Genomic DNA, 57,671 nt, shown 5'->3' on the forward strand with positions numbered 1-57,671 from the left:
CCGGGCGATCGAGGCCGCCCTGAAGCCCCTGCTGACACGCCAGGCCCTGGCCCGCTCGCGCAGCCGCTCCGGCGCCTGCCCGCGCTGCCCGAGGTGAGCGGTTCGCAGAAGCCTGAGATCCTTGCTCAGGCCATGTCGTGAGAGTGGTCACCACTCGTTCGGAGTAGTAGATATGGGTGTATTGAGACTTTTCCTTGCCTTGTCCGTCGTGGCGGGGCACGCGCAATCGACCGTGTTCGGCTACAGGGGCATCCCGGCCACGTATGCGGTCAACTGCTTCTTCATCATCTCCGGATTCTACATGTCCATGATCCTCAACGGGAAATACAGAGACGTAAGCCCTGTCCTTTTCTACAAGGCGCTGTATGTAAAGGTTGTTGCTAACGTCTTGACAATATCCATTGAGTGATAGACATGCCTAGAAAACCCACATCAATGGGAGGCTAGGTATGGCAGGTCCGTTCAAAATCACCACGAAAGCCACGGTCCAAAGCCCACTTCCAGAAGACTTGGATTTCATCTGGGCCACCGTGCAATTTTGGTGCGAAGAACCTGACGAGACGGGGGCTCATCCCAGCTTGTCGGTAGAAGTCCCACTTGCTGTCGGCAGTATGGGCAGCATTCCGGAAATCGGTGCCGCTGCCCGCGCCAAGGCGCGTCAGCTTTTGGGCGACGCGCTGAAAGCCATCCAGGACGGCTAGGGGACTTCGGGGAAGGGGAACGATGCCCGGCGCGTGACCAGCATGGGGCTGACGGCATCGCACAGGGCGGCAGTCAGGCGTTCTGTCCCCTGCATCGCCTTGGTCAGTTCGAGCAGCCTGAACCACGCCAGGTAGTGGTCCAGGTAACTGGTCGCCACGCCGCGAAAGCGCTGCATCCAGCCTTTCAGGCGGCTGTGGTAGCCGTTGACGTGCTGGATGTGGAAGATGCCGTCCTTGTAGACCTTGCGCTTGGTGTTCAGCTGCTTGATGGGCAGCCCACGGTCGGCTGCGAATTTGGCGAAGGTCGTGGCCTGATCCGTGACCAGGGTCGAATCGTCGTCCATGCGCGGGCTTAGCACCGCGCCTATCTGCGACGCGGAAATCCGGCCCCGGCCGGCCATGCGGCAGACGATGCCGCCGGAGCGATCCACGGCAGCGAGAACTGCTATCTGTTCGCTGGATATGCCCCGTTTCCCGGCCTTTCCGCCGCGTTTGCGCGGTGGCCGCTTCGTCAGGTCACGCTTGCCCTTGAAGGATTCCAGGAAGAAGGTCTCATCGGCCTCGACCACGCCTTCCAGCATCTTGCCGACGTCCAGGGTGGCCACGGCCCGCAGAATCTTGTGCCGCCAGAAGAACGCGGTGGTGTGGCAGATGCCCAGTTCTTCAGCCGCGTCGCGCAGGGTGAGCCCCTTGAACATCAAGGTGATGTAACGCGGCCACTTGTCCGCGTACCAGGACCCTTCGATGGGGCTTGCGGTCAGGTCGTTGAAGGTCTTGCGGCAATCAGCGCACAGGTAGCGCTGCCTGGGCACCCACGGGCCTTTTCCGCGCTGTCCCGGCTTGTCCGGGGTCCGCTTGTACATGCCGTTGCGCTTGACCCTGTGACCGCCGCAATGCGGGCAGACCAGCCCGTCCTTGAAGCGTCCTTCCCGCATCGCGGTCAGATACGACCCGAAGCCGCGTCCCGCCAGGAGCAGCTCCTGCGCCCGCCGGATGAAAAGTTTCTGCTTGTGTTCGTCAAGGCTTTGGAATACTAAAAGGAGTCTATCTAGTTCCATTCCCTTCCCCCTGGTCAGGCACGAACTTTCAATCCTGCCAGGGACCTATCCAAAAAGCAACAACCTTTTTATACAGCGCCTTCTACAAAAGCCGTGCCCTGAGATTATTCCCGGTCTATTATGTCGGCATCCTGATATCTCTTTCCATTTCATATCACGCGGTCGTCAGCCTCTGGCATGTTCTTCCCGGCAACTTGAAATTTTATTTCGTTTTCCAGAACCTGTTCATATTCGGCCAGGATCTCTCTTTCCTGCTGACTCCATACCCGTTCGCCATGTCCCTCAATCTCCCGGCATGGACCCTGGCTGTCGAAATGGGCTTCTATTTCGTTGCTCCATTCATCGTCAAGGAACCGAAGAGACTGGTGTTTTTTGTCCTATTCGGCTGCATTTACTTGATATCGATAATGTATTTGAATTACCCCACCGATGCAATAGGCATTTTTTACCCTGGCAAGCTTTTGCAATTCAACTACAATTTTTATGCTTCTTCTTTTGTCTTTTTTGGAGGCGGGGCATTGGCGTACCATTTGAGCAAAGGAAATCTGAACGTCAACTATTTGATCCTGCTTCTTATCGTTTTCCTGCTGTCATTCACGAAAACCGAAATGCCTTTCTGGCATTTGCTGTTCGTATGCCTGGCCATTCCGCCGCTCTTCAGCATCACGGCGAGCAATCGCGTGGACAGGATAATCGGCGAGCTCTCCTATCCTGTATACATACTGCATTTTCCTATTTTGCAATATATCAAGCCACTGACCAAGACGCATCCGCAGTATTTCGGGATCATGACTCTCGGATCATACGTGGCCATCATCTCGTGCGTATTGGGACTTTTTCTCTATTTCTTCCTGGAGAAAAAGATCAACAGATACCGCCATTCCAAAGTGTTTTTGAAGGAATCCGGATTCGTCCGCAAAAGAACCGTGCAAGTTCTTGTCGCGGGCCTGCTGGCAGTCTATTTCATCTTCCCGATGGCCAGCGTCGCGTATATCTACAAGAATCAGGGCCCGTCTCCCCTGGATCACGCGAAAGCCGCATCCGATTTGACGGATGCGACATGGGTCAACGGGGTGGCGAGGGAATTCACCGGCTTCTCCGTCCAGGATTCCAGGCAGAATCTGGAATATTTCACACCAGGCAAGGTGGTGCGGTTCGCCAACGGCATCACGCGCAAGATCGTCGAGGCGAAGGAAAGCGGAGAATATCTCAGCGTGTTCGTGGAAGGCGAGCCGCTCGACGGGAAGCGGGTGGGATTCCCCCACGAAATCGAGGTGCTCGAGTAGCGTCACGTGAAGAAGGCAGGCCACGGCCCCAAGGGAACGTCCTCCCGGTTCGGACTCCGAGAGGGAACGGATCGTGCGGATGCGGACGGCGCAGCGGCACCTCCGATCCCGGGAAGAATCCCTGCGCATGAAGATCACACGGGGTTGGCGGAGGTCGCGTGGCCGGCGCGAACTCCGTCGGCGGCATCGTCCCCTGCTCTTCAAGCCCGGCGTGCGATGCGCAAGCCCCCCCATCGTCGTTTCGCCATAGAGCCCGGGCGGGGCCGACCGGCCGGGGGATCGGCAGGGCCGGAAGACATAGAAGGGCGGCACGAAATTCCGTATACCTGCGCGGCGCAGGGCAATCACGGGTACGAGCAAGCCTCTGCCCTGCAAAGACAGGCTGCAGCGAATTTCTGGAAGCGATCCTCCACGCACCCGGTTCAGCTCTCCCGATGGAGCACGTGCGACGCGTCCCGCACAGACGTCGATCGATTTTGCGATGCTTGGCGAGGAGAGAGGACCTGCCGACGTTTTCGTCCGGACGGAGCCGACGCATCGGCGGCATCGGACGGCCGAGAAGACCTAGCGGCTGCCCGGGAAGCACGGGACGGGAAGCGCATGGGAGGATGGGGAAGGTTCCGTGCCGGCGCGGCGCGGCGCGGGTCGGCCTGTCCATCCGTCCCGGAGGGATTCGCCGCGCGGGAGTCGAGGGCCGGAAGCCACGCGGGCTCCGCGCCGCATTTTGCCGTGGCCACGGGATCCATCCGCCCGCGCGCACGGATATGACAAGGAGATGGGGACATACATGGCCGGCTTAGTGGCATACGCATTCTGGGAGATCGCGCTCTTGCTGTCGGGCATCGCCGTTGCCCTGTGGTGTTTCCAGGGGAAACGCCGCCCCGACGATCTGGTCGATTTCTGGCTGGTCGCGCTGACGGGCAAGATCTTCCTCGGCTGCCTCGTTCCCCAGATGCTGGTTCTGACGAAATGCCTCTCGCAGTTTTCGCTGCTGACGCTCGCGTGCATCGCCAGCGCGACGGGGCTCGCGATGTGCAGGCGCCATGCCGCCGCGCTTCGCGCCGCCTTCCTCCCCTCAAAATCCCTCCTTGCCGCGGCCTGGCCGCACGCACTCCTGATCATCGGCGCGATCCTCTTCTCGACGTCCATCACGCCGCTTCTCGAAGTGGACTCGCTCAAGGCGGCCGACTCCCTCTTCCGCGCGCTCGTCAACTCCGCCTCCCTGTTCGACTTCCCCTATCACTACGTGGCCTTCTGGGAGATGGGCTACATCCCGGGGCTGCTTCTCGGAGGGAAGACGTTCTACTATCCGTTCTTCTCCGTGCAGGCCATCGTCCTGTTCGTTCTCGCCACCTACGCCGTCTCCAGGAAGCTCGGCGCGACGCGACTGCTCTGCGCACTGCTGGCGCTCTCCGCCCTGCTGTGCGGGCATTTCTGGACCATCGCCCCCACCGGAGCCGCGACGCTCAAGAACGACATCATACACGCCGCGGGGACGCTGCTCATGCTCTACGCGGCCCTGCGCGCGCTGCAGGACGACATCCTCGACAGGCACCTCGCCGTCCTCGCCGCCGGCGGAATGGCGTTCGCCGGCACCAAGTTCTCCGGGCTCCCGATCGCTTTCGTGCTGCTGGCCATGCTGCTGGCGCTCAAGCCGTCCCTGCTGCGGGCGTTCGCGCGCCGCAAGCTTCAGATCGCGCTGGTCCTCGGCGCGCTGTTCACCTCCTCCGGGATATACTATGCCCACAACCTGTTCTCGTATGGCAATCCGCTCTACCCCTTCGCCCTCAAGCTGGGGCCGCTGCATCTGCACGGACGGATCCACGTCGAGAAGACGAAGATAACGGATTACCTCCTCAAGGCCCAGACATGGCGTTATTTCCTGGGTCTGCCGCTCGCTTTGCGGGCATCCGGCATGCTCTTCCCGTTCGTCTTCCTCGCCTCGATCTTCATCACGCCTCTGGCATTCGCGCGCTCCACGCTCAGGCGACTGAAAGACAATCCGCTGCTGGTCGCGTGGCTCTTCACCGTGTTCCTCTGGGCGTATTTCTTCTGCATGCCGTGGTCCGCGGGATCCGGAGCGAAGGCGCCGTATGCCTATCTCGCCGAAGGGTACAGCCTGCGCTATGCCCTCGCCGGCCTGCAGCTCTCCCTCGTCGTTGTGTGCATCGCGCTGCAGCGCATGGGGTGGCTCGGCGCCGTCCTGGCGTACGCGCTCGCCATTGGAGACATCGCCGCGCGGTATGCGTTCCTCACGAGCTGGATGCCCTTCTACGAGCCGGGCATCTGGGCCTACGTCGCCATCGTCGCGGCGTTGTGGACCGTCATCTTCAAGCTCCGCAGCGGACTGGCCTTGAGCCTCCTCGCCAGTTTCTGCTGCGGGCTTCTCCTGGCCCCCGCGGCCTATGACCATTTCCAGTTCAGGCTGCTGGGGACGCAGTACTATGCCGTGGACGAATATCCCCACGGCGCGGCCTACAGGACGGCGCGCAACCTCGTCTGGGAGCCGGGCGACGGCATATCCACCCGTTCCGGGGAGAATCCGCCCGCCACCGCCGGCTCGGGCTCGCAGTTCGAATACCGGGGGACCGTTTCACTCCGCCAGGCGGGAGCCGGACTCGTCCCAGGCGGGAAGCCGGCGGACGTTCTCGTGGCCGCGTCACTGCACGAGGCGACCTTCACCAGGGACGACATCATCCTGATGCAGCGCGAATTGCGCCCGGGCGGCTATGTCCTGGTCGCTCCCCGCATCTATCCGTGGTCCATCAATTTCGGCCATCCCTCCTACGGCGCATCCGGGAGCGGGGTGCAGCACGTCCATCCCTGGTCGCTCGTCTTCTTCAGGGCGGTGGCCGCGACGAGCGGCAAGGCGCCGCCCGCGGAGCCGATCCCGGTCATGGACGGCTTCCCCCACTCGCTCTTCACCGCGCATCCGAGCGTCCCGGCGACCGCCACGGGCGGGTACTTCGCCACCATCTTCCCCGCGGGCCTGTGGCGGCTTGCGGACGGCAGGCTCGTCGCAGTGCGGACTCCGCCCGGGACGCCGATCTCCCTGTACCGGCCGTCCTCCGGGGGCCGGCCCGGGCAGGCGGCCCCCTTCGTGCTCGACGACGACGGCTGGTCCGTGGCCCCGGACGCTCCCGCCTCCGCGCTGTTCACGAAGCGGCTGCCCCTCCTGAAGGACGGCGCGCTGGACACGGACGCCTGGTTCGTCACCGGGGTCGGGGGATACGCATCGCGGGTCGTCGCATCGGGCGGCCGGCCCGCGCTCGAGATCTCGGAGCACGAAGACCAGCCCTGGGTCGGTCTGTTCACCCGCCCAGGCATCGGCGGGAGCGGCCCGGGACGCTACCTCCTGTACGTCGAGGCCACGGCGAACCGTGACCTGACGCTCGACCTGCACGGCTCCTCCCACTCCGCCGACGGCGAGGTCGAGGAGAACCCCTACGTGGGCATCACCGTTTCCGCCCAGTCGGGCGGGAGCGGCTGGCTCATGTTCGACAGCTCGGACTCGCCCAAGAACGCCATCGGCATCACCTGGCAGGGCCACGCGGGCGACGCCGTCGTGCTGCACAAGGTCCTGCTGTTCAAGACGGACTGGCCCCTGGGCATGGGCGCCGAAAAGAAACTTCTGCACGAGGACGACAATGGCTAGGCAGGTCACGCAGGCATCCGTGGTGGACACCGCCGCAAGGTACGGCAGCGAGCTCTCCGGCATGCACAAGGTCATGGTCAGATACCGGCCCTACATCTGTCCCTTCACGACCATGCTGGACACGATCCCCGAGGGATCGAGCGTCTTCGACATCGGCTGCGGGAGCGGATTCTTTCTCCATGCCTGCCGCACGCTGCGCGGCGCGACCGAGACCGTGGGCGTGGACGCCAACTGCGCCGCCGTCCGCCTGGCGGAGAACGCCGCGCGCAGGAGCTTCCCCCGGGAGACGTGCTCCTTCTCGGCCGGCGAGACCTGCGGCGCATGGCCGGACAGGACGTTCGACGTCGTCTCCATCATCGACGTCCTGCACCACGTCCCGCGGCGGGCCCAGGCGGATTTCATCCGTGAGGCGGGGAGGCGCGTCCGCCCCGGCGGGCTGCTCCTGATAAAGGACATGCTGCCAAGGCCCGTCGTCTGCGGGATCATGAACAGGCTGCACGACCTGGTCCTGGCGCGGCAATGGATCTCCTACGTCGACCTGCGGGGCGTCGCCTCCCTGCTGCGCGCCCAGGGCTTCACCCTGGAGCGCGAGGAGGACGCGACCATGCTCTGGTATGCCCACCGGCTCGTCGTCATGCGCAGGACGGACGCACAATGAAACGGCTCGGCGGCAAAGCGTCCGGGCGGCAGGCGCCTCGCGGCAGCAGGGCCTTGAAAATCCCCGCGCGTCCTGCCAAGACAGGGTACGCGGCACGCGGCGAGTCGCCGTGCCGCAGTGTCCTGATGGGCTTTGCGCGGAAGTCCCGGGACGCTTCCCCCGCCCGGGGCACTTCTTCGGGGCAGGAATGAAAACTTCGGAACATGGCATGGATACGGAACGCGGCAGCCAGGACGGAATTCCCCTTGTCACGGACCTCGACGGGACGCTGATCCGGACGGACTCCCTGTGGGAGGGCGTCCTGCTCATGGCGGGAAAGAATCCGCTGCTGGTCTTCCTCCTCCCCCTCTGGCTCCTGCGCGGCCGGCTCTTCTTCAAGGCGAGGATGCTGCCCTACTGCCTCGAGGCGAGCACCCTTTTCCCCCTGAACGCGGACGTCCTGCGCAGGCTCGAGGAAGAGAAGGCGCGGGGCCGGGAGATCTACCTGGCCACCGCCGCGCTCGAGCCCATCGCCCGGGTGATGGCCGAGCGCCTGGGGATATTCTCCGGCGTCTTCGCCAGCTCGGAGGAGCGCAACCTGAAGGGGACGGCGAAGGCGGAGCGTCTCGTCGAGGCCTTCGGGACGAAGGGCTTCGACTACATCGGCGACTCCTCCGCCGACCTGCCGGTCTGGGCGGCCTGCCGCACGGCCCTGCTCGCCACGGACAGCGCGCGGCTTCTGGCCGGCGCGCGGCAGCTGAACCCGGACAGCCTGCCCCTGCCCGGCCGGACGGCTGGCCCACGGGACTACCGCAGGGCGGTCCGCCTGCACCAGTGGATGAAGAACATCCTCGTCTTCGTCCCCCTGGCCCTGGCGCACCTCTTCACGGCCAAGGCCCTCCTCGCCGCGCTCCTCGCCTTCGTCAGCTTCTCCCTGTGCGCCTCCTCGGTCTACGTGATCAACGATCTCCTGGACCTCTCCGCCGACCGCCGCCACCACCGCAAATGCCGCCGGCCCTTCGCGGCGGGCGACATCCCGGTCACCCGGGGGCCCCTCCTCGTCCTCGGGCTGCTGGCTGCCACCGCGCTCTGCTGCCTCGTCCTGCCGCCGCGCTTCGTGCTCATCCTGGCCGTCTACTACGCACTCACCTTCTCCTACTCCCTGTACTTCAAGCGGAAAGTCATGCTCGACACGGTCAGCCTGGCGGGGCTCTACTTCCTGCGCATCGCCGCCGGCGCGGCCGCGGTCGGGGTCGCGCTCTCGAACTGGACCATCGCCTTCAGCCTCTTCCTCTTCCTCGGCCTCGGCCTGATGAAGCGCGTGGCCGAGTTGAAGGAGCACAGGGCGGCCGCCGGGGAGAAGGTCGCGGGCAGGCCATACACGATCGAGGACAGGAACATCCTCGAGATCATGTCCACCTGCAGCGCGTTCAGCAGCATGGTCGTCCTCGCGCTGTACATCGACAGCCTGCAGGCCTCCCTGCTCTACTCCTCGCCGCTCGCGCTGTGGCTCGCCCTGCCCCTGGCCGTCTACTGGTACGGCCGCATACTCATCCTCACGCACAGGGGACAGATGGACTGCGATCCGGTGCAGTTCGTCATCAAGGACAGGGCCACGTGGTGCTGCGCCGTCCTCGGGGTCGCCATCATCTTCTTCGCGAAGTAGACGCGCCGCGCAGGCAGCACACCCCCCTGTCCATAATCCGATTTCTCATGATCGATCATCCTCACGCGCCCTCCTGCCGGACGTATACGGCGTTCATTCTGAGCGGGCTGAGTCACGTGTGAAATCCTCTGTTTAGGGGGCAGCTATGAGTAAAGATTCTGAATTGGCGATTTGAGGGTAAGCCGGAATGTATACATACCTCCCGGGCAGCGAGATCTGACGGAGCATCTCCTTGAGAGACTCGAGGGACCTTCTTTGTTGTACTGGCCTGTCCCCTAAACCTGAGCAAGGGATTTTGCTGGTCTTTGGCCAAAGGAGGAAAGCAAATGGACAGGAAAGGACAAGCACCGGAGCAGATAATCGCCAAGCTGCATGAAACTGAAGTTTCGTTGGCCACGAGCAAGACGGTGGCCGAGACGTTCCGAGTGTTGGGCATCTGCAAACAAACATTGTACCATTGGTGCAACGAGTACGGTGGATTCAAGGTCGACTAGGCCAAGAAGCTAAAGGTAGTGGAGCGGGAGAACGCACGACTGGAGAAGGCTGTGGCCGAGCTGACTCTGGGCAAGCTTATCTTGCAGGAGGCGGCAAAAAGAAACTTCTGAGCCCGTCAGAGTCCACGTAGGTGCTGTATAATTTTTGGGAAACGCCATCTGCCGTGTTGCTGAACCCTCGTGCATGTCAAAATACGCTTCTGGCTTGAGCGTTTCTTGTGCCTTGCTGCTGACGATTGTTGAGCGACCTGGAAAGCGGTGCCCCCTCCTTCTCATCCTCCGAAACTTTCTGGTGCCGCTTCGCGGAGGCCTGTTGGGCGAGACGGTAGGTCGTTCTGTCCGGATCTCACGTTTATAGAGTCTACAGACATTGTTCACAGCCAGCCTGATCCGGCTCATGGGTGTTTTCCCCTGTAATGCCATGTGATTTCGAAGATAGTTGAATTCCTGGAGCCAGCGAGGCAACTCGCTGGCTCTTTACTGCGAATGCTCGAAGGTTTTGTCGTATGCCCTTCCCTCGGCAAGCCCGTGCTGGTCATGCGCGAACTGACCGAGCGGCCCGAGTGCATCGAAGCGGACATCCGCCGCTTCGTGGGCACGGACACGGTGCGCATCGTGGCCGAGACCACCCGCCTGCTGCGCGACCCGGTTCATTATATTCGCCTCGCCACCACGACCAACCCTTTCGGCGACGGTCGGATGTCGGGGTGCATCGCCGCCGTCCCCGAAGGCGGGCGCTCGCCCCCGCTTTCGGAGACGGCGCGCCCGAGGGCACGGCCACGGCATCGAAGGGCCGTTGAGCTATGCGCGGCATCTGCGGGCTGTTCAGCACGTTCCCCGATGCTCTGGCTGACTCCGCGCGCATTGCCGCGGCATAGGCCGCCGGGTCTCGGCGAAGAAGGCGGATTCGCGGGCGGGCAGATCGGCCGTGCCATTCCCCGTGTCCGAAATATGTCCGCTCGGCTTTTTACGCCATGCCAACCCATTGATATCATTCACTGCATGCACACGATGCACAGCATGCGCAAACGGGGGTCACGGCGATGAAAAGTCTTTTATTTCAGGTTAGTTGCCGCAAAAAATCCCTTGAAAACCCGGTGAATGGCATTCAAGAGGCCAAGAGTTCAATTCTCTTCAGCTCCACCACAAGAAATCAAAGGGTTTCGGCAGCTTGCCGGAACCCTTTTTTCTTGCCCAAAAGGCTGATTTAGCCTTCGTGTCCGCTATGTGTCCGTCACTCCCGACGAACCCTTGTCCCTGCCTGATCCCAGCCATTCAGCCGCCAGACCTTCTTGACCGCTACGCCGCGTGTCCGCCGATTCCGGTCCAGATGCTCCCGGCGCGCCAGTAATGCTCCCCAGCTCCGGGGCATGAGCGTGTGCTTGCGGATCCATTCCGCTTGGCAGTATTCGGCGGCTTGGCCGAAGGTCGCGGCGACGCTTTCGTGCTTACCCGCCTTCTCGGGCAACTTGCCCGCATCGAGCATGGCCCGCAGACGGCTGTTCTCCTCCCCAAACCGAGTCCTTGCGCCTGAACGTCTTGCGGCAGACCTTCCGGCCGGTCCCGGGATCCCGGTAATGGACGACGTACGATTTGCCCTTCCGCAACGAACGGGTCGCGATGGTGACGGTAGCCATGCTATGTCTCCCTCGGACTTTCGCTCGCCGTGATGGCCCCTCTTTGACTGTCAACGATGCAGCATCGGTCCCTTACGTGGACCTGCCTGGATGATAGCTCGACGCAGCGAAGATCGCCAGCGCCGCCCCGCAATGTGGGCAGCGTTCTTCGAGCCCCTGAAATAGCTGTTCTTTCCGGGAAGAAGGCGTGGAGCGGGCACGGGACGCAGCAGCCAAAGGACGAAATCCCGGCACGCATCATGGCCGCTCCCCTGCACGGGAGCCCACGCTGCCCGGGGCATTCATGGCCTGGCTGTCGACGAAGACGCGCATGCCCCGCGCCCGAACGGGCCTTCGCCCGCCCATGGCGCAGCACGGCAGTTCGCCGGACTTGAGCAGGCGCGGAACGGTCGCTCGGCCAAGGCCGGGATCATCCGCGCACGGGAAGGCGGACTGCTCCCCGATATCCCCGGGCTGTTCCAAATGGCCCGGCCGTGCCCGCTGGTATGCATGTTGCTTTCCCGCAAGCGACCAGGATCACCCGAACTCGGAGCGACCATGCACAGCGGACAGGAAAGCCCTCGCGCACAGGGCGTATGGCTCGAGTTTTCCAGGCGCGACTATGCGGAGATGGCCGAACTGCAGGAGGCGCTGCGCGCCAGGCGCGAGCTGGGCGTCATACCCGACGTGGTGATCCTCCTGGAGCACACGCCCTGCATCACCATCGGGCGCAGCGGCGGCCGCCGGAACATCCTGGCGGACGAGGCCGTGCTGCGGCGAAACGGCATCACGGTGCACGACACTCCCAGGGGCGGCAATGTCACCTACCACGGCCCGGGACAGCTCGTCTGCTATCCCATCCTGGAGCTTTCCGGCGAGCGGCGCGACCTGCATGCCTATGCGCGCAGGATGGAGGAGGTCATGATCCGCACGCTGCGCGCCTTCGGCATCGAGTCGGGACGGAAGCCCGAGTATCCTGGTGCATGGGCCGGCGAGCGCAAGATCGGCGCCATGGGCATGGCTGTTCGCAAATGGATCACGATGCACGGCGTCGCGCTCAACGTCTGTCCCGACCTGACGCATTTCTCCTTCATCGTGCCCTGCGGTATCGCGGACCACGGCGTGACCTCCATGGTCGAGGTCCTGGGGCGGCCCGTCGACATGGCCCTGGTCCGGCGCGAGATGCGCAGGCAGTTTTCCGAAGTCTTCGAGATGGCCCTGCGTCCCGCCACGCTGGAGCAGCTCATCGGGGAGAAGTGCCATGCAGAGGCCTAGCTGGCTGGTGGTTCCGGCCCCCACCGCGGAGGACATGGGCCGCATCCGGGAGACGCTCGGCAAGGGTCGGCTGCACTCGGTGTGCGACAGCGCGCAGTGCCCGAACATCGGGGAGTGCTTCGCCAAGCGGACCTGCACCTTCATGGTCCTGGGCGACGTGTGCACGCGCAACTGCGCCTTCTGCGCCGTGACCCACGGCCGCCCGGCCGCCCCGGACCCCGACGAGCCGGCCATGGTCGCCCTGACCGCGCGGCAGCTCGAACTCAGCCACGTGGTCGTCACCTCCGTGACCCGCGACGACCTCCCGGACGGCGGCGCGGGCCAGTTCGCCGCGACCATCCGCGCCATCAGGCGCGACAGCCCGGGCGTCACGGTGGAGGTGCTGGTCCCGGATTTCCGGGGCGAGGCCGATCCGCTGCGCCAGGTCATCGCGGCCGCCCCCGAGGTCATCGGCCACAACGTGGAGACCGTCCCCCGGCTGTATCCCTCCGTGCGCCCCGGGGCCGAATACGAGCGCTCCCTGGCTCTGCTGCGGCGCGTCTCCGAGTCCCGCACGCAGCGGCGCATCATGGCCAAATCCGGCCTGATGCTCGGCCTGGGCGAGACCCGGGAGGAAGTCGTCGCGGTCATGGAGGACCTGCTGCGGGCCGGGTGCCGGATACTGACCATGGGACAGTACCTGCGGCCCTCGCCCCGCCACCACCCCGTGCGGGAGTACGTCCATCCGGACGTCTTCCGGGAGCTGGCGGCGGTCGGGACCGGGCTCGGCTTCAGCCAGGTCGTGGCCGGGCCGCTGGTGCGCAGCTCCTACCACGCGGCCGAGAGCTTCGCGCGGCTTCAGGCCTAGGCGCCTGTCTCCCCCGGCTCCGCCGCATCCAGGCGCAGGCGCTGCCCCGCCTCCTGCAGGACGTGGGTCCGCACGCCCGGCTGCCCGTGCTTGTCCACGTCGCGCCGCACCATCCGCCCGAAGTGCAGGACGTCGTCGCGCTCGAAGGGCAGGTGGTAGACGACCACGTGGCGCGGCCGGAAGATCGTGTCGATGATCTCCTGGCCGACCTCGGCGTGGTAGAAGAGCGGATTCACGAACACCGCGTCCAGGGCCACGTCCCGCAGGGGCTCGTAGTATGCCGCCACGTGGTCCGCGTCCCCGGTGAACAGCAGGTTCACGCCGTGAAGCGACACGAGGAAGCAGGCGTTGCAGACCGCCTGGTACTGCGGCCCCATGTGCCGCGCGCCTAAGCCCGTCACGGTCAGGCCGTCCGCGAGCGCGATCCGCCTGGTGCGGCCCGGCTCCAAGGCCAGGGGCCAGTGGGGGACGGCCTGGAAGAGGAGGTTCCTGAGCAGCAGGGCGAGGTCGGGCGAGCCCCCGGCCTCCCCGGGCAGGATCACCCCGCGCACGGGCCGCCGCCGGATGTGCTCGAGCACCAGGCGCGGGGTGAAATGGTCCGGGTGCTCGTGCGTGAAGAGCAGGTAGTCGAGCGCCGCGAACGGGGCCGATCCCTGGCGCATGCGGTCCAGGTCGGCCTCCGGGACCCGGCTGAAGGCGTGGCCGTCCTCGCGGTGCATGCCGTCCACGAGCAGCCCCAGCCCCTCGTGCTCGACCAGGACGCCCGCGTTGGCGACTAGGGTGACGGCGACAGGTCCGGCCATTTCTCCTCCCTTTTCCGTGTGCAGTCCGCGCGCGCCGTTCCCCCCGCGGGTGCGGCGCCCGCTCCCCGTGCGTCTCCCCCTTCGCGGACCGTGCCAAAGTCCGCAGAGACGCGGTCTGCCCCGGCCGCTCCCGCTTCCCGTCCGCCTCCCGAGGCAAAATTTCCGCACGGTTGCGCTGAAACTGAACAGTCCCTTCCGTCCCTGTTCGGCCCCGGGACACACGACGGGCGCTCCCGCCTGCGACAACGGCGCTGAACGGCGCGGCCGCATGTATGTCCTCGCCCCGCGCATGCGGCAGGCCCGTCGCGCGGCACGTCCGCGCCGCAGGCTCCGCCGCGCGCCAGGCGCGCCGCGCGGCCGGAGCCGGGAACAACGTCGCGGCTTTCTTGGCATGGCAGGTGCTATATTTCCAGGACCCCTCATTTTTCTTGGTCATGGCGACCAGGAAGCCCTGTGCAACGTACAACCATAAGCGAGGATGCGATGGGCGAGACAATGCGAGCCGCTGTCTGGCATGGGAAGAAGGACATCCGTGTGGAGACCGTCCCGGTTCCCCCCTTCCCGCCTGCCGGATGGGTCAAGATCAAGGTGGACTGGTGCGGCATCTGCGGTTCCGACCTGCACGAATTCGTGGCCGGGCCGATCTTCATCCCGGTCGGCGCCCCGCACCCGCTGACCGGCAAGCAGGGCAGCCTGATCCTGGGCCATGAATTCACCGGCCGGGTGGTGGAGGTCGGCGACGGCGTGAGCAACGTGCGCGTCGGCGACCTCGTGGCTCCGGACGCCTGCCAGCATTGCGGCGAGTGCGTCACCTGCCGGGCCGGGCGCTACAACGTCTGCGAGAAGCTGGCCTTCACGGGGCTGCACAACGACGGGGCGTTCGCCGCCTACGTCAACGTCCCCGCCGAGCTGTGCTACGTGCTGCCCGACGGCGTATCCGCCGAGGACGGGGCGCTGATCGAACCACTGGCGACCGGGTTCAAGGCCGTGCGGGAAGCCGGCACCATCCTGGGCGAGACCGTGGTCATCATCGGCGCGGGCACCATCGGCCTGGGCACCCTGATGTCCGCGCGTGCCGCGGGCGCGGGCAGGATCATCGTGCTGGAGATGTCGGCCGCGCGCACCGCAAAGGCCAGGGAATGCGGCGCGGACATCGTGCTCAACCCCAGGGAATGCGACGCCGTGGCCGAGGTCAAGGCCATGACCGGCGGCTCGGGCGCGGACGTGTCCTTCGAGTGCGTGGGCAACAAGCTCACGGGACCGCTGGCCGTGGACATCATCCGCAACGCCGGACGGGCGGTGATCGTCGGCATCTTCGAGGAGCCGAGCGAGTTCAACTTCTTCAGCCTGAGCGGCACGGACAAGCGCGTCATCGGCACCCTGGCCTACACCCTGAGCGACTTCCAGGGCGTCTCGGCCCTGCTGCGAAACGGCAGGCTCAAGGCCGGCCCCATGATCACCGGCCGGATCGGGCTCGAGGAGATCGTGGACAAGGGGTTCTGGGAGCTGGTCAACAACAAGGACGAGAACATCAAGATCCTGGTCAAACCCGGCGCGTAGGCCGGATTTTCGGGAAAACGCCCCGGGGCGTTTTCCCGCTCTCCAGGAGACGCGGGCTACGCCTCGCGCGCCGAAAAGGCCGGGAGCGCGGGACGTCGCCCGCAGCCCGGACGGGCGGCGGGCGGGACGCCTTTTCCAAGGCCGGATCCGCCTCCCTTCCCCGCACGGTTCCCGAACGGACGCCGTCCATCAGGGCTGGATGCGGAAGCGGTGCATCTTGGCGTAGAGCGTGTTCCGTCCGATGCCCAGAGCCTTGGCCGTCTTGCTGACGTTGCCCCCGTGGTAGTCCAGGGCCTTGCGGATGATGCCCACCTCGCGCTTCTTCAGCTCGAATTCGTCTGTTCCGCTGTCCGTGCAGGCGGGTACTCCGGATCGGAACTTCTCCCGCAGGTAGGGGGGCAGGTGCTCCGCGCGCAGCATCCCGCCCGGCAGGGTGTTGGCCACGTACTCGATGCAGTTGACCAGTTCCCTGACGTTGCCCGGCCAGTCGTGGGCGGCGAGGATCTCGGCCGCCTCCTGGGCGATGCCCTCGCAGGAGACGCCGAACTCCCGGCAGATGCGGCCCAGATGGTGCCGCGCCAGCAGGAGCACGTCGTCGCCGCGCTCGCGCAGGGGCGGGATGGGGATGCCCACCACGTCCAGGCGGTAGAAGAGGTCCTCGCGGAACTTTCCCTGGGCCATGAGCTGGCGCAGGTCCTTGTTGGTGCCCGCGATGACCTTCACGTCCACGCGACGCGGTTCGTGGCCGCCCACCGGGACCACGGCGCGCTCCTCGAGCGCCCGCAGGAGATTCACCTGCTGCGAGAGAGGCATCTCCGAGATCTCGTCCAGGAAGAGGACGCCGCGGTCCGCGCTCTCGAACTTGCCGATGCGCCCCCTGCGCTCGGCTCCGGTGAACGCGCCGCCGCAGTAGCCGAAGAGCTCGCTCTGCACGAGCTCCTCGGAGAACGAGCCGCAGTTCACGGCCATGAACGGCCCCTTGGCGCGCGGCCCGGCCTTGTGGATGGCGCGGGCGAAGAGCTCCTTGCCCGTGCCCGATTCGCCCGAGAGCAGCACCGTGGACGGCGTGCGCGCGGCGTTGGCCGCCTGCCGGATGACCTGGCGCATGGCCGGGCTCGCGTGCAGGATCGCCTCGAAGCCCTTGGGCGCGGTTCCCGGCACGCCGTCCGCGGCCTCAATACGCTGCGGCACGGGGGCCGGCCGGGCGCGCTGCGTCTCCGAGACGGTGACCACGACGTCGCGCCACCGCCCGTCGGCCCCGAAGACCGGAACCGCGCGCACGTACAGGCGCGGGTTGGTCAGGCAGCGCAGCACCACGGGCTCGACCGTGGAGGCGGACCGCGCGCTGGCCAGGAAGACGTCGAAGTCGAAGAACTCGCTGGCCATGCGCCCCCGGATGGTGCGGCCCGGCCGTCCGAGCAGCGCTTCGGCCGCGTCGTTGGCGCTGGTGATCCGGCCGGCGACGTCCAGAGAGAGGATGCCGGTCATCACGGAGTTGAAGACCGAGGCGAAGAGCGTGGACATGCGGGCTTCCATCTCCGAGTAATAGAGCCGCGCGAGCCGCTGCTCGAGCTCGCGTGCCGCGCCCAGCACGAGGTCAAGGCAGCGGGAGTGGTCCGCCGTCAGGGGGCCGGAGATGTCGAAGCAGCCCCACATCTTCCCCGTGGGGTCGAAGATCGGGGCGGCCGTGCAGCTCCAGGGGTGGTGGCTGCGGCAGTAGTGCTCCTCGCCGAAGATCTGCATGGGGCGGCCCGTGGCGATGGCCGTGCCGATGGCGTTGGTGCCGACGCACCCCTCCTGCCAGTTGGCCCCGGGGCCGAAGTTCAGCTTGTCCGCCTGGCGCAGGACCGCCACCTCGCCCCAGGTGCGGGCCACCCGGGCGTTGGCGTCGGTGATGGTGATGAGCAGCCCCTTGCCCTTGATGACGGTGTAGACGGCGGGAGCGGTGTCGCCGCAGATCCTGTCCAGGAGGGTGGTGAAGGGTTCGAGCTGGTCCATGGGCGCGAAGTCCCAGCAGCTCCGCGGCGACGGGTCCACCCGCATCTCGCGGCAGCGGCGCCAGGAGTCCAGCAGGTCCTCGTCCACGTCGTCGGTCACGAGGTGGCCGTCCTCCACGAAGCGCTTCCAGCTTGCATAGTCCATGCGAGGGGCGGTGCGCCCCCCGGACATCGCCGCCGGAATCCTCGGGCTCCCCTCTCCCGTTTCCGAATCGCGGCGGATGCCGAACTTGTCTCCATCCCTGACGAGCGAATGCATTGCACCTCCCGGTCTTGGCGACCTGCAGGTTTCCTTCTCGTTTCCTGCCACTCTCTACAACTTCCCGTATTCGTCAAGTGTTCAGGTTTGGAACACCATATTTCGTCATTCGCATATTTTACCCCATAGATACAGTGCATTACGGAATACATATACATCTGGTTCAGGGTCGGCGGCTCCTGCTCCGTTCCTGAACATAAAGCCGGCACAATCGCCTCCTGCGCCGTCGCATGGGACCGGAAATACAGACTATACATGTCTGGCACCGCGGTTGCAGCCTTGCCCTCGTCGCGCACGTAAGCACAGGAGGCTCGATCATGGCGCAAAAAGTGATCATGCCCAAATGGGGCTTGACCATGAAAGAAGGAAAAATCGCCCGTTGGCTCAAGAAAGAGGGCGATGCGGTCACGGCCGAAGAGGCACTTCTCGAAGTCGAGACCGACAAGATCACCAACACCGTTCCGGCCCCGGCCGGCGGCATCCTGGTCCAGATCGTCGTGCCCGCGGGCGAGGTCGCTCCGGTGCAGGCCGTGCTCGGCGTCATCGCCGAGGCGGGCGAGAGCGTGGAGCGGGTCGCCGCGGGCGCGACCTCGTCCGAGGGCGCGGAGGCGAAGCCGGGCGGCAAGGCCGCTGGCGCCGGGGCGCAGGCCGCTCCCGCCGCGGCGGACGAAGGCTTCGTCCCGGCCATGCCCGCGGCGCGCAAGCTGGCCCGCGAGCTCGGCATCCCGCTCTCCTCGGTCACGGGCACCGGCCCGGACGGCCGCATCACCGCAAAGGACGTGCAGGCCACCGCCGACGCGGGCGCGGGCGTCAACGCCAGCCCCAAGGCCATCGCCTTCGCGCGCAAGATGGGCATCGACCTCGCCCTGGTCACCGGCTCGGGCGAGGGCGGCAGGATCACCAAGGCCGACATCCTGCGGGCCATGAATCCGGCCGCGGAGGAGCAGCCGCAGGCCCAGGCCGCCGCGCCCAAGGACACCGTGGTGCCCATGGAGGGCGTGCGCAAGCTCGTGGCGGACAACATGATGGCCAGCCTTCAGGGCGCGGCGCAGCTCTCCGTCTTCGTGGAGGCCGACGTCACCGAGATGGTCCGCCTGCGCGCAACGCTGCTCGAGCGCAACAAGCGCAACGCCGAGTACCGCCTGTCCTACAACGACATCATCGCCTACGCCGTCTGCCGGGCGCTGAAGCGCCACCCGATCATGAACTCGAGCCTGCGCGAGGACGGCATCCACCTGCACCCGCACGTCAACCTCGGCATCGCCGTGTCGCTGCAAAACGGCCTCATCGTGCCCAACGTCAAGGCCGCGGACACCTACACCCTGGAAGAGCTCCGGAGCCAGGTGCGCGACGTCGCCGGACGGGCGCGCAAGGGCGGCCTGAGCATGGACGAGATCAGCGGCGGCACCTTCACCATCAGCAACGTGAGCATGCTCGGCATGGACGGCTTCACCCCCATCCTGAACCCGCCCGAGACGGGCATCCTGGGCGTGGGGCGCGTGGTGGAGAAGCCCGCCGTGAAGAACGGGGAGGTCTGCATCCGCAGCATGATGACCCTCTCCCTGACCTTCAACCACATGACCACGGACGGGGCCCCGGCCATGGCCTTCCTGCGCGAGCTGGCGGACATGCTGGAAAACCCCGGCCTGATGATCGTCTAGGAGGCGGACATGGCGCGCAGACGCTTCGCCATCGAGCTCGGCTACGCCGCGGACCTGCACGGCGAGGACATGACCAAGGCCGCGGTCCGCGCGGTCCGCGACGCGGTCTCCCGGATATGCCTGTGCGGCATCGTGGAGATCTTCGGCCGCGGCGACTTCAGCGGCGTCTACGTGCACGCGGACGTTGCCGTGCCCGAGCCCGCGAGCGTGGACCGCGACGCGGTGCTGGCCGCCATCCCCATCGGCGAGAAGACCCTGACGGTGACCCCCGGGGGCCTTCGCGCGGCCGGGATCGAGGTGCCGTGCTTCGGCCCGGGCGTGAGCAGCATCGTGGCCGCATGCGCCGCGCTGACCGTCTCCATCGAGATCGGGGACGGCGAAACGCAGAAGGAACAATCCGGCAGCCGGGCGGGCAGTTGCGCCGCCGGGGCCGAATAACGAGGAATAAGGAGGAGGCAATGGCTCTCAGCAAGAAGACCCTGGTCCATATGTACGAGACGATGCAGAAGATCCGCATGTTCGAGCAGAAGCTGCAGGAGTTCTTCGCCGCGGGCGAGATTCCCGGCTTCGTGCACCTCTACCTGGGCGAGGAGGCCGTGGCCACGGGCGCGTGCGCCGCGCTGACCGACGCCGACATGATCACCAGCACCCACCGCGGCCACGGCCACCTGCTGGCCAAGGGCGGCGACCTGAAGCTGATGATGGCCGAGATCTTCGGCCGCAAGACCGGCTACTGCAAGGGCAAGGGCGGCTCCATGCACATCGCCGACCTCGACCTCGGCATCCTCGGCGCCAACGGCATCGTGGGCGGCGGCGGCCCCCTGGCCTGCGGCGCGGCCCTGGCCGCCAAGTACAAGAAGAGCGACCGCGTGGCCCTGTGCTTCTTCGGCGACGGCGCGTCCAACCAGGGCACCACGCAGGAGTCCCTGAACATGGCCAGCGCCTGGAAGCTGCCGCTGGTCTTCGTGAACGAGAACAACGGCTACGGAATCTCCTGCCCACAGTGCAAGTCCATGGCCGTGGTGGACATCGCGGACCGCGCCGCGGCCTACGACATGCCCGGCGTGGTGGTGGACGGCAACGACGTGCTGGCCGTGCACGAGGCGGTGGCCGAGGCCGTGAAGCGCGCCCGCAAGGGCGAGGGGCCGTCCCTCATCGAGTGCAAGACCTACCGCTGGCGCGGCCACTTCGAGGGCGACGCCTGCACGTACCGCTGCGTGGAGGAGCTGCAGGAGTGGATGGGCAAGGACCCCATCCCCCGCTTCGAGGCCAAGCTCATCGAGGGCGGGACCCTGACGGCCAAGGAAGTGGAGGCGATCACGTCGCGCATCGCGCAGGCCATCGACGAGGCGGTGCAGTTCGCCAAGGACAGCCCCATGCCCTCCCCGTCCGCGCTGCTGGACGACGTCTACGCGTAGGGCCCGGCCGTTCGCGCAGCTGAATCGACAAACCACACGGAGAGAGAGATGTCCGAGAAAACATATCTTCAGGCGCTGAACGAGGCGCTGCGGCAGGAAATGGAGCAGGACGAGAACGTCTTCATCCTCGGCGAGGACGTCGGGCAGTTCGGCGGCTGCTTCGGCGTGACGCAGGGGCTCTACGAGAAGTTCGGCGAGGCCCGGGTCATGGACACGCCGATCACCGAGAGCGTCATCGTGGGCGCCGCCGCGGGCGCCGCCGCCAGCGGCCTGCGCCCCGTGGCCGAGCTCATGTTCGTGGACTTCATCGGCGTGGCCATGGACCAGCTCTTCAACCAGGCCGCCAAGATGCGCTTCATGTTCGGCGGCAAGGCCACGGTGCCCATGACCCTGCGCATGCCGCAGGGCGCGGGCATCGGCGCGGCCGCGCAGCATTCCCAGTGCCTGGAGTCCTGGTTCATGAACATCCCCGGCCTCAAGGTCGTCATCCCGTCGAGCCCCTACGACGCCAAGGGCCTGCTCATAAGCGCCATCCGCGACGACAACCCGGTGGTCTTCCTGGAGCACAAGCTGCTCTACGGCGTCTCGGGCGAGGTCCCGGACGAGAGCTACGCCATCGAGCTCGGCAAGGCCGACGTGAAGCGCACGGGCGCCGACGTGACCGTGGTCGCCACCTCCAACACGGTCTACGCCGCCCTGGCCGCGGCCGAGACGCTCAAGGCCGACGGCATCGACGTCGAGGTCGTGGACCCGCGCTGCCTGCAGCCCCTGGACAAGGACACGATCCTCGAGTCCGTGAAGAAGACCCATGCCCTGGTCGTGGCCCATGAGGCCGTGACCTTCGCCGGTCCCGGCGCCGAGATCGCGGCCATGGTCGCGGAGGAGGCCCTGGACTACCTCGACGCGCCCATCAAACGCGTGGGAGCCCCCTTCTGTCCGGTGCCGTTCTCCCCTCCCTTGGAGAAGGCGTACATTCCCGGCGCGGACGCCATCGTCGAGGCGGTCAAGGGTCTGCGCTAGCCCCGGCGGGGGAGCGGCCGCGCGGCCGTTCCCCCGCGCATTCCAACAGGCGAGGAGCACAGGTGAGCATCGTCGGCATCCTGGCCAATCCGGCCTCCGGCAAGGACATACGCCGCCTGGTGGCGCACGGCAGCGTCTTCGACAACCAGGAGAAGGTGCGCATGGTGCGCCGCCTCATCCTCGGGCTCGAGCGCGGCGGGGCCTCGCGCGTCGTCTACATGCCGGACTCATACGCCACCGTCCCCCGCGCCCTGAACGCCATCTCACCGTCCATCCCCGTGGAGCCGATCGAGATGCCCATGCGGGGCAACCAGCAGGACACCACCACGGCCGCGGGCATCATGGAGACCCTGGGCGTGGGCTGCATGGTGGTTCTGGGCGGCGACGGCACGAGCCGCGCGGCCTGCAAGGGCACGGTCGAGATTCCCATCCTGCCCCTGTCCACGGGGACCAACAACGTCTTTCCGTTCATGGGCGAGGCCACGGTGGCGGGGCTCGCGGCAGGCATCGTGGCAGGCGGCACCCTGCCGCGCGAGGCCTGCTGCACGCGGGCGTGCATGTTCGACATCCTGCGCGGCAAGAACCTCTCGGAGATGGAGCCCGCGGACATCGCGCTGGTGGACGCCGCGGTCTACGACGACGTCTTCCTGGCCTCGCGGGCCGTGTGGCACATGGAGAAGGTGCCCCAGCTCTTCCTGACCCGCTGCAGCGCCTCGGCCATCGGGCTCTCGGCCATCGGCGGGCAGCTGCGCAGCATCCGGCCCGAGGAGCCGCTGGGGCTCGCGCTCGCGCTCGGCGAACCGGCCCGGACCACGGTCACGGCGGCCATCGCCCCGGGCATGTTCGCCGAGGTCGCGGTGCGCGAAATACGCGAAATGCGGCCGGGCGAGGTGCACCCCGTCTCCGTCTCGCCCGGGCTCATCGCCGTGGACGGCGAGCGCGAGGTGGAGATCCACCGCGGCGAGCGCGCCGCCGTGCGGCTGAACACGCACGGCCCGCTGGTCGTGGACGTGGGTCGGGTCATGGCCCTGGCCCGGGAGATGGAGATTTTCTGCAGATGACGTACCCTGACGGCGCGCGCCGTGCGCAAGCGCAGGACGGCCGCGCAAGGAGGAGATCATGGCTACACCGCTGAAGGCCGCCTTCATCTTCATCGCGCCGGGCGGCGACCCGGCGAAACACAGGAACTGGGTCAGGACGGAGCAGGTCGAGCTGCTGGCCGTGGCCGTGGGCAGCTACGACCAGGCCGAGGCCCTGGCCAGGGAGCTCGTCGCCGAGGAGGGCATCGCGGCCATCGAGCTGTGCGGCGGCTTCGGGGCCGCGGGCACGGCGCGCGTGGCCGCCGCCGTGAAGGTGCCCGTGGGCGTGGTGCGCTTCGACGTGCACCCGGGCCTGGGCAATGCCAGCGGCGACACGCTCTTCGGCTGATCCGGAGCCGACGCGAAGCCGATAGAAAAGCTCATCGCCCGAAAGCCGGGCGGCCGCTCCCCGGGGGAGCCTGCCGCCCGGTCGGGTGTGAGAGCGTAGATTTCCCGGGGGAGCTAGGCTCCGGCCAGGACGTGGCGCTCGGGCACGAAGCAGGTGAACGTGCCCGTGAACACGAGCGCGTCCTCGCAGAAGACCTCCACCTTGACGAGATGCTTCTTCCCGTCCGGAGTCTGGTCCTCGGCCCGGGCAAGGAGCGCGGCGCCCGCGCGGGTGGGCTTCAGGAACCTGACCTCCGCGCCGCCGAGCACCACGTTGGGGTGGTTCACGGCGAGCATGGCGGCGTAGTCCGCCAGGCCGAAGACGAATCCGCCGTGCACGAGGCCGCTCGCGTCCGCGGCCATGCGCTCGGAGCTTTCGAGCCGCACCTCGCTGCGCCCCTCCTCCACCAGGATCGGGGTTCCGCACAGCGACTGGTCGATCTTCTCATGGGTTCTGACAGGCATGCATACCTCTGTCGGCGCTCGGCCCTTGCGGGCCCCGGCCGGTTGGGGTTCCGGGGCGGCGAAACGACGGCCGTCCCCGGAACCTTACCAACGCCGCCGTCAGTCGAAAAGGTCCTCGAGCTCCTCGAAAACGTAGTTCATGTACATCATCTTCGGCGAGCCGCCCATGGAGATGGCCAGCATGGCGGCCTGCATGATCTCTTCCTTGGTGGCGCCGTTGGAGGCCGCGCCCTGGACGTGGATCGAGATGCACATCTCGCACTGCGACATCATGGCGCAGGCCACGTGGATGAGTTCCTGCGTCTTGTGGTTGATGGGGCCGAACTGGCTGATCTCCTTGGTGAAGGCGAGATAGTTGGGAAAGACGTTGCCGGCCTGCTGCTGCATCTTGGCGAGCGTGCTGGCCGCTTTTTCCGCTGCATCCATGGTTTCTACTCCCGAGGTTAGGCGTTGATCACTGCCTTTCCTTGAAAGCAAGGGGCATGCCGCGCGGAAGATTTTCAAATCGGCAGTCTTTCAAGCATGTTGCAGGGTCGCAACGGACCATGGCGAAAAAGGCGACTGTCCTGGAAGAGAACATTGGCCGGGAATCGAACACTTCGCGGCCGGGCCGCCCTGGCGCCGGAAACGGACCACCCGGCTAGAACAGGCAGTCCAGGAACGCGGACAGGGGCACGCCGCGCAGGTAGTCGTCGAGCGGCACCTCGGCCAGGTGTCCGTCCAGGCGCTCGGCCAGGGCCTGCCTGTCGTGGCGGCAGCCGGTGAGCAGGGCCTCGAGCCCGGCCACGTCGCGCACGCCGAAGTAGTCGCCGAACAGGCGGATGCGGCGGATCGTCCCCGCCTCCACGTCCATGTGCACCTCCACCACGCCCCCCGGGGTACGGGTGCTGCGCGTGAAGCCGTAGTCCGGGGAAGAGCCGTAGTTCCACTCCCAGGTGCGGTACTTGCGCCCGGCCAGCTCCTCGATGGCCCGCATCTCCTCCTCGGCGAGCACGGTGCGGCCCTGCCCGTTGTCCGCGACAGTACCCGCGACATTCCCCGACACGTTGTCCATCAGGCGGTCCATGAAGGTCCGCACGTCCATGGGCTCCGGCAGGTGGCTCGCGATGTTGGTCACGCGCTTGGCGACGCTCTTGACCGCCTTGTCGCGGTACTTCGCCGGGTCCACGCGCAGGGCGCCGGAGATGTCCGCGATCTCCGAGGCGAAGAGCAGCGTGCCGTGGTGCAGCACCCTGTTCCCCGCGATGTGCTGGGCGTTGCCCGAGAACTTGCGGCCCCCGATGACCAGGTCGTTGCGGCCGTCGAAGGCGCAGTCCACGCCCATGGCGCGCAGGGCCTCCATGACCGGCGTGGTGAAGCGCAGGAAGTCGAGACCCTCGGTCCCGCGGTTCAGAGCGATGAAGGTGAAGTTGACGTTGCCCAGGTCGTGGAACACGGCGCCGCCCCCGGTGAGTCGCCTGATCACGGGAATGTTCCGCTTGCGCACGAAGGCCTCGTCGATCTGGGACAGGGTGTTCTGGTTCCGGCCGACGATGACCGCGGACGCGTTGCGCCAGAGCATGAAAACCTCGCTATCGCTCTCGGAGAGCAGCCACTCCTCGGCGGCGAGGTTGAAGCCCGGGTCTGTCGACGGATTGAGGATGTAGCGCATGAAGTCCTCCAGCGTCGGTCCTTATGCAAGAACAGCCCCATTCGCGCACGGAGAGGTCTATCCGATCTTCACCAGGCCGCGGCGGCTGCCCGCTGACGCGATGGGAAAAGTCGCACCGCTTCCGGTGCGTTGGAGGTGGACGAGCGCTGCGCCGACGGGCCCGCGCGGGTAAGCATGGCCATGCGCTGCGGACAAAGCGCCTCTTTTCAGGCTGCCGCGGCGCTCGGCAGCGCTCTGCAGGGTGATACGGGCAGATTCCCAACGCCAAGAGGGATACTCTGCTCGCCGCTGGCGTCACCCGCGCCTCGTGAAGCGCGGTCTCCACGTTCTCGACCGTCAGGCCCCGGCGCGGCACGGTCGGGGCGGCGCTGGAGCATCGCATCGTTCACGCAGAGGCAAGGGGCAGGGATGCGGCTTTGTTTTTCAGGGACATCACTTTCCCCCCCACCATACCACGCCTCGTCATGTCTTTCAGGCCCTGCCGGGCAACCGTGCACTCGGTGCCAGTCTCGACGGACGCCAGCCGTCAGGAACGAGCGGCCTTGGCATGTGCTCAGCTTCGTTGCACCCCGCCGGCATTTTCCTGCAGCGCCCGGTTCGTTCCAGAATTCCCTGTCCGAAGACCCGGTCGATACGGATGCCCTTCCGGCCACCTACCCACTGCTTTCGTGTGGGACTCCGTGTGTGAATCCGCTTCGGAAAACGGCCACGCCTGACAGAAAAAATCCTGGGCTGGCAAGGCATAATCACAATAAATCCGACAAGAATCGCAGCACCTGCGAAGAACGGGAGCTCGGGGTGTTCCTTTTTTGAAAAACACCATCTGCCGCGTTGCTGCGAAAAGCTCAACCCCTAGCTCATGTCAAAATACGCTTCGGACTTGAGCGTTTCCTGCACTTTACAGCTGACGCTTTTTTAGCGACCTGGAAAACGGTGCCCCCTCCCCCAAAACTTTCTGATGCCGCTTCGCGGAGGCCTGTCGGGCGAGACGGTAGGTCGTTCTGTCCGTATATCAGGGCTGTAGTGTCTGCAGACGTTGTCCACAGCCAGCCCGATCCGGCTCATGGGTGCCTGTTTTTCCTGTAATGCTATGTGATTTAAAAGATAGTTGCATCCTTGGAGCCAGCGAGGCAACTCGCTGGCTCTTTGCTGAGAATGCTCAAAGGTTTTGGTGTAAGCCCCTTCCCTCAGCACGTCTGTGCTGGTCATGCGGGTCATCTACGGGCTGTTCAGCGCGTTCCCCGATGCCCTGACTGACGCCGCCCGCATTGCCAAGGCATAGGCCGCCGGGTCCGGCGAAGACGGCGGATTCGCGGACGCGACAGATCGGCCGTGCCATTCCCCGTGTCCGAAATATGTCCGCTCGGCTTTTTGCGCCATGCCAACCTATTGATATCATTCACCGCATGCACACGATGCACGGCATGCACAAATGGGGGTCACGGCGAGAAAAAGTCTTTTATTTCAGGTTAGTTGCCATAAAAAATCCCTTGAAAACCAGGTGAATGGCATTCAAGAGGCCAAGAGTTCAATTCTCTTCAGCTCCACCATCTACGAACGGAACGACGCCTGGTCAGCAAAGCTGGCCGGGCGTTTTTCGTTTGTGAAGCTCTCGCGTCTGGCGGGGCGTCTCTGGAGGCGAAACCTTTCTTTATATGCGCTGCCTCTCGGCTGAACGCATGAATGCAGTCCGCCCTTCGCTTCTTGCAGGCACCCTGCGCAGTTTCGCTGTCGCCCATCGTGTAAACTGCCTCGGTGTGCGCATGCGGCTGATGGCGCACACACCTCCCGTCTGGCTTCCCCATATCGTCGCATGTCGCGTGGAATGCACCTTCCCGCGCACCTCTACCTGCGCGAGCCCATCCTGGACGTTTTCCCGCCTGAGCCGACCAAATCATCCGGACGCAACGCCCCCGCATCCGCCGAGGATTCAACCCGCGAAGGGTAGTTGCGCCCGCCGCGCCGTCGCCGCCGCGGACACGCGCTGACGAGGCAGGCAGCTCTCTTGTCCGGCCGGCTACTATGCATGCGTGCGGGATGTACCTCGTTCACGATCTGTCGCCGTCCTCCCGCCGATGGTCGCCCGAACACAACTTCAAAAGTACCATGCCAAGGAACGATGATCGTCGGGGCGGATATTCGTCCTCGCCGCTTTTTCTGCCTGAAACATGTCACAGAAAAGAGTGGCGATGTTACAGGGATCTTGATAGTCCTAAAAAATTGAGAGCACGCCATGCTCGGCAGAAAATTTTTCCATCCATCTCGGATACTTAGTACACATTGGAAGTTATCAACATATTGCCGTAATTTCATGAGCTATGAAACAGATCATCTGTAATAGTGCGGGAGCGCTCATTGCCCGCATGCCCAGACCCGTTGCCCAGCACGGCCAGGTCTTGGTGCACGTGCGCTATTCCATGGTCAGCGTCGGCACGGAGTTGGCGTCGCTTAGGCCCGCTCCGCACCCGACACTGTCGGTCCGTGACCAAGTCAAGAATGCGACGAGCCTCGCCAGCCATTATCTGGGAAAGGCCATCCGCCATCCGGACAAAGCGTTGCGCAAGATGAAGAGCATCGCCGAGCGCCAGCTTCACCGTGCCCGCGAGCGGCTGCATCCTCCAGCCGAGGCGCGCCGTCCCGCTCCGGACAGCATGGCCTGGGTCGCCAACAACGCGCGAAGCTTCGAAAATGCCTCGGGTCGCTTGGCAATGCGCTTGACCTCGGACACAAGCGAATTCGGCTACCAGGCGACACTCGGGCCGGTGACCATCCCCGAGGGTTTCTGGCCGCTCGTCCAACTGCGGGGCACTCTTCGCGGCGGAGAGGTCGGCATGGGCATCACGGACGGAGTGGGCTCGGCCTGGCTGACCACCAAGACCTACCCCCAGGGAACATTCTCCGACGAGTTGGCCTGTCCGGCGGCCACTGGCTCCTTCAAGCTCATCGTGAGCAATGTCGGCAGCCGGGCGAGCGTGGAGCTCGACCTCGACGAGGTGGAGATATCCTTCCTGCCCCGCGACGACGCGAACCGCTATCATGCGGACACGGACGACACCGGTTGGAACGTCGGCTATTCCGCGGCCGGCGAGGTGGTGGCCTGCGGCCTCGGCGTGACGGGATTCGCAGTGGGCGACGTTGTTGCCTGCTGCGGAGCAGGCATCGCCAACCATGCGGAATACATAAGCGTCCCCCAGAATCTCGCCTGCCGCCTGCCCGCTGGCTGCGCGCTCCGCGAAGCCGCCACCGCCACGGTCGGATCGATCGCCCTGCAGGGCGTGCGGCGCGCCGCGCCGTCACTGGGCGAGCGCATTGCGGTCATCGGGCTCGGGCTCATCGGACAGATGACGGCCCAACTGCTTACCGCGAGCGGCTGCACGGTCCTCGGCATGGACCTCGACTCCTCCCGCGTGGAGCGGGCGAAGGCCCTGGGCATGAGCGGCGGGGCAAGCAGCCCGGAGGAATTTCAGAAGCTGGTGCTTCAATCGACGTCCGGTGTCGGTCCGGACAAAGTCGTCATCACTGCGGCCACGAAATCGAACGCGCCGCTGAACCTCGCCATGCAGATCGTTCGCGAGAAGGGCACCGTGGTCATCGTGGGTGATGTCGGGCTCTGCCCCGAGCGTCCGGCATTCTACCGCAAGGAAGTCAACCTGCTCATGAGCACCTCCTACGGGGCCGGCCGCTATGACCGGAGCTACGAAGCCGAAGGACGGGACTACCCCCTGCCCTTCGCCCGCTGGACCATCAAACGGAACATGCAGGCCTTTCTGGAACAGATAGCCGCCGGTCGCCTCTCCATAGACAAGCTCATCGATCGTGAGGTCGACGTGACCCAGGCGCCCGCGGCATACAAGGAGCTGGCCGAGGCCGAAGGGCCGTTGCCGCTCGGCGTCCTGCTGCGCTATCCGTCGCAGGCCGAGGAGGACGAGCCCGTCATCACCTTGCGCGGCCACCGTCCCCTGACAGATGCGCCGGTCAAATACGCCCTGGTCGGCGCCGGCGCCTTCGGCACGTCCATGCTGGCGCCGCAAATGGCCCGACACCCGAAAATCTTCCAGCAGGCCGGCGTGGTCAGCGCGGATGCCGTCCGCGGCGGCAACTACGCCAGGGCGCAGGGCGTGCCTTATCTCGGTTCCGATCCGGCGGCCATGGCAGCCCGTGAAGACATCGATCTCCTGGTCGTGGCCACGCGCCACGACCAGCACGCCCGGACCGTTATAGCGGCCCTTGCGGCCGGCAAGCACGTCTTCGTGGAAAAACCCCTGGCCACGACCTGGGACGAACTGCGGCTCGTCGACGAGGCATGGAGGCAAAGCCGCGCCCTCGCGAACCCTCCCCTGGTCATGGTGGGCTTCAATCGCCGCTTCTCACCGGCCGTTCAGGCCCTGCAGGCGGCTCTGGCCGGCCGATCCGGGCCGCTCCAGATCCTCTATCGCCTGAACGGCGGATTCATTGCGGCGTCGCATTGGATCCAGACCTCAGAAGGCGGCGGGCGCAACATAGGCGAGGCCTGCCACATGTACGACGTCTTCCGGGCATTGAGCGGCGCGCCGGTGTGCTCCATCCAGGCCGCGGCCGTCGCTCCGAACGGAACCCGCCTGCAGAACGACAATTTTTCGGCCTGCCTGACATACGACGACGGTTCCCAATCCACGCTGACGTACACGGCGCTCGGCCCCAAGGCCGGACTGCCCAAGGAGCGCATCGAGATCTTCTGCGACGGCGAGGCCTATGTCATCGACGACTACCGGAAACTCACGCGGTGTTCGGACGGCTCGATCCTCTGGGAAGGCGACGTGGACAAGGGCCACGCCCGGGAACTCGCCCTGCTGGGAGATGCCTTGACGTCCAGCGGCGAGGCTCCCATTCCTTTCGACGAGATTGTGGAGACGACAGCGGTATCATTGCATATAGAGGATATCCTCCACGGCCGCGCCACCGCATGGGAAGACGCCACCGAGGAATGCCCCCCCGTCGATGAGGGAGAGAGGCATTTGGCATAGCGACCTGAACAGAGCAAAAGTCGACAGCCTGGGAAATTGATGTCGGTTCTAATTCGTCACTCCGTGCGCCGCATGAGGAAAGCCGGCGGTTTTTGCCTCAGGGGAACGCGTCGGCTCCTGTGCGGACTCATTCCGGAGTTGGTGCAAAGCCGCATCAGGCAGTACCGTCGGAAGCAGCGTCAGAACACGGCCAGGGCTCTGCTGAAGCGCCTGGTCTCCGAAGGAAAACCGTCTCCCGTGCCCTTCGACATGGAGAGGCAAGGAGCCCTGCGGCTGGACGCTCCCGGAGCCTACCTGCGGCTCGACTACTGGGCCAGGATCAGTTCGGGAGGCAGCTACGGCCACACCTGCTACGTGGCCCACGAGTTGAACAGGGCCCGCCCCGGCCTTACCTGCTACATGGCCCATGGCTATGATCTGCTCGCGACGCTTGGCGTGCAGCAGGAAATCGTCCCGGTGCAGCATCCCACCTGCTCGGCGCTGGATTTGCTGACCCAGGGGTTCTCCGTTCTCCCCTGGCTCGAGAGCGCCCTGACCCAAAAGCGCCCCTCCTTCATCTACGAGCGCATCGTCCTGGGCAACCCCTGCGGCGCGCTCCTCAGCAAGCGACTCCATATCCCTTACATCGTCGAGTACAACGGTTCTGAATTCGAGATGAGCCGCAGCTTCGGCTCCGGTCCCATGGAGATGGAGCAGGAGCTGCAACAGGTCGAAGACTGGGCGCTCAGGCAGGCCACGGTCATAACGGTTGTCTCGGACATCATCCGCGACGGTCTCGTCGCTCAGGGCATCCCGCCCGAACGCATCCTGGTCAACCCGAACGGGGTGGACACCGAGGCCTACCGCCCGGCGACGACGGCGGAGAAGGCGGCCGAGCGTGCGTCACTTGGTTTTTCGCCCGAGGACAGGGTGATCTGCTTTTCCGGCACTTTCGGAGGATGGCACGGCGTGGACGTCCTCGCAGCGGGCATGCCCCGGATTCTCGCCCGTTCCCCGCGCGCCCGCTTCCTGCTCATCGGTGATGGGAACTTCCGCCACCTCGTCGATGAAGCCATTGCCACGCACGGCCTGCGGGACAAAGTCACATGCACCGGCCGCGTGCCGCAGGCGGAGGGCGCGCGGCTTTACCGGGCGGCGGACATCTTCGTCTCTCCGCACTCGCGCAACATGGCCTCCACCCCCTTCTTCGGCTCACCTACCAAGCTTTTCGAATACATGGGCATGGGCGGAGGCATCGTCGCCTCCGACCTGGAACAGATCGGGCAAGTGTTGCGCCCGGCCTTCCTGCACACGGAGATCTCCGCGTCGCCAGACGTTGCCGACGAGCGGGCGGTCCTCTGTCCCCCTGGGGATGTGGCGGCATTCGTCGACGCAGTCTGCGCCCTGGCGGAAAATCCGGCGCTGAGCGAAGCCCTGGGCAGAAACGCCCGCGCAGCCGCAGCCGGGGAGTTCAGCTGGGAGCGTCATGTGACCCGCCTCTGGCGTTTCGCCGGAGGCGACGCCGACGCGTCGTGGGAACATCCCTCCCCTGCCCGGCAGCCCGCGTCGCAGGCCTCCTCCGAAGCGCCAATGTCCGCCTCTTCCGTCGATCCCGCCACGTCATCCGCGACAACCGCGACGACCGCCCCAGACACGAGGCGGACAGAGTGTCCTGGTGAAGAGGCCATGGACGGCATCGCGCGGCGGCACGCTCAGGACCAGTGGAACACCAATCCTTGCGGTGCGCTGGGGCAGGTGGATTGCGAGAGTCTCGACTATTTCCTCGCTGTGGAGCGGGCGCGCTATGCGGAGCAGGACTGGATGCGCAGCGTGGTCCCCTTTGCCGACTTCGCGGGCAAGGAGGTCCTCGAGATCGGCGTCGGCCACGGCACGGACTTGGTGCAATTCGCGGCTCATGGAGCGCATTGCCACGGCATCGACATCACCGATCGCCACATGGAACTCACGCGACGCAACTTCGCCCTACGAGGCTACGACGTGGACATCCGCAGGTCCGACGCCACGCGAATCTGCCATCCGGACGCATCGTTCGACTGCGTATACAGCTTCGGCGTCATCCACCACATTCCGGAGGCGGATACCGTCTTCGCCGAGTGCCTGCGGGTCCTCAAGCCCGGCGGGGTGCTGTTCGTGGGTATGTACAATTTCTGGTCGGTCTACCATTTCGTCTCCAAGCTCTGGTACAACGGCATCCGCCAGGGCAATCTCCGTCGACTCGGATACGACGGCCTCCTGGCGACAATCGAATCAGGAGCGGACGGCATCGACATCAAGCCCTACGTCAAACTGTACAGCCGCGCTGAACTGGCACGGAGAATCCGCAAGGCGGGTTTCCGCATCGAACTTTCAGGCGGCGCGCAACTCAAGCCCTCGCACTTTTTCGCCCCCGGTCCGTGCATTGAACGCTGCTGGCCGCTTATCAAGCGCATGGAACGGCATTGGGGATGGTATGTCTATGCCATGGGACGCAAGGACAGCCAATGAGACCCAGTCGACTTTTCCCGCGTGAGCCCGTCACGCCATTTACGATTTCCGGCAATACGCCCTGCTCATGTCCGATAGCCGCGGACGGCGTCGAGAGATGATCGAGAAGGAAGGCAATGCACCCCACTGATGTCGCCATACGCGCCGAAAACCTGAGCAAGGTGTACAAGCTCTACTCCAGCCCCTTTCAATTGCTTGTGGACAAGCTGGGCCTGGGACGTTTCCTGCGCCAAGCGCCTGGGCAGCATGCCGCCCTGAACAGCGTCAGCCTCGACATCCGTCGAGGCGAAAAAGTGGCCATCATCGGCCGCAACGGGGCCGGAAAAAGCACCTTCCTGAAGCTGGTCAGCGGGGTCAGCGAACCCAGCTCGGGCACACTGGACGTGAATGGCAAGATACACGCCCTCCTGTCCATAGGGAGCGGATTTCACCAGGATTTCACGGGGCGGCAGAACGTCTACGCCTATCTCGCCAACCAGGGTGTCGCCGGCAAGGAAGCGGACTCCATGGTCGAGGAAATCATCGAGTTCGCGGAAATCGAGGATTACATAGACCAGCCGCTTCGCACCTACTCCACGGGCATGGGCGTACGGCTCATGTTCGCCGCCTCCACGGTCGTCGTCCCGGACATCCTCATTCTCGACGAGGTGCTTGGGGTGGGCGACGCCTACTTCGCCCAGAAAAGCTATGACCGCATGCAGGACATGGCGCGAAAACAGGGCACGACACTGCTGATGGTCACCCATGACATCTACTCGGCCATCAGACTGTGCGAGCGGGTAGTCTGGATCGACCGTGGGCGGGTGATCATGGATGGCAAGTCCAAGGAGGTCGTCGCAGCATACGAAAACTCCGTGAAGCTGCAGGAGGAAGAACGACTCAGGATCAAAAGCCTGCGGAAAAAGGTTGCTCCGGCCCCCTTGTCGCCCGGAGGGACAGCGGCGACACAGGGCCCGCTGTCAGGACCCACGGTGCTCGTGGAGATCAAGCCGGGCAACGGGATGTATTTCGAAGCGCCGTTCGCGCTGTCGGAAGTAGCCCTGTTCGCCGGGGAAGAGCGCATCGCCGTCTGGGAAGCAGATGCCGCGGAGGCGGAACAGGCCCTGATCGCGGAAGGCTCGCAGTGGGGCGGGCTGGTCGAGGAGAACGGCGTGCGGGCCGTGCGGGTGAAAGACCACGGAAATATTTTCCAGAAAGCTGCACTCGCGCTTTCCTTGGAGAGCGGCTCGGTTCCCTCCGACACTCCCCTGCGCCTCGGCCTCGCGGTGACAGCCCCTCGTCCGGTCAGCATCACGACGAACCTCCGAGCGGATGGCATATTCTTGAGTTCCGTTCCCACCGAAGCGGGCAAACTTTCGGGACATCGAGAGCAGATGCTCTTCGACCTCCAACCGGATGAAGCGCAGGTCAGTGACGGGAAAAACACCGGATTTGCCGGGACTGCGGATATCGTTCTGCACGAGATCAAACTCGTGCAGAACGGACGGCAAACTCTCGTATGCGAATCAGGAGTACCCTTCGAGATTCACGCCGAATATGAAATAAAGAATCCCGACTTGGCGAAAGAATTCGAACTCCTCGTTGGCATCCATGCCGATGGGGTTCGAGAGATTTGCCGTGTCTTTGCCGGTCACCAGCGGACACCCGAGAGGAAACTGGGAAAACTGTCGATCCCGATGAGCGACATCAGCCTCGGGAACGGAGAATATTCTCTGTCTATCGCAGTAGCAAAATCGGGCTATTATGAAGACGAACGAGAGATATTTTACAGCATAAACCATGATTTGTACTGCTGCTATATTCGCCATATAAACACGACAATGATCGGGAGCAGCACTTTTCTCAAGAACCCTGTTTTGGTTTACCGTGCCAACATAATATCCGATCAATAGGATAAGACGATGATAGTTCTCGGCATAAATGGAGTTTCCGACATATTCCATGACGCATCCGCCACGATAGTCATTGATGGTTCTGTCATTGCATCCGTAGAAGAAGAAAGATTCAACAGGGTAAAGCATACAAATGGCATACCATTCAATGCCATCGATTTCTGTCTCAAAAAAGCAGGCGTCAAATTTTCTGAAATAGACTATGTCGGATATTATCTTCTTCCTGAATTGTTCATCAAAACATTCTATTGCGATGTAGTTGAAAATTACGGTGGAGACGAGCCAAGCCTCACCTGCTATCTGACGGCTGGTGAGAGGATAAAAAACATCGAACGTGATTTGCGAAATCATTACAAGTGGGGAAGGCGCACGAAATTCGAGAATGTGCCGCACCATCTGGCGCATGCGGCTTCAGCATTCTACACTTCAGGCTTTGATGAATCACTGGTCCTGACGATCGACGGATCAGGTGAGTTTGAATCCTCCGCTGTTTTTTACGGCAACTGGCCGCATCTCGAGAAGAAGCACGATTTCCTTGTCTATCCCTTTTCCCTTGGGTTCATTTACGCCCATTTCGCAGAGCACTTGGGCTTCCCCGGCATTTCCGGATCCGGCAAGCTCATGGGGCTAGCCGGTTTTGGCAAGCCCATCAACGGATTGCTTGACGACGTCATCACGCTGACCAACGATCTCTACAGACCCATCGACATCGACCTGTCGTTCTTCAATTACCATATTACCGGGGCATCCTTTTCCGCAAAAGGACTGTCCAGATTCGGCGAGGCCCGGAGGAAGAGCGAGGGCTTCAGCCAATGGCACTACGATCTTGCCGCCACCATCCAGGAGGCGCTCGAAAAATCCATCGTCCACCTCGTCAAAGCCACACACGAGCTCTACCCCGACGTTGAGCGGCTATGCACTTCTGGTGGAGTTTCGCTCAACATCTCGGCAAATCGCAAAATTCTCGAGCTTGGCGCCTTCAAGGAAGTGTATTTCACGCCCGCATCAAATGATGCCGGCACATCCCTGGGATGCGCGCAGGCGCTTTACCATGAGCATGGGGAGCCCAAAAGGCGCCACTTGTTTTCCGTATACACCGGCCCCGACATGACCTGTGATTTTGACATAGATGCGGCGCTCGACAAATACAAAGATGAAATCGAATGGGAAGTCCTGGGAGCCGACGTCGCCAACCATGCGGCGAAAACTCTGGCGAACGGCGGCATCATAGGCTGGGCACAAGGGCGCATGGAATGGGGGCCGCGAGCCCTCGGCGCCAGAAGCATCCTGGCGAATCCCCTGGTGCCGGACATAAAGGCCAGAATGGATAGAAATGTAAAAAAAAGGGAACCATTCCGTCCCTATGCAGCATCAGTACTCCAGGAAGAAGCGCACAAATGGTTCAAAATGCCGATAAGCAACTATATGCTCCTGGAGACAGATGTTCTGGATGACGTGAAGCACAAGATCCCAGGTGTCGTACATGTCGATGGAACATGCCGCCCGCAATCCGTCAGCAAGGAGAGCAATCCAAAATATTACGACCTGCTGCTCAATTTTTTCCAAATAACGGGATGCCCGCTTGTTCTCAATACATCTTTCAACATGCACGGAGAACCGATTGTCAACACTCCGGAAGAAATACTCCATGATCTGCTTATTTCAGGTCTCGATGCTGTATATATAAACGATGTCTGTGTTGTCAGGCGTCATCCCGAATGTCCCACTTCTGTTTTGCAACAAGAATATACTGATAAAAATGACTTGAGCATTAGCGAAGATATAACAACTCAAAATTCATCCGGACAGGCAACTGTCGCCCCTTCTCCTCGTAAGAAATATTCACCGGCCTGGTTTTCAGTTGCGAATATTGATTCGTGGCAAAAAGCGGTTCAGCTCTGGAAGGCGCATGGCCGAGAACTGCTATCCGAGCAACCGAAGCGACCCTGTCCCGCCTGCGCATGTGGAGACTCCACTCCACTATTTCAGAGTTATGACGGACATGCCTACCACGTCTGCGCGAACTGCGGATGCTGGTTCGTTCCTTATCAGGTCGACGAGCATCTCTTCGCCCGCTTCTTCGTGCGCAATGAAGAAGCGGCGCGCCTGGCGCGGACCATGGCCAGGAACCGACTGGCTGTGGCGAACGACACGGACAGGGATCGCTTCGAAATGCTCCTGAACCGCCTCGAACCTTCCGAAGAATCGACGATCCTGGATATCGGCGCCAATGCGGGGCAGTTCGTGAGCTTTGCCCGGGAAAAAGGTTTTTCAGCTTTCGGCCTCGAGGCAGACCCTTACGCGCTCGAAGAGGCACGCCGTCTTGAACGTCCGGTTGTCTGCGATGCGGCGCAGCTTCCGGCCCAGTCCTACGACATGATATGTTTGTGGGAGACTCTCGAGCATGTCGCGGATCCCCATGCGCTTCTCCTTTTCGCGAAATCGAAGCTCGCGGATGGCGGCATCGTCGCACTGACGATGCCGAATCTGAACAATCTACAGCTTCAGCAAATGCGTGAGTCCAATCCGCACGCCCATGGTGGATACAACACGCCAGGGCATATCAATTTTTTTGGCATCAATCAGTTGCGAGTCCTGCTCGAACGAGTTGGACTCTCCGTTATATACTACGAGTCGATGTATTCTTCAGACTACGTCTTGCAGTATGGATACCTCACCGGCCTCTGCAGAGGCGTACAGATTGGCCCAGTACAAGATTCAGAACGATATTTTGAGTATCCTGCAAGCATAGATGACATAGCACCCTATTTGTATTCTCTCGAGCACCGCCACAAGACTGGCCCTATTCTCTTTTGCGTCGCGGGCCGTGTTGAAGACCAGCAGCGACACATTTCCATCGGCGAAAAATTGAGAAAACACCATACCTTCGAGCTGCGTCGGCTGGGCTTCGCCAAGATCGAGCACAAGATCGCCATTCCATTCTCTGTCGCTTCCAACAGAAAGATTCAGGTCGTGCTCTGCGCCAACAACCATGCCCCGGATTCCCTGTCAGGTCTGCTGGTGGAGCTTGGCCTGCAGGGCATGGGCCTCGACCTCGACCTTCTCTCCAATCTGCGGCCAAGTCCCGTCGTATCTCGTCATTACACTGCGGGGCGCAAGGGGATCTTCTTTGCCGAGGAAAACGTCCGCTACGAGTACACTTTGATCAGCAAGAAGATCCCTCTGAAGGCAGGCGAATATATTCTCTCGGCATGCGGAGGGAGCATGAAGGGCAACTGCGCCATGGGGATCCTCGACGTGAACGACGACGTCTGGCTTATCCCTCCGTCGCCCATGTCCAATACTGTTTCCGCAGCCGACGTGGCTGATTGGATGATGCGGTGAGCAGCATGAGAACGTTCATCAATCTCCTGAAGGTTCTTTTCGACAACCGCCGCATCATTGCGCTGACGACTCTGATCGAGCTCAAAAAACGCCATGCCGGCAGCGTGCTTGGTCCTGCCTGGATCATCGTCTACCCTGCGCTGCTGCTCGTGATGTATCTGTTCATCTATCTCGCAGTGTTCAAGGTCAAGGTCACCGGCATCCATTCTCCCTTCGAATATTCCCTGTTCGTCCTGGCCGGTATCATCCCCTATCTGGGATTTTCCGAGGCGCTGAATGGGAGCGTGCTCCTGATCTCGCAGAACAGGCATCTCATCGCCAACGTCATCCTGCCGATGGAGGTGCTTCCTGTCCGGCTCATCTGCATCGCGCTCGTCTCGCAGTGCATGGGGCTCATAATCCTCATGACCATGCTCTGCCTTGGGGGGGGGATGGTGTCCTGGGCATGGCTCTGGATTCCGCCCATGTTGGTGTTGGAATTTTTTTTTCTGGCCGGCCTGGCATACATTTTTTCCGCATTGGGGGTGCTGCTCAAGGACCTGACCCAGATCATGGCCATAGTGACCCTGTTTCTGCTGTTCATATCTCCTGTCGGCTACACGCGGGAAATGGTTCCCCCGCAACTTCGTATTGTCCTGTATTTCAACCCTGTTTACTATCTCGTCGAATGTTTTCGAGAGCCGCTTCTGTATGGCCATTCGCCTAGCATGGAGATCATGCGGATATACATCCCACTTTGCGGGATCCTCTTTTTCCTGGGCGGCGTCATGTTCAAGAAGACATTACACACACTGAGCGATCTAGCCTGAAAGGCTATTCAAGGTTCAAAGGGCTGCTATTGAATGGTGTACTCTTTTCGCCGCAGGCGCGGCGTTCCTGTCCGAAATCCCTGGCCGGTAAAGAACAGGTAGGACATGTGCGGCATCGCAGGTGAATACGCCCCCGGACGGGGGGCGACCGATATCTCCCTCATCACCAAGATGACGGACGCCATGCGGCATCGCGGCCCGGATGGCGCCGGATCATGGCGCGCCATCGACGGGCGCTGCGCCCTGGGGCATAGGCGTCTTTCCATCATAGACCTCTCCTCGGCCGCGGACCAGCCCATGGGCAACACCCGCGGCGACGTCCACGTCGTCTTCAACGGAGAGATATACAATCACGGGGATATCCGGCGCGAACTCGAGGCTCTGGGCGTGGGCGACTGGCGGACCGACCACTCGGACACCGAGGTTCTGCTCAAGGCGTACGAGCATTGGGGGATCGATGCGGTGCACCGATTCTACGGCATGTTCGCCTTCGCCATCTACGACGAACGAGCCCCTGGACAACCGGTGCTCCATCTGGTGCGTGACCGCATCGGCATCAAGCCCCTGTATATCGCGAAAAGCGGCGACTCGTGGATCTTCGCGTCCGAGATCCGGGCCCTTCTGCAGCACCCGCGCCTGACGCCGGAGATAGACCTCACCGCCTTCTGGCATTACCTGACCTTCATCGTCGCGCCCGCCCCGCTCACCATGTTTCGGGACCTCTTCAAGATCCCCGCTGGCGTCATGGTAAGCATCGATCACGAAGGCCGGGCCGTCGCGCGCCAGTACTGGGACTGCGCCCCCTCGGCCGCCGAGACGTGGCGTGAGTCAGACCTCTCCTTCGACGAGGCGACGGACGAATTCCTGCGGATCATGCGCTTGTCCATCGAGCGGCGCATGGTTTCGGACGTGCCCTTCGGCGTGCTGCTTTCCGGCGGAGTCGATTCCAGCCTCATCGTCGCGCTCATGAGTGAGATCATGGACCGGCCGGTGACCACGTTCTCCATCGGCTACGAAGGGCATGACGACCTGAACGAATTCCAGCACGCCACAAGCATCGCCGAGCGTTTCAACACGGCTCACCACACCACGCGCATCTCGCCGCGCGAGGCACAGGACTTCCTGCCGCTTCTCGTGCGCCTGCAGGATGAGCCCATAGCGGACAACGTCTGCATCCCGCTCTATTTCCTGGCCCGCCTCGTGCGCGAGCGCGGCACCACGGTGGTTCAGGTGGGAGAAGGGGCGGACGAAAACTTTCTGGGCTACTGGTGGTGCGAGCACTACCGACAGAAGTACGAGCGGGTCTGGAGAAACGAGGGCGCGTCCCCCTGGTGGAAGCGACTGCTCGGAGGTGCCGCCTCCCTTTCGTCAGGCGACGAGGACGCCGCGATCCTCGCCCGCAAGCGGGCCGGACAGGAGCTCTTCTGGGGGGGAGCCGTCTGCTGGTGGGGCGAGATGCGTCGCAAGTTGACGCCGTCCACCGCACCGTTCGCGCAGGATATCCGTTGTCCCGTCGAAGGACTGCTCCCGGAGGCGCATCGCCAGCTCGACAGCGCAGGAGTGGTGGCCGGTTACCTGGCCGGGCTCACGGGAAGGCTCGCCGAGCCTGAGGTCCTGCAGAAGATCCCCTACATGGAGCTGAAGCTGCGCCTGCCCGAGCACCTGCTCATGCGCGTGGACAAGCTGACCATGGCGCATGCGATCGAGGCCCGCGTCCCCTTCCTGGACCACGACCTGGTCGAGTTCGCGCGCAGACTGCCCCCCTCCTACAAGCTGCACGACGGAGTGGGAAAACGCATCGTCAAACGCGCGGCGGAAAGATACCTCCCCCGGGAAATCATCTACCGAAAGAAGCAAGGCTTCGGCGCTCCCGTCGATCGCTGGCTCAAGGACAAGGATTTCGCGGCCCGGGCCATGGCGGTCACGCAACGCTCGCGGCTGCTGGGCGAGGGACTCCTGGACAAGGAGTACTTCAGCACGCTCCTGAAACAGGAGACCTCCGTCGGCACGGGCCATTCATTTCATGTCTGGACGGTGCTCAATGCGCTCATCTGGTACGAGTCCTGGATCGAGGGCCGGGAAGATGCGTTCTAGCCCCCCAAAAGACGAGACACGGACCGAGGTATGAAAATTCTCGTTTTCGCGGGCACGCGGCCCGAAGCCATCAAGGTCGCTCCGGTCGTCCTCGCGCTTCGCGCGGACGGAAACTGCCAGGCCTTGCTCTGCTCCTCGGGACAGCACAGGGAGATGCTCGCCCAGGCCCTCGCGGACTTCGACCTGGCGCCCGATCGGGACCTGGCCGTCATGCAGCCAGGGCAGAGCCTGGCCTCGCTGTCGTCACGGCTGTTCACGGAGATTGACGCGCTGCTGGACCGCGAGCGGCCCGATTGGATACTCGTGCAGGGCGACACCACCACGGTCATGGTTGCCGCGCTCTGCAGCTTCTACCGCGGCATCAAGGTCGCCCATCTGGAGGCCGGGTTGCGCTCGTTCGACCTGCGTGCCCCCTTTCCGGAGGAACTCAATCGCCGCGTGGCCGGCATCGTCGCCGACCTGCATCTTGCGCCGACCACGACCGCCCGGGACAACCTCCTCAGGGAAGGCGTACCTGAGGCGCAGGTGCTCGTCACGGGCAACACCGTCATCGACGCCCTGCTCCTTATACGGGAAAAGATCCGGGGCGACACGAGCCTCCTGGCGCCCGGCCTTGCGGAGGCGGTGTCCAGAGGAAGGCGCATAGTGCTCGTGACCGGGCACCGCCGCGAGAATTTCGGAGACGGATTCCAGAACATCTGCAGGGCGATTCGGCTACTTGCCGACAGGCACGAGGACGTCATGTTCGCCTACCCGGTCCACTTGAACCCGAGCGTCCGTGAGCCGGTCCTCCGGCTGCTCGCGAACCACCCGCGGATACTCCTGCTCGAGCCCGCGCCATACAAGAGCTTCATCGCGATGATGGACGCGGCCACTCTCATACTCACCGATTCCGGCGGCGTGCAGGAGGAGGCCCCGTCGCTCGGCAAGCCGGTCCTGATCATGCGCGAGGTGACCGAGCGCCCAGAGGGCGTCGCGGCCGGTGTCGCACGACTCGTGGGAACGGAGGAGGCAAGCATCGTCTCGGCCGTGGATGGGCTGCTCGGCGATGCCGAGGCTTACGCGCGTATGGCCACGTGCAGCAATCCCTACGGCGACGGAAAGGCCGCCGAGCGGATTCTCTCCGCGCTGCTCCCCGGGGAGGTCCTCCCGAAACAGAGGGGCGTGCCCTCGGCGGACTGAACGCCGGTGGTGCGGGACAATCATCCGGCCGGATTGTTACGGCATGCCTTGGGCAGAAAGTTTGAAAACAGACACTGTCGTGCATCATGCTGATCACATGTTTCCTTCCTGAGGCGGAATACAATTCGACAATGACCATCTACAATTGACGGAATGGATATCGGAATGGACAGCATTTGCATACTCGGCCTCGGATACATCGGCCTCCCCACTGCGAGCCTCCTCGCCACGAAAGGCTTCAGCGTCCACGGGGTGGACGTGAACGAACGGGTGGTCAAGGCGTTGAATGCCGGGAAGATCCTCCTCCACGAGCCCGCGCTCGACGTCATGGTCAAGTCAGCCGTGGGCTCCGGTCGTCTCAAGGCGGACACCGCGCCCATCGAGGCCGACATCTTCATCCTCTCCGTCCCCACCCCGTTCGTGAACGGCAAGAAGCCCGACCTCTCCTACGTCGAGGCGGCCACCCGCTCCGTTGCGCCGTATCTGCGCCACGGCAATCTCCTGATCCTGGAATCCACGAGCCCCGTGGGGACCACGGAGCGCATCTGCCAATGGCTGGCCGAGATGCGCCCGGACCTGGTGCTTCCCGGCGTCACGGACGGCTGCCCGCAGCTCCACGTGGCCCACTGCCCCGAACGCGTGCTGCCCGGCCGTATTCTCCGGGAGTTGGTGGAGAACGATCGTGTCGTGGGCGGCGTGGATGCGGCCTCCACAGCCAAGGCTATCGAGTTCTACGGCAGTTTCGTCCAAGGCGAGGTCCTTGCCACCACGGCACGCACGGCCGAACTGGTCAAGCTCATGGAGAACGCCTACCGCGACGTCAACATCGCCTTCGCCAACGAAATCTCCCTCATCTGCCAGGAGCTTCAGATCAACGTCTGGGACGCCATCCGCCTGGCGAATCACCACCCGCGAGTGAACATCCTGACCCCCGGCCCTGGCGTCGGCGGCCATTGCATCGCCGTGGATCCCTGGTTCATCGTGGACAGTGCCCCCGCAACAGCGCGCCTCATCCGCACCGCGCGCGAGGTCAACGACCACAAGCCGCATTCCGTCATCGCGCAGGTGCGCGCCAAGGCCGCGCGGTTCACTGCGCCCACGGTCGCCTGCCTGGGCCTCGCCTTCAAGCCGGACATCGACGACCTGCGGGAGAGCCCGGCCCTCTTCATCACCCGGGAACTCCAGGCCCAGGGCGGCATGGAGATCCTGGCGGTCGAACCGAACATCAGAGAGCTGCCCGGGGAGCTCGGCGAGCTGCCCAACCTGCGCCATGTCCCCCTGAAGACCGCGCTGGAGGAGGCCGACATCCTCGTCTTCCTCGTCGCGCACCGCCAGTTTCAGAACATCGACCACGATCTGCTGCTCGGCAAAGTCATCATCGACGCCTGCGGCATGGTCCAGAACTGACCGTCGGAGACGCAATGCTGCAGGCACTGATAAGGAAGGGCAAGGTAGAGCCGCGCGAGGTTCCCGCACCCAACGCCACTCCGGGCTGCGTGCTCATCAAGGTGGTGCACTCGTGCATCTCCGCGGGCACAGAACTTTCAGGCGTGCAGGCCAGCGGACGCTCCCTCGTGCGGCAGGCCCTGGAGCAGCCGCAGAAGGTTGCGAAGGCGCTGAACATGATCCGTGCCGAGGGGCTGCGCCCTGCCCTGGCCCGCATCCGCGGCAAGCTCGAGGCCGGCAGCCCGACCGGCTATTCGGCCGCCGGAGTCGTGCTGGCGGTCGGGGAGGGAGTGACGGACCTGAGGCCAGGCGACAGGGTCGCCGCAGCCGGGGCCGGCTACGCCAACCACGCTGAATACGTGGACGTACCGCGCAATCTCGTCATGCGCATGCCGGACGGGCTCGACTTCGCGCAAGCAGCCACCGTGACACTGGGCGGCATAGCCATGCAGGGCGTGCGTCGGGCGGATCTGGCCCTGGGCGAATTCGTGGTCGTCTACGGAGTCGGTATCCTCGGACTCCTGACCCTGCGCATGGCCGTTCTTTCGGGCGCGCGCGTCATCGCCGTCGATCTGGACGACAGACGCCTCGAACTGGCGCGCACCATGGGCGCAGAGCTGGCCTGCAATCCGTCGCGGGAGGGCGTCCCCGCCGCGGTTTCGCGGCACACGGGAGCACGCATGGCGGACGCCGCCATCTTCTGCGCCGCGACCGGCAATTCCAAAGTGCTTTCGGACGCCTTCGCCCTCGTGCGCCGAAAGGGGCGGCTGGTCATGGTCGGAGTCTGGGGCAGGGAGTTCGATCGCAATGACGTCTACGCCAGGGAGATCGACTTCCTGATCTCCACCTCCTACGGTCCGGGTCGATACGACCCGAGCTACGAAGAGGGAGGCTGCGACTACCCCTACGACTACGTCCGCTGGACCGAGTCGCGCAACATGTCCGAGTACCTCCGCCTGCTCGCCTCGGGCGGACTCGACGCGCGCCCTCTCGTGAGCGGCGTCTTCCCCATCGAGCAGGTGGAGTCAGCCTACGCCGCGCTCGATGCGCCCGAAAAACCCCTGATCGTCCTGCTCGACTATGGGAAAAAGGTTCCGGCCCTGGAGGACGCGTCCGCCCCTCCGGTCAGGCGGGTGCCCGTGACGCCTGTCCGGACAGCGGCCGGGCCGATCCGCGTCGCCGTCGTAGGAGCGGGCAGCTACGCCATGGGAATGCACCTGCCGAACCTGCAAGCCCTGGACGACCTCTTCACCATCCGGGCCATCTGCAGCCGCACGGGCACACGGGCCACGGCGGCCGCCGAGCAGTACCGGGCCGCTTACGCCAGCACGGACTACGACGAGATACTGGCCGACAGCGACGTTGATCTCGTGGTCCTGTGCACGCGCCACGACCTGCACGGGGAGCAGGTGCTGCGGGCGCTCGGCGCGGACAAGCACGTCCTCGTGGAAAAACCCCTCTGCCTGACCGAGGAAGAGCTCGAGGCCATCGCCGACTTCTACGCGGATGGCAACGGCCCCATGCTTGCGGTGGGATTCAACCGGCGCTTCTCGCCCTTCGCACGGGACGTGGCCGAGGCTGCGCGTGAGCGCACCTCTCCCCTCTTCGCGCACTACCGCATGCTCGCCGGCTACCTGCCGCCCGAACACTGGACGCATGGCCCCGAGGGAGGAGGCCGCATCGTGGGTGAGGCCTGCCACGTGGTGGACCTCCTTCGGAGCCTGACCGGCTCTGCGGTGCGCGCGGTCAGTTCGGCCGCGCTGCACCCCGCGCGCGGCCGCCATGGCGGAGCGGACAACAGGATCATCGTCCTCGAGTACGAGGACGGTTCCGTCGCGGACATCGAATACTGCACCTTGGGCTCGACGGATCTGCCCAAGGAGCTGCTGGAGGTCCATTTCGACGACAAAACACTGATCCTCGACAACTATCAGTCGATAACCGGCCATGGCGTGAAGCTCCCGGCGCGCACCTCGCCGCGCCCAGACAAGGGGCAGCGCGGGATGCTGCGCGAGATCGGCCTCGCGCTCACGGGGAAGAGGCCAGGCTGGCCGATCCCCCTGGACGAGTTGCTGGAGACCACGGCCGTGACCTTCGCGGTGCGCTGACCCATGTGCGGCATTCTCGGCATCCTCGCGCTGGGCGACTCGGCCTGGACACCCGACGCCGCTCTTGTGGCGACCATGCGAGACACCATGGCCCACCGGGGACCGGACGGCCACGGCCTGTGGATATCGCCGGACCGGCGCTGCGCCCTGGCGCACAGGCGGCTGTCCATCATCGACCTCTCGCCCTCCGCCGCGCAGCCCATGCACAGCGTCTGCGGCCGCTACCACCTGACCTTCAACGGCGAGATCTACAACCACGCCGAGCTGCGTGCCCAGCTCACCGAACTGGGCCATACATCCTGGCGAACCTCGCATTCTGACACCGAGGTCATACTCGCGGCCTACGCACGATGGGGCAAGGAGTGCGTGCATCGTTTCCGGGGGATGTTCGCCTTCGGCCTCTACGACAGCCAGGAGCGCTCGCTCTGGCTCGTCCGGGACCGCCTCGGCATCAAGCCCCTGTACTACAGCGCGCATCACGGACGGATCGGCTTCGCCTCGGAGATCAAGGCCCTGCTCGCCGATCCCGAACAGCCCCGCGAGATGGATGCCGAGGCGTTCTACCACTACCTTTCCTTCCTTGCTGTGCCTGCGCCCCGAACCCTCTTCCGGGGCATCGCCAAGCTCGCCTGCGGCTCCTGGCTGCACGTGGCGGCGGACGGAACGATCAGCGGGCGCACGTACTGGGACCCGTTCGACGGCGCGGCGAGCCTCGAGGGAACGTCCGAGTCCGAGATGGCCGGCCGCGTCCTCGAGGAACTCGAGGCCGCCGTGCGCTACCGCAAGGTCAGCGACGTCCCGGTGGGCGTCTTCTTGTCGGGGGGCATAGACTCGAGCACCAACGCGGCGCTGTTCTCCCGCGGCGAGAACCAGGCGGTGAAGACCTTCTCCATCGGCTACCGGGGGACTTACGAGAGCTACCGCAACGAGCTGCACTTCGCGCGCCGCGTGGCCGAGGAGCTCGGCGCGGAGCACCACGAGTTACTGCTCGACCAGGACGACCTCCTCGATTTCCTGCCGCGCATGGTCTGGCTGCAGGACGAACCCATCGCGGACCCGGTGTGCGTCCCGGTCTACTACGTCTCGAAGCTCGCCCGGGACAACGGCGTGGTGGTCTGCCAAGTGGGCGAGGGCTCGGACGAACTCTTCTGCGGCTATCCCGCCTGGGGCAGCGCCGTGCGCCTGGCCGGCCTGAACAGGCTTCCGGTGCCTCGCGCCCTCAAGGCCATGGGCTGCCGGATGGCCGAGTCGCTGGGCAAGACCGGCTCGTCCAAGTACGCCTACCTGCGCCGGGCGGTCGAGGGACAACCCATCTTCTGGAGCGGAGCCGAGGCCTTCTACGAGCATCAGAAGTCACGCCTGCTCGGCCCGGCCCTCAGGCGGGAGCTCGCAGGCCTGTCCACCTACGACGCGGTGCTGCGCCCTCTGCGTGAGCGCATGCTGCAAAAGCGCCAGGCGCGGTCCGATCTCGACTGGATGACCTATTCCGACCTGAACATCCGCCTGCCGGAACTCCTGCTCATGCGCGTGGACAAGATGAGTATGGGCGTCAGCCTGGAATGCCGGGTCCCTTTCCTGGACCACAAGTTCGTGGAGCTGGCCTTGTCCATCCCCGCGGCCAGCCGCTACAGGAACGGCGAACTCAAGCGCATGCTCAAGAAGGCCGTGCGTGGCCTCATCCCGGACGAAATCATCGACCGCCCCAAACAGGGCTTCGGCGTCCCGGTCTACGAATGGTGCCAGGACAGGCTCGGACAGGAGATGCGCGCGACCCTCGCCAAGTTCTGCGACGCCACCGGACTGCTCGATCGCGACGAGGTCCTCGGCTACCTCGACCGGCGGGCAGGGCCGCAGGTCTGGTACCTGTACAATTTCGCCCTCTGGTGGCAATCCTCCATCGCCGCCTGAAGCGAGATGCCTTCCTTCACGCGATGCTCCAGTGCACGACGCCGGAAAAAGGCGTCGAGACGAGGCGGGGCGCGCTGCGGATAAGCCCGTAGCCGGGCGAGTAGGCGAATTCCGAAAGCTCCCAGGCGATGCCCTCCCCCTCGAGCAGCAGGCACTGCCCGCCTCGCGCGAGAGAGATGCCGCCAGTGCGGATTTCCACCGCGACGTCCGGATGCATGTGCAGGGCCAGACGACAGCCGGCGACGTCGCACTCGTCCTTAACCTCGATGCCACCCGAGGCGTGCATGCGCACGCTGCGTGTGTGTGGCGAGGAGAATCCATGATGCCGGGCGCGCCAGAGCGTCTCGGAGACCTCGAGCGTCTCGGGACGGGCTTCATTCACGAGGTTGAAGAGCGAGGTCGAGGTGAAGCTATTCTGCTCTTCGTCCGGCACGAAAAGAGTATTGTGGTGCCGTGTCGCGCGAAAGGCGTTCCGCTGCCCGGGCAGGGGGGTGTAGACGTACGTGCCGGGATCCACCAGCATGAGCAGCCCGCCCACGGCGAGGCAGAGGGAGAGCTGGTCGTTGTGCGCATGGCCGCCGTTGTCGTGCTGCCCGTTGGAACCGCAGCGAAGTGCCACCCGCTTGTCCCCTACGGTGTAGATGAAGAGACCGAAGCCCGGGTAGTCGCGCAGGCGAGCCGGGGAGCGGGCCGGGCGCATCGCGGGCCCGTTCTCTCGCTCGCCGAAACGCGCCAGGCCCCGCACGAGACAGGTTTCCGGATGCCCCGGGGCCATAGCCAGCAGATCGGCGCGCGGCGCGAGCCCCGAGACGGCCGCGGCCAGGTGCGCATGGTCGTTGATGCGTTCGAAAGGCTCCGGCACGACCCCGGAGTCGGGCCGCTCCCCGAACGGCGCGAGATCCTCGGACGTCAGCAGGCTCACGGCAGGCAAGAACTTGAAAAGGCGGCCGGAATCGTTGTCGCCGAACTGGAATATCTCTCCCTTCTCTACGCTGTAGTCGAGCAGAAAATCTCCTGCCCGCTCGATGCGTTCGCGCACCGCTTCGGGCAGGACGATACGGTCCTCCGCGATCCAAGGCCCCGGGGCCTCGAGCGGAGGTTGCCAGGGCCACAGGGCGGGATCGGCCTCACGGATGTCCCGAACGGTATCGGCGGACAGTCCTTGCAAGACGGCCGCTCCATAGACCAGAAGTTCTCCGCACAGCCTGTGGTAGCTCGTGGATGCCTCGAAATTGCCGCCGTCGGCACCGAACTGGACCGGGGTCTCGCGCATGTACTCCTGGGTGGCCCAGGCCAGGGCCGCGCTTGTCTCCGGCGTGGAGGGCAGCCACGATGCCACGAACAGCAGCCCCACGATGTCCGAATAGTAATGGTTGGCGCGAACGACCGGATGGTATTCGAGTCGGCCCACGATATGGCGGAAGTGGTCGGAAAGCGTCCGGCGGAGCTCTTCCACGAACCATCCGTCCAACGGCAGCCCGGCCGAGGCGAGGATGTCGTGCGTGGCGATGAGGTTGGCCGCCCGGATGGCCACGTCCATGGTGCAGATCCAGTTGGCGCCGAAACGGGGGGGACAGGCGGAGATAAAATCGAGCACTTGATCCTGGATCTCGCGCAAATAGCGTTCTGGCGGCTCGAAGCCTGGGGCTTGCCCGCGGCTCAACATGGCCGCGAAAGCCAGCCATGGCAGGTGCTGCATCCTAGCCAGCTCCCAGGGAACCTTGACGTCCACCCCGGGCTTGTCGCCATAGCGCAGCCCGATCGACGGTTCGGTGGCGGGCCAGACGTAGCCGCTCTTGAAGTCTTCGTTCCAGCTCACGGGCCGGTAGTCCGGGCCGATGCGCTCGCGCAGACGCCGGGCCAGGGGAAGATTGTTCGCGGTGATCGCGGCCGCGAGCCAGCGCCCGTCTCGATCCGGCGGTGATTCCGCGGGCGGGTACACCTCTCCGGCGAACCCCATGCGCCGCTCGCCGCGACCCAACCCGACCCAGCCGGAGCCGAGGAGGTCGAAACGGTGCTCCAGGGTCAGCCGGGCGAGCAGCGCAAATGTCTGGGCATGAGGCAGGAGGGTTTCCACGGGGGGCGCCATGAAGCAGGGTCTGTGCGGCCCGACCCCGAGGACCGGTCCGTAGCTCGCTGTTCGGGCATCGCGCCAGGCCTGCGCCCGGGCGGACGCCGCCGAGCGGAGCCGGGCCGCTACCTTGGCGGGAGCGGCCAACGGGTCCCGCGCGACGCTCCTGAACACGTCCATGCTCCAGAGCATCCGGCGCCATCCCCTGCGCTCGCACTCCGCATGCATCCTCCGCCAGGCGATCTTCGCCGCGCGCAGGGAGTGACCCATCCCGTTCATCCTCGTTTCCGTCCCAGGCCGATCTCTCGCGAAAAGCTGCCGGAACGATTGTCATCCATTTCCCAAAAAGATGCGCCGCCGGTTCGGACGGGCGCAGGCCAGCACGTCACCGCATGGCGCCGGTGAAGCCCAGGGCCATCAGGGACACGCGCCCTACGGATAGAGGCTCCCTTCCGAAAAGACAAGAACGCGTGGCGCATCGCCATTCCTCTCAAGCCTCGAGGCCACACCACGGCGCAACACGACGCCCCCCAGAGGCCTGCGCCGGATGGGCAAACCTTGAAGATATCCGAAAGGCGGAAAAGCGACAACATTTCTCCTGGAATGGAGAACTGCTCCATGGGGTCGACAGTCCATCTCAAATCGTGGTGCTGCAGGGGCGCATGTCCATGGCGAAGGCTTCGCGAACGATGACGGACTGCATTTTTCTTTTGTGCTGATTGCCACCATGTTCGACATGGTCTAACGAATGACGATGTGAAAGCGTAGTATTTCGAAGCCGAGGAATCACCGTATCGGACGGGGAGGAGAAAAGGCGAAATGTTCGCCGCGTGAGACGCGATCTGGCGTACATTGGCGATCATATCGGTCGGATGCCCAGGCGTTTTATTAAAAAATGGATTTTCGCTGCAGAGAGACTCGACCGCCATTCCAAAAAATGAGATGCACAGTAGCCGCCTGCTTTGCTCGTGGAGTGCCAGCGTCCGGACTGTGCGACGGGAACGGAATGCCCGACCGGCATGGAAACGCTCGGTGGATCGACGCTAGGAGACGACGATGCCCAATGCCCTCTTCTGCGCGTGCAACTCCTGGCACGACCCATGCCACGTCGGGTCGCACCAACTGGCGCGCTGCCTCTGCGAACGGGGATGGCGAGTCGCCTTCGTGAGCGACCCGATATCCCCCCTGCACCTTCTGGGAGGCCGGACGGAGTTGCTCAAGCGGCGCATTGAGCTCCACAGGTCAGGCGGCCGATGGGTGGACAAAAATCTCTGGACATGGGTTCCGGCCACGCTCTGCACCCCATACAACAAGCCTTTGCTGCGGACTTGGCTCGTGCAGCGCCACTGGAGCGCGCTGGCCCTTCCCGATCCCGTCTCCATGCTCGCCCGTGCCGGGTTCGACGACTTCGATTTCATCTACGTGGATTCAACCACGCAGGCCTTTTGGTGGCGGAAGCTGCGCTACAAGACATCTCTTTTCCGTCTGTGCGACAACCCGGCCGGCTACCCACGCTACACGCCAGCCGTGCAGAAGGCGCTGGTCGACGTCACGCAATACGTGGATGCTCTTGCCTATACCGCGCCCCAGCTTGGTGACTTCGCGGAGTCACTCGGCTCCAAGCGCAGCTTGCTGCTGCAAAACGGCGTGAACTACCCCCTGTTCTCGCATCCCGTCCCCCCTCCCATGGAGTACTCCGAGGAGTCGCGACCGGTCGTCCTCTATGTCGGCGCCCTGGATGCCTGGTTCAACTACTCCTGGCTACAGGCCGCCGCGGAATCGCTACCGGACCACGACTTCGTAATCATCGGGCCACGAGAAGCGGCACGAGGCCTGAACGGCTTCTCCAACGTCCGCGTGCTCGGGCCACGCGCCCATGAATCCCTGCCCGGTTATATGCAGCACGCCCGCGTGGGCATCATCCCCTTCGACACGGCGGCCTGTCCCGACCTTGTGCGAGGCATCAATCCGCTCAAGCTCTACGAATACATGGCCGCGGGCCTGCCCGTGGTCGCCTCGCGCTGGAAGACGCTCGAGGACCTGGGCTCGCCGGCGACTCTGGTGGACAGCGTGGACGAATTCGTGACGGCCATCACCTCGGCGAGCGCGGCCCGGTCGGACGAATGCAAAAGATTCGCCGCGCTGCACGACTGGCAGCCACGCGTCTCCCAGATGCTGAACTTCCTCTCCCTTGAGCACGCATGAGCATCCTCGTCCTGGCCTTCCATTGCGACAGCATTCCCCTGGAAAAGCTCGCCCCGGCCTTCGGCACCGGAATACTCGAGGCACGGACGGCATTCCCATCGACGGTGCGCGGCTGGATCAAGGACGGCTCGATGCGACGCAGGCTCTTCGCCCATGATCTCGTCGTGCTCTATACCGCCCGCGCGGCCTTCGCCCCGGATCCACTGCTGGCGTCAGTGGCCGCGGCGTGCCTCGGACGGCGGACGATGCTCGCGGACGGCCACGGCCTCGCGCGAAAGCTGACCATCGTGGACCTGCTGCGCTTCGCCGGACGCTACGTGCGCGACGCCGTGCGCCTGCGGCCCTGGCTCGCGCGGCTCGACACCCGCCTCGACCGGCTCGAGGCCTTGTGCGCCGAACAGCCCCGCAGGCGGATGCAGGCCGACGGCCTGCCGGTCTATCTTCGCGCGGATCTCATCGCGGACCTTGCGGCCGGGGGCTCGGTCGGGCACATCGCGGGAGTGTGCAACACCCTCGGGGAGTTCGGTCCCCCGCCGGTGCTCTTCACTACGGACAGGCTGCCCACGGTGCGCGCGGACGTGGAGACGCACTGCATCCATCCATCCGACAGACGCCTGTGGAGCCAGCGCGGGCTCCCTGCGCTGACCTTCAGCGAGTTCTTCGCCGCGGAGGTCGTGCGTCTCCTGGCGGGACGCCCCGTCTCCTTCCTCTACCAGCGCCATGCCTTGAACAACTGGAGCGGCGCCCAGCTGGCCCTCACGCGGGGCCTGCCCCTCGTGCTCGAATACAACGGTTCCGAGGTCTGGGTGGCGCGAAACTGGGGCAGCGGCATCCCTCGCGCCGAGCTCGCGCTGCGCCTCGAATCGCTCGGCCTGCGCGCGGCGGACCTGGTCGTGGTGGTCAGCGAGCCGTTGCGCGAGGAGCTCTTGGAACGCGGTTTCCCGGACGAAAAGATCCTGGTCAACCCCAACGGTGTGGACCCCGCCGTCTACCACCCCGGCGTGGACGGGACAGCAGTACGGCGACGCCACGGGTTGGACGGCAAGCTGGTGATAGGCTTCATCGGCACCTTCGGCGCGTGGCACGGGGCGGAAAAGCTGGCCGAGGCCTTCGCACTATTACGCCGGGAGTACCCTGACGCGACAGCGAACCTCCGCCTGATGCTCATCGGCGACGGTCCCAAGCGCACCTCCTGCGAAGAACTGCTGCAGGCCGAAGGCGCTCGCGATCTCGCGGTCTTCACGGGCACGGTACCCCAGCCGGAGGGCCCGGCCCATCTGGCGGCCTGCGACATCCTCGTGGCCCCGCACGTGCCCAACGCCGACGGCAGCGTCTTCTTCGGTTCGCCCACGAAGCTCTTCGAGTACATGGCCATGGGCAAGCCCATCGTGGCTTCGGCCCTCGGCCAGATGGACGCGGTGCTCGAGGACGGCGAAAACGCCCTGAAGACGGTCCCCGGCGATGTCTCGGACCTCGCGCGCACGCTGGGCATGCTCGCCGGTGATTCCGGGCTGCGCGCGCGCCTCGGAAGCAATGCCCGGAGGGATGCCGAACAACGTCACACATGGCGCGAGCACACGCGCCGCATCCTGCAACGATTGGAACGGGTCGTGTCCTGACGGTCTCGACATCGGAGGGACTGCATCACTCGCCATGCGGAAGGCACATACCCAGCACTACCTTTCCAGGCGCGGTTTTCCATTGCCCGGAGAGAACACGTCAGCAGTCTCCCCTCCCTCTGGGTTGATGCCCTGGCTGTCTTGGCTTAGAAAACTCCCTGCCACACAGGCCGCAGGGAAAAGACTGCCTCGTGCCGCCTTTGCGGAAGCAGGAGACCGGCCGGAGCAGAGCGACGCCATCGTATGGCATTGCCCAGGCACCCGTCGCCTCCCGTGACGGTCGCGGAGGATGAAAGAGGCGTCCGAGGATATTCTAGCGGCCTTGCCAAAGAATCATTTCATCTCGTCCATGATGCGCTCCGCAGTTCCATCATGGTCATTGGGGGATCCGTGATACCGAAGGGACAATCTTGAACAGACTTTCGTTCGAACACGGTCGACAACGTCTCGTCTCCTTCCTGCATGCCGGGCAACCGTATCTCCACCGGTTCGACCGCATCTGCAGCGACACGGTCATCGTCCTTCTCCTCACCGCCCTCGCTGCATGCGTGGCTGTGTGGTCCGTCGGATCAGGAAAGGTCAGCCCGCAATTCTATCAGAGCGAATTCGCCCCGGCCGTGGCGATGGGATGCGGAGATCGCGCGACCGCTCCGGGCCCCGCTTTGAACGGGGCCGTCACGGACTTCCTCTTCCTCAAACGGCAGACCCTTTCCTGCGAGGAAGTGCCTGCCGCGCTTCTCACCAGGCCTCAGGACATGTTCCAGAAGGCGAGCCGCTATCTCATCGGCTCAGTGGGCCTTATGTGGAAATTGACAGGGATCAACTGGGGGGCTGTACGATATGTCGACGCCGTACTGTACGCCCTCTCTGCAGCCTTCGTATATGGCCTGTTCCGCCTCGCGGCTGGCCGACTCATCGCCGTACTCGGAGTCGTGCTGCTGATCTTCTCCAAGTTCCAACTCTACAACCTGCCGCACCTGCGCGACTATTCGAAAGCTCCGTTCATTTTCGCGGCCCTGCTCGCCTTCGGCCTGATGGCGCGATACCCGCTGGCCAGAAAACGGCTGTGGCCGTTGTCCGGCGCGGTGGGTGCCGTGCTCGGTCTCGGGATCGGCTTCCGCATGGACATGCTGCTCTTCGTGCCGATGTTCCCCGTGGTGCTCCTCGCCTTCCTGCCGGGCGGCTTCCGGCGGAACATCCCGGCCAAGGCCGGAGCGCTGGCTTCCTTCGCATGCGCGTTCCTCCTGCTCGGCTGGCCGATTCTGCGTGCCATGGGCGGCGGTGGAAACATGTTCCACGTCATCGTGCTCGGACTCACGAAACCGTTCGACGCTGCGTTAGGCATCGTCCCCTCGATCTACACATTCGGCTACAAGTACAACGATTCGTATGTCTGGGAACTCATAAACAGCTTCGCCCACAGAGTTCTCGGGGCCAAGCATGTCTTTCCCCTGGCCACGGCGGGATACGACCAAGCCGGGCTCCATTATTATCTGGCCATCGCCAAAAACTTCCCCGCCGACTTGTTCACAAGATTCCTGTCAGCCCTGCTCTTGGTTCTCAGCTTCGCCCTGGGAAAATATCCGCTGCTGGCGCACCTGATGCCCAAGCTGGCGCTCGCCATCCTCGCGGGCCTTGCCTTTGTCCGCACGCGACTGGCAGTGTTCGCCTACCTGATGATCTTCTTCCTGTGCGGGTACCCTTCCCTGCAATTCCAGGAGCGGCATTTCTTCCACCTACAGATCATCTCGCTGTGGATTCTCGCCATAGGACTGAACGCCATTCTTCTGATAGGCTCGCGCAGCATATCGAATGCGTTCACCGGCAAGCCCGTCCTATCACGTATGATTCCGCCGGATGCCACAAAACGCGCCTTTGCGGCCGGAGTATTCCTTCTCGCGGCCGTTCTCGTCCCCGGCGCAACATTGAGCATCCTGCGCTCTTGGCAACAGCCGCACGCAAGGACTTTTCTCGAGAAATACGAGCAGCTGCCCGTGATGCTTCCCGGACTCCAGCGCACCGTCGATCAGGATGGAACGGTATATCTGAGGGCGCCCGCGCCTCTGGAAGCCCCCCGGAAGCCGGATCAAGGGGCGGTATTCCCCCTGGACACGAAGTACTGGCTGTTGAAATTCGACAGCAGGCAGTGCGCTCACGAAGACGTTCGTATAACCACCCACTATGATGCGAACTCCCAGTTTGCTGATATGTCGATGACGATCCCCATATCTCTCGATCATGGTGTGACAAGTTTTTATACTTCCACCCTCTCCTACACGGGAAAGACCACCTGGGGACAGGTATTCGCCGGATTTTCCCTGAGCCCGGATGACGCTGCGTGCCTGGAAGGAGTTTACGAGGTGGAAGACCTCGAGAAGGTCGGTCTGTTGCCGGACATCACGTTCCACGAAGACTGGAAGAACGAGAAGCTGTATCAACGGTCGAAGGTGATCAGCGAGAACTTCTGGCCTTAGTCGGGCATCGGTCCATGCCTCCGGGTGCGCTTCCGCCGCCTGCCGGCATGCGCCACGGATTCCGGATCGAAGGGGACTCGGCATGAATAGGACCAATGGCCGATCGTCTCGCCAAGACCGAGGCGATGGCCAAAAGACATAGAGAGGAATTTCAGGCGATGGAGTATATTCTTGACCAGGACGGCATCCACCAGCCGATGACTCCGGTCCGCCATCGCGACGAGGAGTACGAGGAGAGCGGCTTCGCGCTTCTGCTCGCCATGCAGGAGCGCCATTTCTGGTACCGGGGCAGGCATCGCTTTCTGCTTCGCGCGCTCGACGGACACCTCGCCGGAACGAGGACGATGCCCGAGGCCATCGACCTCGGGGGAGGTGTCGGCGGCTGGCTCCGGTATCTCGCGACTCGCCGCCCCGGACGCTTCGGCTCCCTGGCCCTGGCCGATTCCTCCCTTCTCGCCCTGCGCATGGCGGGAGATGTCCTGCCCGCCGGCACGGAGCGCTACCGGGTGGACCTCATGGACCTGGGCTGGCGGGAGCGCTGGGATGTCGCCTTCCTGCTCGACGTCATCGAGCACCTGCCCGACGACGCGGGGGCCCTGCGCGAGGCCGGCCGGTCGCTCAGGCCCGGCGGGCTGCTCTTCGTCACGGCTCCGGCGATGCCGCGATTCTGGAGCTACAACGACGAATACGCCCGCCATCTGCGGCGCTACGTCCGCCAAGATCTCGCACACCTGGCGGAGCAGGCGGGGCTCGAGCTGCACGACGCGCGCTACTTCATGTTCCTGCTGAGCCCTCTCTACTGGCTTTCCCGGCACAGGCCGGGAATCGACGCGCTGGACGAACGGCAAAGACAGGAACTGGCCAGGCGTTCCCACCAGGTTCCGGCATGGCCGATCAATGAGGCGCTCGCCGCCGTCTTCGGGGCGGAGACCCCGCTCGGCCATCGAATTCGTTTTCCCTGGGGAACCTCGATCCTCGGGGTCTTCCGCAAACCCTGAGGAACTTCCGGCATGAAGAACTGCCAAAGGAAGAGCTGTCACATGAAAAGCTGCCATGATCGCCTTCCCGAAGACCGCGCCCCTGACGCGGACGGAAGCAACGGAGCGCCCGAAACGAAGGGGCCTGCGCTCTCCGTCGTCATCCCCGTCTATCGCTCGGCCGAGAGCCTCCCCCATTTGCACCAGCGTCTCGCCAGGGTCTTCGAGGAGCGCGGGGAGCGCTTCGAGATCATTTTCGTGGAGGACTGCGGAGGCGATGACTCCTGGGACGTGATCGAGCGGCTGGCCGCTTCGGACGGGCGGGTCCAGGGATTCCGCATGAGCCGCAATTACGGCCAGCACAACGCGCTTCTGTGCGGCATCCGCGCGGCCCGAGGAGAAATCATCGTGACCCTGGACGACGACCTGCAGCATCCGCCTGAAGAGCTGCCCAAGCTGCTGGCACGGTTGGCCGAGGGGTACGACGTGGTCTACGGCCCTCCCGCACAGGAGCAGCAC

The 57,671-nt window shown here is 64.3% G+C and carries 39 protein-coding genes (2 of these 39 only partly in view); 31 read left to right on the forward strand and 8 right to left on the reverse strand.

The features are described 5' to 3' along the window. Together DSX2_RS17795 and DSX2_RS16210 are read left to right on the forward strand one after the other, a co-directional pair. Positions 1 to 97: the end of a glycosyltransferase family 2 protein gene (locus tag DSX2_RS17795; RefSeq protein ID WP_020882081.1), read on the forward strand. The gene continues 875 nt to the left of window position 1, outside the view; 97 of the gene's 972 nt are visible here — the last part of the coding sequence; the start codon falls outside the window, past its left edge; the stop codon is at positions 95 to 97. Positions 98 to 449: 352 nt separating this feature from the next. Continuing rightward, on the forward strand, positions 450 to 701 hold the full coding sequence (locus DSX2_RS16210) for a hypothetical protein (RefSeq protein ID WP_035043087.1): 252 nt from the start codon (positions 450 to 452) through the stop codon (positions 699 to 701). Here DSX2_RS16210 and DSX2_RS16215 read toward each other — a convergent pair. Further along, positions 698 to 1,759 (reverse strand): IS1595-like element ISDeul1 family transposase, encoded by a 1,062-nt coding sequence (locus DSX2_RS16215; RefSeq protein ID WP_020882083.1) that lies wholly within the window; start codon positions 1,757 to 1,759, stop codon positions 698 to 700. The genes DSX2_RS16210 and DSX2_RS16215 overlap by 4 nt on opposite strands. A gap of 47 nt (positions 1,760 to 1,806) precedes the next feature. Here DSX2_RS16215 and DSX2_RS16220 point away from each other — a divergent pair, with 47 nt between their 5' ends. The 5 genes from DSX2_RS16220 (at position 1,807) to DSX2_RS18925 (ending at position 10,544) form a co-directional block, all read left to right on the forward strand. Next, on the forward strand, positions 1,807 to 3,045 hold the full coding sequence (locus DSX2_RS16220) for an acyltransferase (RefSeq protein ID WP_268870077.1): 1,239 nt from the start codon (positions 1,807 to 1,809) through the stop codon (positions 3,043 to 3,045). A 787-nt stretch (positions 3,046 to 3,832) separates the two neighbouring features. After that, positions 3,833 to 6,700 carry a hypothetical protein gene (locus tag DSX2_RS16225; protein ID WP_020882086.1) on the forward strand — a complete coding sequence of 956 codons (2,868 nt, stop codon included), beginning with the start codon at positions 3,833 to 3,835 and terminating at the stop codon, positions 6,698 to 6,700. Then, entirely contained in the window at positions 6,693 to 7,358 is a 666-nt protein-coding gene (locus DSX2_RS16230) for a class I SAM-dependent methyltransferase (RefSeq protein ID WP_020882087.1), read from the forward strand. The genes DSX2_RS16225 and DSX2_RS16230 overlap by 8 nt, the downstream gene beginning before the upstream one ends. A gap of 208 nt (positions 7,359 to 7,566) precedes the next feature. Continuing rightward, positions 7,567 to 9,003 carry a UbiA family prenyltransferase gene (locus DSX2_RS16235; RefSeq protein WP_020882088.1) on the forward strand — a complete coding sequence of 479 codons (1,437 nt, stop codon included), beginning with the start codon at positions 7,567 to 7,569 and terminating at the stop codon, positions 9,001 to 9,003. A 1,031-nt stretch (positions 9,004 to 10,034) separates the two neighbouring features. Further along, complete coding sequence (locus tag DSX2_RS18925; protein ID WP_328285339.1) at positions 10,035 to 10,544, forward strand: hypothetical protein; 510 nt, start codon at positions 10,035 to 10,037, stop codon at positions 10,542 to 10,544. Between the two features lie 187 nt (positions 10,545 to 10,731). Here the strand turns inward: DSX2_RS18925 and DSX2_RS18650 are convergent, their stop codons facing one another. Next, positions 10,732 to 10,983 carry a hypothetical protein gene (locus DSX2_RS18650; protein WP_035043092.1) on the reverse strand — a complete coding sequence of 84 codons (252 nt, stop codon included), beginning with the start codon at positions 10,981 to 10,983 and terminating at the stop codon, positions 10,732 to 10,734. 688 nt (positions 10,984 to 11,671) lie between these two features. Between DSX2_RS18650 and lipB the strand changes: the two genes are divergently transcribed. Beyond that, positions 11,672 to 12,388 (forward strand): lipoyl(octanoyl) transferase LipB, encoded by a 717-nt coding sequence (gene lipB / locus DSX2_RS16250; RefSeq protein ID WP_020882090.1) that lies wholly within the window; start codon positions 11,672 to 11,674, stop codon positions 12,386 to 12,388. Beyond that, positions 12,375 to 13,235 carry a lipoyl synthase gene (lipA, locus tag DSX2_RS16255; protein ID WP_020882091.1) on the forward strand — a complete coding sequence of 287 codons (861 nt, stop codon included), beginning with the start codon at positions 12,375 to 12,377 and terminating at the stop codon, positions 13,233 to 13,235. Before lipB ends, lipA begins: the two co-directional genes overlap by 14 nt. On the opposite strand, the gene DSX2_RS16260 is transcribed toward lipA, so the two are convergent. After that, positions 13,232 to 14,038 carry an MBL fold metallo-hydrolase gene (locus DSX2_RS16260; RefSeq protein WP_020882092.1) on the reverse strand — a complete coding sequence of 269 codons (807 nt, stop codon included), beginning with the start codon at positions 14,036 to 14,038 and terminating at the stop codon, positions 13,232 to 13,234. The genes lipA and DSX2_RS16260 overlap by 4 nt on opposite strands. 534 nt (positions 14,039 to 14,572) lie before the next feature. Between DSX2_RS16260 and DSX2_RS16265 the strand changes: the two genes are divergently transcribed. After that, on the forward strand, positions 14,573 to 15,598 hold the full coding sequence (locus DSX2_RS16265; protein ID WP_328285338.1) for a 2,3-butanediol dehydrogenase: 1,026 nt from the start codon (positions 14,573 to 14,575) through the stop codon (positions 15,596 to 15,598). A gap of 189 nt (positions 15,599 to 15,787) precedes the next feature. On the opposite strand, the gene DSX2_RS16270 is transcribed toward DSX2_RS16265, so the two are convergent. Further along, on the reverse strand, positions 15,788 to 17,740 hold the full coding sequence (locus DSX2_RS16270; RefSeq protein ID WP_236615135.1) for a sigma-54-dependent Fis family transcriptional regulator: 1,953 nt from the start codon (positions 17,738 to 17,740) through the stop codon (positions 15,788 to 15,790). Between the two features lie 431 nt (positions 17,741 to 18,171). Here DSX2_RS16270 and DSX2_RS16275 point away from each other — a divergent pair, with 431 nt between their 5' ends. The 6 genes from DSX2_RS16275 to DSX2_RS16300 all read left to right on the forward strand — a co-directional run bounded on the left by DSX2_RS16275 (position 18,172) and on the right by DSX2_RS16300 (position 23,381). Continuing rightward, positions 18,172 to 19,515: a 2-oxo acid dehydrogenase subunit E2 gene (locus tag DSX2_RS16275; protein ID WP_020882095.1), complete on the forward strand. Its 1,344-nt coding sequence runs from the start codon at positions 18,172 to 18,174 to the stop codon at positions 19,513 to 19,515. A 9-nt stretch (positions 19,516 to 19,524) separates the two neighbouring features. Next, positions 19,525 to 19,953: a Lin0512 family protein gene (locus DSX2_RS16280; RefSeq protein ID WP_020882096.1), complete on the forward strand. Its 429-nt coding sequence runs from the start codon at positions 19,525 to 19,527 to the stop codon at positions 19,951 to 19,953. A gap of 20 nt (positions 19,954 to 19,973) precedes the next feature. Then, on the forward strand, positions 19,974 to 20,933 hold the full coding sequence (locus tag DSX2_RS16285; protein WP_020882097.1) for a thiamine pyrophosphate-dependent dehydrogenase E1 component subunit alpha: 960 nt from the start codon (positions 19,974 to 19,976) through the stop codon (positions 20,931 to 20,933). 48 nt (positions 20,934 to 20,981) lie between these two features. After that, positions 20,982 to 21,953, forward strand: coding sequence for an alpha-ketoacid dehydrogenase subunit beta (locus tag DSX2_RS16290; protein WP_020882098.1), 972 nt, complete (start codon positions 20,982 to 20,984; stop codon positions 21,951 to 21,953). A gap of 62 nt (positions 21,954 to 22,015) precedes the next feature. Next, positions 22,016 to 23,014 carry an ATP-NAD kinase family protein gene (locus tag DSX2_RS16295; protein ID WP_020882099.1) on the forward strand — a complete coding sequence of 333 codons (999 nt, stop codon included), beginning with the start codon at positions 22,016 to 22,018 and terminating at the stop codon, positions 23,012 to 23,014. 58 nt (positions 23,015 to 23,072) lie between these two features. After that, a complete protein-coding gene (locus DSX2_RS16300) occupies positions 23,073 to 23,381 on the forward strand; it encodes a DUF6506 family protein (RefSeq protein ID WP_020882100.1) in 309 nt (102 codons plus the stop codon). Between the two features lie 113 nt (positions 23,382 to 23,494). Here DSX2_RS16300 and DSX2_RS16305 read toward each other — a convergent pair whose 3' ends face one another. The 3 genes from DSX2_RS16305 to DSX2_RS16315 form a co-directional block, all read right to left on the reverse strand. Next, positions 23,495 to 23,884, reverse strand: coding sequence for a PaaI family thioesterase (locus DSX2_RS16305; protein WP_020882101.1), 390 nt, complete (start codon positions 23,882 to 23,884; stop codon positions 23,495 to 23,497). A 99-nt stretch (positions 23,885 to 23,983) separates the two neighbouring features. Then, entirely contained in the window at positions 23,984 to 24,310 is a 327-nt protein-coding gene (locus DSX2_RS16310; protein WP_020882102.1) for a carboxymuconolactone decarboxylase family protein, read from the reverse strand. A gap of 214 nt (positions 24,311 to 24,524) precedes the next feature. Further along, complete coding sequence (locus DSX2_RS16315) at positions 24,525 to 25,535, reverse strand: lipoate--protein ligase (RefSeq protein ID WP_020882103.1); 1,011 nt, start codon at positions 25,533 to 25,535, stop codon at positions 24,525 to 24,527. Positions 25,536 to 27,853: 2,318 nt separating this feature from the next. On the opposite strand from DSX2_RS16315, the gene DSX2_RS16325 reads away from it, so the two are divergent. From DSX2_RS16325 to asnB (DSX2_RS16380), 10 genes are all read left to right on the forward strand, one after another. Continuing rightward, complete coding sequence (locus tag DSX2_RS16325; protein WP_020882104.1) at positions 27,854 to 30,538, forward strand: bi-domain-containing oxidoreductase; 2,685 nt, start codon at positions 27,854 to 27,856, stop codon at positions 30,536 to 30,538. 237 nt (positions 30,539 to 30,775) lie between these two features. Next, positions 30,776 to 33,022, forward strand: coding sequence for a methyltransferase domain-containing protein (locus DSX2_RS17800; protein WP_052014821.1), 2,247 nt, complete (start codon positions 30,776 to 30,778; stop codon positions 33,020 to 33,022). Between the two features lie 116 nt (positions 33,023 to 33,138). Next, complete coding sequence (locus DSX2_RS17805; protein WP_020882106.1) at positions 33,139 to 34,914, forward strand: ABC transporter ATP-binding protein; 1,776 nt, start codon at positions 33,139 to 33,141, stop codon at positions 34,912 to 34,914. Positions 34,915 to 34,923: 9 nt separating this feature from the next. After that, complete coding sequence (locus DSX2_RS18135; protein WP_020882107.1) at positions 34,924 to 38,259, forward strand: carbamoyltransferase C-terminal domain-containing protein; 3,336 nt, start codon at positions 34,924 to 34,926, stop codon at positions 38,257 to 38,259. Positions 38,260 to 38,264: 5 nt separating this feature from the next. Next, the gene (locus DSX2_RS16355) at positions 38,265 to 39,068 is read left to right on the forward strand and encodes an ABC transporter permease (protein ID WP_020882108.1); all 804 of its coding nucleotides are present in this window, start codon (positions 38,265 to 38,267) and stop codon (positions 39,066 to 39,068) included. A gap of 105 nt (positions 39,069 to 39,173) precedes the next feature. Then, on the forward strand, positions 39,174 to 41,162 hold the full coding sequence (gene asnB, locus DSX2_RS16360; protein WP_020882109.1) for an asparagine synthase (glutamine-hydrolyzing): 1,989 nt from the start codon (positions 39,174 to 39,176) through the stop codon (positions 41,160 to 41,162). A gap of 30 nt (positions 41,163 to 41,192) precedes the next feature. Beyond that, a complete protein-coding gene (gene wecB, locus DSX2_RS16365) occupies positions 41,193 to 42,344 on the forward strand; it encodes a non-hydrolyzing UDP-N-acetylglucosamine 2-epimerase (protein ID WP_020882110.1) in 1,152 nt (383 codons plus the stop codon). Positions 42,345 to 42,509: 165 nt separating this feature from the next. After that, on the forward strand, positions 42,510 to 43,751 hold the full coding sequence (wecC, locus tag DSX2_RS16370; protein ID WP_020882111.1) for a UDP-N-acetyl-D-mannosamine dehydrogenase: 1,242 nt from the start codon (positions 42,510 to 42,512) through the stop codon (positions 43,749 to 43,751). Between the two features lie 14 nt (positions 43,752 to 43,765). Then, positions 43,766 to 45,898, forward strand: coding sequence for a bi-domain-containing oxidoreductase (locus tag DSX2_RS16375; RefSeq protein ID WP_020882112.1), 2,133 nt, complete (start codon positions 43,766 to 43,768; stop codon positions 45,896 to 45,898). A gap of 3 nt (positions 45,899 to 45,901) precedes the next feature. After that, a complete protein-coding gene (gene asnB / locus DSX2_RS16380) occupies positions 45,902 to 47,806 on the forward strand; it encodes an asparagine synthase (glutamine-hydrolyzing) (RefSeq protein WP_020882113.1) in 1,905 nt (634 codons plus the stop codon). Positions 47,807 to 47,822: 16 nt separating this feature from the next. Here asnB (DSX2_RS16380) and DSX2_RS16385 read toward each other — a convergent pair whose 3' ends face one another. After that, positions 47,823 to 49,883, reverse strand: a complete 2,061-nt coding sequence (locus DSX2_RS16385; protein ID WP_172640033.1) for an alginate lyase family protein — start codon at positions 49,881 to 49,883, stop codon at positions 47,823 to 47,825. A gap of 1,251 nt (positions 49,884 to 51,134) precedes the next feature. On the opposite strand from DSX2_RS16385, the gene DSX2_RS16395 reads away from it, so the two are divergent. The 5 genes from DSX2_RS16395 to DSX2_RS16415 form a co-directional block, all read left to right on the forward strand. Then, positions 51,135 to 52,082, forward strand: a complete 948-nt coding sequence (locus DSX2_RS16395) for a glycosyltransferase (RefSeq protein WP_172640034.1) — start codon at positions 51,135 to 51,137, stop codon at positions 52,080 to 52,082. Then, positions 52,079 to 53,701 (forward strand): glycosyltransferase family 4 protein, encoded by a 1,623-nt coding sequence (locus tag DSX2_RS16400; RefSeq protein ID WP_020882116.1) that lies wholly within the window; start codon positions 52,079 to 52,081, stop codon positions 53,699 to 53,701. The genes DSX2_RS16395 and DSX2_RS16400 overlap by 4 nt, the downstream gene beginning before the upstream one ends. A gap of 410 nt (positions 53,702 to 54,111) precedes the next feature. Then, the gene (locus DSX2_RS16405; RefSeq protein ID WP_020882117.1) at positions 54,112 to 56,175 is read left to right on the forward strand and encodes a glycosyltransferase family 39 protein; all 2,064 of its coding nucleotides are present in this window, start codon (positions 54,112 to 54,114) and stop codon (positions 56,173 to 56,175) included. A gap of 95 nt (positions 56,176 to 56,270) precedes the next feature. Next, on the forward strand, positions 56,271 to 57,173 hold the full coding sequence (locus DSX2_RS16410; protein ID WP_201764422.1) for a class I SAM-dependent methyltransferase: 903 nt from the start codon (positions 56,271 to 56,273) through the stop codon (positions 57,171 to 57,173). A gap of 42 nt (positions 57,174 to 57,215) precedes the next feature. After that, on the forward strand, positions 57,216 to 57,671 hold the 5' end (the start) of the coding sequence (locus DSX2_RS16415) for a glycosyltransferase family 2 protein (protein ID WP_201764423.1). The gene runs 603 nt beyond the window's last position; only the first 456 of its 1,059 coding nucleotides appear in the window; its start codon is at positions 57,216 to 57,218; its stop codon lies off the right edge, out of view.

It is taken from the genome of Desulfovibrio sp. X2, from assembly GCF_000422205.1.
Taxonomy (GTDB): domain Bacteria; phylum Desulfobacterota; class Desulfovibrionia; order Desulfovibrionales; family Desulfovibrionaceae; genus Alkalidesulfovibrio.

Bases quoted from the DNA above. Each gene is read 5' to 3' on its own strand.
- DSX2_RS16215 (WP_020882083.1), bottom strand. From the start codon at position 1,759: ATGGAACTAGATAGACTCCTTTTAGTATTCCAAAGCCTTGACGAACAC.
- DSX2_RS18650 (WP_035043092.1), bottom strand. From the start codon at position 10,983: ATGCTCGATGCGGGCAAGTTGCCCGAGAAGGCGGGTAAGCACGAAAGC.
- DSX2_RS18135 (WP_020882107.1), top strand. From the start codon at position 34,924: ATGATAGTTCTCGGCATAAATGGAGTTTCCGACATATTCCATGACGCA.
- DSX2_RS16305 (WP_020882101.1), bottom strand. From the start codon at position 23,884: ATGCCTGTCAGAACCCATGAGAAGATCGACCAGTCGCTGTGCGGAACC.
- wecC (WP_020882111.1), top strand. From the start codon at position 42,510: ATGGACAGCATTTGCATACTCGGCCTCGGATACATCGGCCTCCCCACT.
- DSX2_RS18925 (WP_328285339.1), top strand. From the start codon at position 10,035: ATGCGCGAACTGACCGAGCGGCCCGAGTGCATCGAAGCGGACATCCGC.
- wecB (WP_020882110.1), top strand. From the start codon at position 41,193: ATGAAAATTCTCGTTTTCGCGGGCACGCGGCCCGAAGCCATCAAGGTC.
- asnB (WP_020882109.1), top strand. From the start codon at position 39,174: ATGTGCGGCATCGCAGGTGAATACGCCCCCGGACGGGGGGCGACCGAT.
- DSX2_RS16400 (WP_020882116.1), top strand. From the start codon at position 52,079: ATGAGCATCCTCGTCCTGGCCTTCCATTGCGACAGCATTCCCCTGGAA.
- DSX2_RS16375 (WP_020882112.1), top strand. From the start codon at position 43,766: ATGCTGCAGGCACTGATAAGGAAGGGCAAGGTAGAGCCGCGCGAGGTT.
- DSX2_RS16300 (WP_020882100.1), top strand. From the start codon at position 23,073: ATGGCTACACCGCTGAAGGCCGCCTTCATCTTCATCGCGCCGGGCGGC.
- DSX2_RS16285 (WP_020882097.1), top strand. From the start codon at position 19,974: ATGGCTCTCAGCAAGAAGACCCTGGTCCATATGTACGAGACGATGCAG.
- DSX2_RS16210 (WP_035043087.1), top strand. From the start codon at position 450: ATGGCAGGTCCGTTCAAAATCACCACGAAAGCCACGGTCCAAAGCCCA.
- DSX2_RS16290 (WP_020882098.1), top strand. From the start codon at position 20,982: ATGTCCGAGAAAACATATCTTCAGGCGCTGAACGAGGCGCTGCGGCAG.
- lipA (WP_020882091.1), top strand. From the start codon at position 12,375: ATGCAGAGGCCTAGCTGGCTGGTGGTTCCGGCCCCCACCGCGGAGGAC.
- lipB (WP_020882090.1), top strand. From the start codon at position 11,672: ATGCACAGCGGACAGGAAAGCCCTCGCGCACAGGGCGTATGGCTCGAG.
- DSX2_RS16225 (WP_020882086.1), top strand. From the start codon at position 3,833: ATGGCCGGCTTAGTGGCATACGCATTCTGGGAGATCGCGCTCTTGCTG.
- DSX2_RS16315 (WP_020882103.1), bottom strand. From the start codon at position 25,535: ATGCGCTACATCCTCAATCCGTCGACAGACCCGGGCTTCAACCTCGCC.
- DSX2_RS16235 (WP_020882088.1), top strand. From the start codon at position 7,567: ATGGATACGGAACGCGGCAGCCAGGACGGAATTCCCCTTGTCACGGAC.
- DSX2_RS16355 (WP_020882108.1), top strand. From the start codon at position 38,265: ATGAGAACGTTCATCAATCTCCTGAAGGTTCTTTTCGACAACCGCCGC.
- asnB (WP_020882113.1), top strand. From the start codon at position 45,902: ATGTGCGGCATTCTCGGCATCCTCGCGCTGGGCGACTCGGCCTGGACA.
- DSX2_RS16230 (WP_020882087.1), top strand. From the start codon at position 6,693: ATGGCTAGGCAGGTCACGCAGGCATCCGTGGTGGACACCGCCGCAAGG.
- DSX2_RS16310 (WP_020882102.1), bottom strand. From the start codon at position 24,310: ATGGATGCAGCGGAAAAAGCGGCCAGCACGCTCGCCAAGATGCAGCAG.
- DSX2_RS16270 (WP_236615135.1), bottom strand. From the start codon at position 17,740: ATGGACTATGCAAGCTGGAAGCGCTTCGTGGAGGACGGCCACCTCGTG.
- DSX2_RS16260 (WP_020882092.1), bottom strand. From the start codon at position 14,038: ATGGCCGGACCTGTCGCCGTCACCCTAGTCGCCAACGCGGGCGTCCTG.
- DSX2_RS17805 (WP_020882106.1), top strand. From the start codon at position 33,139: ATGCACCCCACTGATGTCGCCATACGCGCCGAAAACCTGAGCAAGGTG.
- DSX2_RS16275 (WP_020882095.1), top strand. From the start codon at position 18,172: ATGGCGCAAAAAGTGATCATGCCCAAATGGGGCTTGACCATGAAAGAA.
- DSX2_RS16280 (WP_020882096.1), top strand. From the start codon at position 19,525: ATGGCGCGCAGACGCTTCGCCATCGAGCTCGGCTACGCCGCGGACCTG.
- DSX2_RS16410 (WP_201764422.1), top strand. From the start codon at position 56,271: ATGGCCGATCGTCTCGCCAAGACCGAGGCGATGGCCAAAAGACATAGA.
- DSX2_RS16325 (WP_020882104.1), top strand. From the start codon at position 27,854: ATGAAACAGATCATCTGTAATAGTGCGGGAGCGCTCATTGCCCGCATG.